At 36.8% G+C, this 57,671-nt stretch carries 55 protein-coding genes and 1 pseudogene (2 of these 56 only partly in view); 26 read left to right on the top strand and 30 right to left on the bottom strand.

Annotation, left to right across the window (positions count from 1 at the left end):
* The 4 genes and pseudogenes from ABLC00_RS10395 to ABLC00_RS10380 form a co-directional block, all read left to right on the top strand.
* Positions 1 to 218, top strand: the final stretch of a protein-coding gene (locus tag ABLC00_RS10395; protein ID WP_002049621.1) for an amino acid permease. Its footprint begins 1,189 nt before the window's first position; 218 of the gene's 1,407 nt are visible here — the last part of the coding sequence; its start codon lies beyond the left edge, outside the window; it ends in the stop codon at positions 216 to 218.
* Positions 219 to 225: 7 nt separating this feature from the next.
* Positions 226 to 972 carry an alpha/beta hydrolase gene (locus tag ABLC00_RS10390; RefSeq protein ID WP_004886903.1) on the top strand — a complete coding sequence of 249 codons (747 nt, stop codon included), beginning with the start codon at positions 226 to 228 and terminating at the stop codon, positions 970 to 972.
* 732 nt (positions 973 to 1,704) lie between these two features.
* Positions 1,705 to 1,803: pseudogene (locus ABLC00_RS10385) on the top strand (hypothetical protein); the annotation flags it as partial.
* 246 nt (positions 1,804 to 2,049) lie between these two features.
* On the top strand, positions 2,050 to 3,228 hold the full coding sequence (locus tag ABLC00_RS10380) for a S8 family peptidase (protein ID WP_004886904.1): 1,179 nt from the start codon (positions 2,050 to 2,052) through the stop codon (positions 3,226 to 3,228).
* Between the two features lie 43 nt (positions 3,229 to 3,271).
* On the opposite strand, the gene ABLC00_RS10375 is transcribed toward ABLC00_RS10380, so the two are convergent.
* Both ABLC00_RS10375 and ABLC00_RS10370 read right to left on the bottom strand, forming a co-directional pair.
* Positions 3,272 to 4,726, bottom strand: a complete 1,455-nt coding sequence (locus tag ABLC00_RS10375) for a SulP family inorganic anion transporter (protein WP_033846531.1) — start codon at positions 4,724 to 4,726, stop codon at positions 3,272 to 3,274.
* A gap of 246 nt (positions 4,727 to 4,972) precedes the next feature.
* Positions 4,973 to 5,602, bottom strand: a complete 630-nt coding sequence (locus ABLC00_RS10370; protein WP_004886908.1) for an SOS response-associated peptidase family protein — start codon at positions 5,600 to 5,602, stop codon at positions 4,973 to 4,975.
* A gap of 358 nt (positions 5,603 to 5,960) precedes the next feature.
* Here ABLC00_RS10370 and ABLC00_RS10365 point away from each other — a divergent pair, with 358 nt between their 5' ends.
* Entirely contained in the window at positions 5,961 to 7,403 is a 1,443-nt protein-coding gene (locus ABLC00_RS10365) for a glucose/sorbosone family PQQ-dependent dehydrogenase (RefSeq protein ID WP_004886909.1), read from the top strand.
* A gap of 54 nt (positions 7,404 to 7,457) precedes the next feature.
* Here the strand turns inward: ABLC00_RS10365 and ABLC00_RS10360 are convergent, their stop codons facing one another.
* The 8 genes from ABLC00_RS10360 to ABLC00_RS10325 form a co-directional block, all read right to left on the bottom strand.
* Entirely contained in the window at positions 7,458 to 7,901 is a 444-nt protein-coding gene (locus ABLC00_RS10360; protein WP_004708443.1) for a universal stress protein, read from the bottom strand.
* Positions 7,902 to 8,046: 145 nt separating this feature from the next.
* On the bottom strand, positions 8,047 to 10,140 hold the full coding sequence (locus tag ABLC00_RS10355) for a GGDEF domain-containing protein (protein WP_004708446.1): 2,094 nt from the start codon (positions 10,138 to 10,140) through the stop codon (positions 8,047 to 8,049).
* 616 nt (positions 10,141 to 10,756) lie between these two features.
* Entirely contained in the window at positions 10,757 to 10,972 is a 216-nt protein-coding gene (locus ABLC00_RS10350) for a hypothetical protein (protein ID WP_006580896.1), read from the bottom strand.
* A gap of 189 nt (positions 10,973 to 11,161) precedes the next feature.
* On the bottom strand, positions 11,162 to 11,626 hold the full coding sequence (locus ABLC00_RS10345; protein WP_004708449.1) for a MarR family winged helix-turn-helix transcriptional regulator: 465 nt from the start codon (positions 11,624 to 11,626) through the stop codon (positions 11,162 to 11,164).
* Positions 11,627 to 12,298: 672 nt separating this feature from the next.
* Positions 12,299 to 14,017 (bottom strand): fructose-specific PTS transporter subunit EIIC, encoded by a 1,719-nt coding sequence (locus tag ABLC00_RS10340; RefSeq protein WP_004886914.1) that lies wholly within the window; start codon positions 14,015 to 14,017, stop codon positions 12,299 to 12,301.
* Positions 14,004 to 14,951: a 1-phosphofructokinase gene (gene pfkB, locus ABLC00_RS10335; RefSeq protein WP_004886917.1), complete on the bottom strand. Its 948-nt coding sequence runs from the start codon at positions 14,949 to 14,951 to the stop codon at positions 14,004 to 14,006. The genes ABLC00_RS10340 and pfkB overlap by 14 nt, the downstream gene beginning before the upstream one ends.
* A 14-nt stretch (positions 14,952 to 14,965) precedes the next feature.
* Positions 14,966 to 17,824, bottom strand: a complete 2,859-nt coding sequence (ptsP, locus tag ABLC00_RS10330; protein WP_004886919.1) for a phosphoenolpyruvate--protein phosphotransferase — start codon at positions 17,822 to 17,824, stop codon at positions 14,966 to 14,968.
* A gap of 224 nt (positions 17,825 to 18,048) precedes the next feature.
* Positions 18,049 to 18,909, bottom strand: coding sequence for an alpha/beta fold hydrolase (locus ABLC00_RS10325; protein ID WP_006580893.1), 861 nt, complete (start codon positions 18,907 to 18,909; stop codon positions 18,049 to 18,051).
* Positions 18,910 to 19,046: 137 nt separating this feature from the next.
* Between ABLC00_RS10325 and ABLC00_RS10320 the strand changes: the two genes are divergently transcribed.
* Positions 19,047 to 19,502: a hypothetical protein gene (locus tag ABLC00_RS10320; RefSeq protein WP_004708460.1), complete on the top strand. Its 456-nt coding sequence runs from the start codon at positions 19,047 to 19,049 to the stop codon at positions 19,500 to 19,502.
* Between the two features lie 33 nt (positions 19,503 to 19,535).
* Here ABLC00_RS10320 and ABLC00_RS10315 read toward each other — a convergent pair whose 3' ends face one another.
* The 3 genes from ABLC00_RS10315 to brnQ form a co-directional block, all read right to left on the bottom strand.
* Positions 19,536 to 19,781: a hypothetical protein gene (locus ABLC00_RS10315; protein WP_000949688.1), complete on the bottom strand. Its 246-nt coding sequence runs from the start codon at positions 19,779 to 19,781 to the stop codon at positions 19,536 to 19,538.
* Between the two features lie 258 nt (positions 19,782 to 20,039).
* Positions 20,040 to 20,459, bottom strand: coding sequence for a heme-binding protein (locus ABLC00_RS10310; protein ID WP_002050687.1), 420 nt, complete (start codon positions 20,457 to 20,459; stop codon positions 20,040 to 20,042).
* Positions 20,460 to 20,650: 191 nt separating this feature from the next.
* Positions 20,651 to 21,952 (bottom strand): branched-chain amino acid transport system II carrier protein, encoded by a 1,302-nt coding sequence (gene brnQ, locus ABLC00_RS10305; protein ID WP_348941100.1) that lies wholly within the window; start codon positions 21,950 to 21,952, stop codon positions 20,651 to 20,653.
* A gap of 352 nt (positions 21,953 to 22,304) precedes the next feature.
* On the opposite strand from brnQ, the gene map reads away from it, so the two are divergent.
* A complete protein-coding gene (map, locus tag ABLC00_RS10300; RefSeq protein ID WP_004886926.1) occupies positions 22,305 to 23,099 on the top strand; it encodes a type I methionyl aminopeptidase in 795 nt (264 codons plus the stop codon).
* A 57-nt stretch (positions 23,100 to 23,156) separates the two neighbouring features.
* Here the strand turns inward: map and ABLC00_RS10295 are convergent, their stop codons facing one another.
* Positions 23,157 to 24,056 carry a LysR family transcriptional regulator gene (locus ABLC00_RS10295; protein WP_002050716.1) on the bottom strand — a complete coding sequence of 300 codons (900 nt, stop codon included), beginning with the start codon at positions 24,054 to 24,056 and terminating at the stop codon, positions 23,157 to 23,159.
* A gap of 241 nt (positions 24,057 to 24,297) precedes the next feature.
* Between ABLC00_RS10295 and ABLC00_RS10290 the strand changes: the two genes are divergently transcribed.
* Positions 24,298 to 24,621 carry a hypothetical protein gene (locus tag ABLC00_RS10290; protein ID WP_002050660.1) on the top strand — a complete coding sequence of 108 codons (324 nt, stop codon included), beginning with the start codon at positions 24,298 to 24,300 and terminating at the stop codon, positions 24,619 to 24,621.
* A 46-nt stretch (positions 24,622 to 24,667) separates the two neighbouring features.
* On the opposite strand, the gene grxD is transcribed toward ABLC00_RS10290, so the two are convergent.
* Positions 24,668 to 25,009, bottom strand: coding sequence for a Grx4 family monothiol glutaredoxin (grxD, locus tag ABLC00_RS10285; RefSeq protein WP_000138830.1), 342 nt, complete (start codon positions 25,007 to 25,009; stop codon positions 24,668 to 24,670).
* A 227-nt stretch (positions 25,010 to 25,236) separates the two neighbouring features.
* Here grxD and ABLC00_RS10280 point away from each other — a divergent pair, with 227 nt between their 5' ends.
* Positions 25,237 to 26,445, top strand: coding sequence for an aspartate aminotransferase family protein (locus tag ABLC00_RS10280; protein ID WP_000129946.1), 1,209 nt, complete (start codon positions 25,237 to 25,239; stop codon positions 26,443 to 26,445).
* A 51-nt stretch (positions 26,446 to 26,496) separates the two neighbouring features.
* Here ABLC00_RS10280 and ABLC00_RS10275 read toward each other — a convergent pair whose 3' ends face one another.
* The 3 genes from ABLC00_RS10275 to ABLC00_RS10265 form a co-directional block, all read right to left on the bottom strand.
* A complete protein-coding gene (locus ABLC00_RS10275; protein WP_002050640.1) occupies positions 26,497 to 26,928 on the bottom strand; it encodes a CBS domain-containing protein in 432 nt (143 codons plus the stop codon).
* Positions 26,929 to 27,066: 138 nt separating this feature from the next.
* Positions 27,067 to 27,441, bottom strand: coding sequence for a DUF2750 domain-containing protein (locus ABLC00_RS10270; RefSeq protein ID WP_001087274.1), 375 nt, complete (start codon positions 27,439 to 27,441; stop codon positions 27,067 to 27,069).
* 332 nt (positions 27,442 to 27,773) lie between these two features.
* Entirely contained in the window at positions 27,774 to 28,007 is a 234-nt protein-coding gene (locus tag ABLC00_RS10265) for a hypothetical protein (RefSeq protein WP_002050673.1), read from the bottom strand.
* Between the two features lie 215 nt (positions 28,008 to 28,222).
* Here ABLC00_RS10265 and ABLC00_RS10260 point away from each other — a divergent pair, with 215 nt between their 5' ends.
* The 6 genes from ABLC00_RS10260 (at position 28,223) to ABLC00_RS10235 (ending at position 32,489) form a co-directional block, all read left to right on the top strand.
* Positions 28,223 to 28,582, top strand: a complete 360-nt coding sequence (locus ABLC00_RS10260) for a hypothetical protein (RefSeq protein WP_002050680.1) — start codon at positions 28,223 to 28,225, stop codon at positions 28,580 to 28,582.
* Positions 28,583 to 28,682: 100 nt separating this feature from the next.
* The gene (locus tag ABLC00_RS10255; protein WP_002050644.1) at positions 28,683 to 29,009 is read left to right on the top strand and encodes a hypothetical protein; all 327 of its coding nucleotides are present in this window, start codon (positions 28,683 to 28,685) and stop codon (positions 29,007 to 29,009) included.
* Positions 29,010 to 29,116: 107 nt separating this feature from the next.
* Complete coding sequence (gene ftsY, locus ABLC00_RS10250; protein WP_033846536.1) at positions 29,117 to 30,223, top strand: signal recognition particle-docking protein FtsY; 1,107 nt, start codon at positions 29,117 to 29,119, stop codon at positions 30,221 to 30,223.
* 186 nt (positions 30,224 to 30,409) lie between these two features.
* Positions 30,410 to 31,006, top strand: a complete 597-nt coding sequence (locus tag ABLC00_RS10245) for a nitroreductase family protein (protein WP_002050635.1) — start codon at positions 30,410 to 30,412, stop codon at positions 31,004 to 31,006.
* A 210-nt stretch (positions 31,007 to 31,216) separates the two neighbouring features.
* Positions 31,217 to 31,888, top strand: a complete 672-nt coding sequence (locus tag ABLC00_RS10240; RefSeq protein ID WP_017394078.1) for a DUF2057 family protein — start codon at positions 31,217 to 31,219, stop codon at positions 31,886 to 31,888.
* Positions 31,889 to 31,964: 76 nt separating this feature from the next.
* The gene (locus ABLC00_RS10235; RefSeq protein WP_033846538.1) at positions 31,965 to 32,489 is read left to right on the top strand and encodes a GNAT family N-acetyltransferase; all 525 of its coding nucleotides are present in this window, start codon (positions 31,965 to 31,967) and stop codon (positions 32,487 to 32,489) included.
* Between the two features lie 10 nt (positions 32,490 to 32,499).
* On the opposite strand, the gene ABLC00_RS10230 is transcribed toward ABLC00_RS10235, so the two are convergent.
* The 8 genes from ABLC00_RS10230 to ABLC00_RS10195 all read right to left on the bottom strand — a co-directional run bounded on the left by ABLC00_RS10230 (position 32,500) and on the right by ABLC00_RS10195 (position 38,176).
* Positions 32,500 to 32,799, bottom strand: coding sequence for a cyd operon YbgE family protein (locus ABLC00_RS10230; protein ID WP_079377014.1), 300 nt, complete (start codon positions 32,797 to 32,799; stop codon positions 32,500 to 32,502).
* On the bottom strand, positions 32,800 to 32,901 hold the full coding sequence (gene cydX, locus ABLC00_RS10225) for a cytochrome bd-I oxidase subunit CydX (RefSeq protein ID WP_000270276.1): 102 nt from the start codon (positions 32,899 to 32,901) through the stop codon (positions 32,800 to 32,802).
* Positions 32,902 to 32,914: 13 nt separating this feature from the next.
* Positions 32,915 to 34,060: a cytochrome d ubiquinol oxidase subunit II gene (cydB, locus tag ABLC00_RS10220; RefSeq protein ID WP_002050611.1), complete on the bottom strand. Its 1,146-nt coding sequence runs from the start codon at positions 34,058 to 34,060 to the stop codon at positions 32,915 to 32,917.
* The gene (locus ABLC00_RS10215) at positions 34,057 to 35,643 is read right to left on the bottom strand and encodes a cytochrome ubiquinol oxidase subunit I (protein ID WP_033846539.1); all 1,587 of its coding nucleotides are present in this window, start codon (positions 35,641 to 35,643) and stop codon (positions 34,057 to 34,059) included. The genes cydB and ABLC00_RS10215 overlap by 4 nt, the downstream gene beginning before the upstream one ends.
* Complete coding sequence (gene cydP / locus ABLC00_RS10210; protein WP_004701293.1) at positions 35,643 to 35,837, bottom strand: cytochrome oxidase putative small subunit CydP; 195 nt, start codon at positions 35,835 to 35,837, stop codon at positions 35,643 to 35,645. Before cydP ends, ABLC00_RS10215 begins: the two co-directional genes overlap by 1 nt.
* 375 nt (positions 35,838 to 36,212) lie before the next feature.
* Positions 36,213 to 36,821, bottom strand: coding sequence for an OB-fold-containig protein (locus tag ABLC00_RS10205; RefSeq protein WP_002050666.1), 609 nt, complete (start codon positions 36,819 to 36,821; stop codon positions 36,213 to 36,215).
* 25 nt (positions 36,822 to 36,846) lie between these two features.
* Positions 36,847 to 37,155, bottom strand: coding sequence for a Rieske (2Fe-2S) protein (locus ABLC00_RS10200; RefSeq protein ID WP_002050689.1), 309 nt, complete (start codon positions 37,153 to 37,155; stop codon positions 36,847 to 36,849).
* A gap of 16 nt (positions 37,156 to 37,171) precedes the next feature.
* The gene (locus ABLC00_RS10195) at positions 37,172 to 38,176 is read right to left on the bottom strand and encodes an adenosine kinase (RefSeq protein WP_033846540.1); all 1,005 of its coding nucleotides are present in this window, start codon (positions 38,174 to 38,176) and stop codon (positions 37,172 to 37,174) included.
* A gap of 238 nt (positions 38,177 to 38,414) precedes the next feature.
* Here ABLC00_RS10195 and ABLC00_RS10190 point away from each other — a divergent pair, with 238 nt between their 5' ends.
* The 3 genes from ABLC00_RS10190 to ABLC00_RS10180 all read left to right on the top strand — a co-directional run bounded on the left by ABLC00_RS10190 (position 38,415) and on the right by ABLC00_RS10180 (position 44,870).
* Entirely contained in the window at positions 38,415 to 40,508 is a 2,094-nt protein-coding gene (locus ABLC00_RS10190) for a TonB-dependent siderophore receptor (protein ID WP_004886942.1), read from the top strand.
* Between the two features lie 250 nt (positions 40,509 to 40,758).
* Complete coding sequence (locus ABLC00_RS10185) at positions 40,759 to 43,698, top strand: insulinase family protein (protein ID WP_004708492.1); 2,940 nt, start codon at positions 40,759 to 40,761, stop codon at positions 43,696 to 43,698.
* A 20-nt stretch (positions 43,699 to 43,718) separates the two neighbouring features.
* On the top strand, positions 43,719 to 44,870 hold the full coding sequence (locus tag ABLC00_RS10180; RefSeq protein ID WP_002050661.1) for a phospholipase A: 1,152 nt from the start codon (positions 43,719 to 43,721) through the stop codon (positions 44,868 to 44,870).
* A gap of 42 nt (positions 44,871 to 44,912) precedes the next feature.
* Here ABLC00_RS10180 and ABLC00_RS10175 read toward each other — a convergent pair whose 3' ends face one another.
* From ABLC00_RS10175 to ilvA, 3 genes are all read right to left on the bottom strand, one after another.
* Positions 44,913 to 46,250 (bottom strand): TrkH family potassium uptake protein, encoded by a 1,338-nt coding sequence (locus ABLC00_RS10175; RefSeq protein WP_004886944.1) that lies wholly within the window; start codon positions 46,248 to 46,250, stop codon positions 44,913 to 44,915.
* Positions 46,251 to 46,266: 16 nt separating this feature from the next.
* Positions 46,267 to 46,917: a TrkA family potassium uptake protein gene (locus ABLC00_RS10170; protein ID WP_004886946.1), complete on the bottom strand. Its 651-nt coding sequence runs from the start codon at positions 46,915 to 46,917 to the stop codon at positions 46,267 to 46,269.
* Positions 46,918 to 47,059: 142 nt separating this feature from the next.
* Entirely contained in the window at positions 47,060 to 48,607 is a 1,548-nt protein-coding gene (gene ilvA / locus ABLC00_RS10165) for a threonine ammonia-lyase, biosynthetic (RefSeq protein ID WP_170318178.1), read from the bottom strand.
* Positions 48,608 to 48,708: 101 nt separating this feature from the next.
* Here ilvA and rpiA point away from each other — a divergent pair, with 101 nt between their 5' ends.
* A complete protein-coding gene (rpiA, locus tag ABLC00_RS10160) occupies positions 48,709 to 49,380 on the top strand; it encodes a ribose-5-phosphate isomerase RpiA (protein WP_000061060.1) in 672 nt (223 codons plus the stop codon).
* The gene (locus ABLC00_RS10155) at positions 49,380 to 50,060 is read left to right on the top strand and encodes a SprT family zinc-dependent metalloprotease (RefSeq protein WP_004886949.1); all 681 of its coding nucleotides are present in this window, start codon (positions 49,380 to 49,382) and stop codon (positions 50,058 to 50,060) included. The genes rpiA and ABLC00_RS10155 overlap by 1 nt, the downstream gene beginning before the upstream one ends.
* Here the strand turns inward: ABLC00_RS10155 and ABLC00_RS10150 are convergent.
* Entirely contained in the window at positions 50,057 to 51,577 is a 1,521-nt protein-coding gene (locus tag ABLC00_RS10150) for a hypothetical protein (protein ID WP_006580887.1), read from the bottom strand. The genes ABLC00_RS10155 and ABLC00_RS10150 overlap by 4 nt on opposite strands.
* Positions 51,578 to 51,760: 183 nt before the next feature.
* On the opposite strand from ABLC00_RS10150, the gene argC reads away from it, so the two are divergent.
* The 6 genes from argC to ABLC00_RS10120 all read left to right on the top strand — a co-directional run.
* Complete coding sequence (gene argC, locus ABLC00_RS10145) at positions 51,761 to 52,816, top strand: N-acetyl-gamma-glutamyl-phosphate reductase (protein ID WP_016805333.1); 1,056 nt, start codon at positions 51,761 to 51,763, stop codon at positions 52,814 to 52,816.
* A gap of 75 nt (positions 52,817 to 52,891) precedes the next feature.
* On the top strand, positions 52,892 to 53,650 hold the full coding sequence (locus tag ABLC00_RS10140; protein WP_079377015.1) for a DUF6776 family protein: 759 nt from the start codon (positions 52,892 to 52,894) through the stop codon (positions 53,648 to 53,650).
* A gap of 9 nt (positions 53,651 to 53,659) precedes the next feature.
* Positions 53,660 to 54,073 (top strand): ATP-dependent Clp protease adapter ClpS, encoded by a 414-nt coding sequence (gene clpS, locus ABLC00_RS10135; RefSeq protein WP_004886958.1) that lies wholly within the window; start codon positions 53,660 to 53,662, stop codon positions 54,071 to 54,073.
* Positions 54,074 to 54,082: 9 nt separating this feature from the next.
* Complete coding sequence (gene clpA, locus ABLC00_RS10130; protein ID WP_002050677.1) at positions 54,083 to 56,359, top strand: ATP-dependent Clp protease ATP-binding subunit ClpA; 2,277 nt, start codon at positions 54,083 to 54,085, stop codon at positions 56,357 to 56,359.
* Between the two features lie 3 nt (positions 56,360 to 56,362).
* The gene (locus ABLC00_RS10125; RefSeq protein ID WP_004886960.1) at positions 56,363 to 56,725 is read left to right on the top strand and encodes a YnfA family protein; all 363 of its coding nucleotides are present in this window, start codon (positions 56,363 to 56,365) and stop codon (positions 56,723 to 56,725) included.
* A 424-nt stretch (positions 56,726 to 57,149) separates the two neighbouring features.
* Positions 57,150 to 57,671, top strand: the 5' portion of a protein-coding gene (locus ABLC00_RS10120) for a 3-deoxy-7-phosphoheptulonate synthase (protein ID WP_004886963.1). 534 nt of this gene lie beyond the right edge of the window; the window shows 522 of its 1,056 coding nt (coding positions 1-522); the start codon lies at positions 57,150 to 57,152; its stop codon lies off the right edge, out of view.

Genomic DNA, 57,671 nt, shown 5'->3' with positions numbered 1-57,671 from the left:
ACATCGAGCTAAAATTTAAAATTCCCGCTAGTCGATTTATCTCGTTGTTTGGGTTTATTGCGATTTTAAGTATTACAGTAACTACCTGGTTTACCAATGAGTTTAAATCCACTTTACAGTTTGGAGTGCCTTTAGTTCTTGTTCTGATATTTTGCTTTTACTTAAAACGTTCAACTGTAAAGCTAAATCTCAATTCTGGTGAAGAAACGTTGAAGTGATCGCTATATGAGAAAATACGATAATGCTACAACGGTAGCAAATGAAGGGGAAATACTAGCAAGCTTTCAGTATAGAAGCTTGCTGAGTTATCAGACCTATCACCATATAAAAGATATAAAGTACGGTTCACAGAACCGATCAACGATGGATTTTTTTCCTTGTGAACACACCAATAAAACCGTGATTTTTATTCATGGAGGCTATTGGCAGTGGTGTGATAAATCGGATTTTGCTTTTATAGTGCCGTATATATTGGCAAAAGGAGCCCAGTGTGTACTTTTAGAATATGACTTGGCTCCTCAAAGTCATATTTCAGAAATGATTATGCAAATTCAGAAAGCTCTAGATTTTATTGCTAAACAAAATTGGAAAACGAATGAAGTTCAATTAGTGGGGCATTCAGCAGGTGCACATCTTGCAGCTGTATGTTTAAACCATCCTTTATTATCAGAATTGGCTTTATTAAGTGGTATTTATGATTTATCTCCTATAAAGGAGACTCATTTAAATCATGCATTAAACTTATCAGAAGAGGATATTTTGAAATATAGCCCTATTTATCAGAAACAGCAGACTGATATACCTTGTAGGATTTTGTGTGGAGAGTTGGAGCTAAGTGAATTGCAGTGGCAAAGCCAAAATTATTTTGAGCACAGATGTAGTACTGGTCATGAGTTAGTTTCTTTCGAGACTATTTCTGGAGTTAATCATTATTCCATTTTAGACTACTATTTTAAATATATATTTAAATAGATATGGATGTAGGCGCTGAACTTTATAAGAATAGTTTAATTATATTTTACTATTTAAATCAATAGCTTGTTTTTTGCTAAGAGATGCTGCATCAAATAATATGTTTTATTAAATTTGAAATAAATATATTCATTTTTGGTTATGTTTAAGTGAAAATGTAGAATAGTTCACATTTAAGTGGCTTTTTATCACTATGTTTGATTTCAAGTTGACCTAAATTAATAACTCAATTAGATTAAAAGGATAGTGTTTTCTCTCTAATCGACAAACTGTTTAGCTGTTGCTTAGATGAGTTTTATAGTCCGTAGCTTCCCAAGATACGGACTTTTTTATTTTGCATCATCCTTAGCTAAAAAATATTTAGCATACTAAAGCAGCAGTTAGTAGGAAGGATCAGGTCGAATTAAATGAAAATTTTAAAGAAGCATTGTAAATATATCTTTAAAGGTGTATATTTACTTATGCATATACTGCGTCTGTAAAGTTGTTTATTTTAATACCCTCATATTTTAGATATGAGGGTATTTTTTATTAAAAGATTTTTTCATAAAATTAATTTATTTAAATAAAATTATTAGAATTAGATAGTTTAAATGGTAATTAGAGTAAATAAAATATCTATACATTTATTATACGTATGACTTATAGTTAAAAAAATTGTAAATTACTTGGAGTTGCATGAATTGATAAATTTTGAAATAATTTTACTAATTTATTAATTATCATATTGTTATGGATATTTTGAAGTTTTTGAAAAGTTTTAATACTGTTGGAACTTACTTATCACTAGCAACTATAGTATTGCTCATTATGATTATTTTTTTTATTTTATTTCTCCAAAATAATAAAATACATCTCACTATAAAAAAATAAAATATATAAATTTAAATTAGATTTCTATCACAATTTTTATTGAAAAAGTTGAAGCATATTGTGTGGAATAAAAAATTATGAAAATATGATTTAGGTTTAAAAACAGATAAAAATCTTTAAGATTTCCATCTTGAATTTAATCCTGAAATAAAAAATTTATTATTTATCATAAAAATACTTGAAATATAATATATGGAGATACACATGAAGATTCGCAAGGTTTCTGCTGTTTTTCTTTCAATGGCTGCGACTCATTTAGCTTATGCGGCACCTAATCTTTTAAATTCTGCAATAGATTCTTCTCAAGCAAAAGGAATTATTAAAAATCAATATATTGTCATTTTGAATAAGGATATTGGGCCTGCGAAAGATTTTGCACAGAATATTGCAAAACAGCATGGTGGCAGAATTTTACAAAGCTACGACAGTGCTCTTAAAGGTTTTGCAATTTATTTACCTGATACTGCAGGCACAGCGTTCATTGAAGCGATGAAAAAGAACCCTCAAGTTCTTTCTGTAGAAAATGATACTGTAGTGAATATTGATGCAACGACACAAACTAATCCTGATTGGGGACTAGATCGTATTGATCAGAAAGCTTTACCATTAAATTCAACATATTCTTATTCGCAAACTGGTACCGGGACAACAGCTTATATTGTTGATACTGGTATATTGTCTACTCATCAAGAATTTTCAGGTCGTGTATTAAATGGATATACAGCAATATCTGATGGTAATGGTACGACTGATTGTAATGGGCACGGCACACATGTTGCTGGAACGGTAGGTGGTACCACTTATGGTGTTGCCAAGAATGTAAAACTTGTCCCTGTTCGGATTTTAGGATGTGATGGTTCCGGTGCTTCGAGTAATGTTATTGCTGGTTTAGATTGGATTTTGAAAAATGGAAGTAAACCAGCTGTTGTAAACATGTCCTTAGGTGGGGCGGCAAGCTCTTCTTTAGATAGTGCAGTAGAAAACTTATATAATAATGGCTATGTAATGGTCGTAGCTGCTGGTAACTCAAATACAGATGCATGTACTTCTTCTCCGGCTAGAACAAGTAATGCAATTACAGTTGCTGCAACTGACAATACTGATACTCGAGCAAGCTATTCTAACTACGGAAGCTGTGTTGATATTTTTGCGCCCGGAAGTCAAATTAACTCTTCTTGGATTGGGAGTAATACGGCCACTAAAGTATTAAATGGCACTTCCATGGCAACTCCACATGTTGCTGGAGTAGTTGCTGAACTTTTTCAAAGTACACCTACAGCTACACCTCAAACGATAACATCCAATCTGCTAAATCAAGCGACTAGTGATGTGGTGAAAAATCCATCTGGTAGCCCAAACCGTTTATTATATAAATCTCCTTAAAAATATAATTCTCTATGATTGAAAAGGTCCCGCAGGACCTTTTTTAAATTTTTGCATGTGTACCATACTTGTCAATCATGACTGAACTGGCTTCGTTTAAACCACGTACAGTAACTTGTATGCCATTCTTTTGAAACTTTTCCACTGCTGAATCAAGCATTGCAACCGAAGTGATATCCCAAATATGTGAATGAGTCAGATCAATAATGACTTCTTTTACTTCTTCTTTAAAGTTAAAGCTTTGCATGAATTTATCTGAAGAACTAAAAAAGATTTGTCCTCTTAAATCATATAAACGATAGTTGCCTTCTAATGAGGTTATCACGTGTACATCATTTTCAAGTTTATTCGCTAAGAAAAGCGCGGAAAGTAATACACCCGTCAATACGCCTAGTGCTAGGTTATGAGTAGCTACAACTACTACAACGGTTGCAATCATGACGATATTGCTACTTTTAGGATGAGTTTTAAATTGCGTAAGTGAACTCCACTCAAAAGTACTGATTGATACCATAATCATGACAGCAACAAGTGCAGCCATAGGAATAACTTTCAACCAATCACTTAAAAATACGACTAAAATCAGCAAGAATATACCTGCACATAAAGTAGATAAGCGTGTACGGCCACCTGATTTAACATTAATCATTGATTGTCCAATCATTGCACATCCAGCCATCCCACCCATAAAACCCGAGGCAATATTGGCAATACCTTGACCTTTACATTCCTTAAATTTATTACTCGGGCTATCCGTCATTTCATCAACAATTGTGGCTGTCATCATCGACTCAAGTAAGCCAACTGCAGCTAACGCTAATGAATAAGGAAGAATGATAAGAAGTGTATCTAGATTAAGAGGAATATTTGGAATTAAAAAAATAGGTAGAGTATTTGGTAGTGCTCCCATATCGCTAACTGTTCGCACATCAATACCAAAAAGGAGGGTAAGTAATGTGACTATAACAATACATATAAGGGGAGATGGAAAAAATTTTCCAAGCTTTGGTACATAAGGGAATAGATAAATAATTGCTAAACCAATAGCGACTAATAGATAGACGTGCCAACTTACATTGATTAACTCTGGTAGTTGAGCCATAAAAATGAGAATGGCGAGAGCATTTACAAAACCCATCACAACCGATTTAGAAACAAAGCGCATGAGCTTAGCAAGCTTAAGATATCCCACTACGATTTGTATGACACCCGTCAAAATAGTAGCTGCGAATAAATACTGAAGACCATGTTCTTTCACTAGGGTCGTCATGACTAAGGCCATAGCACCTGTTGCTGCCGAAATCATGGCAGGACGACCACCTACAAAAGAAATAATAACCGCAATACAAAAAGATGCATATAAACCAATTTGGGGATCTACACCTGCAATAATTGAAAAGGCAATCGCCTCTGGAATTAAAGCCAGACCAACAACAAGCCCAGAAAGAATATCTGCACGGACATTAGAGAACCATTGTTCTCGAAGATTCGTTAACATGGAAATAGCCTAGAATTTTAAATTTTAGAAAGGCTAGTGATGTGATATACCAACACACAAGCGACTACACCACATCACTAGACAGTGATGAGTTATTTACAAAAGAGAAGGGTAAATAAACTTAAGGTGGCGTAAGTGTCATGGATAATGAAAATTTGAAATTTTAAAGAGGTGCGAAGGATAACATAAGTTATTAGGCGGAGCCATTTAAGCTTGCTACCTTCACTTATTAGGCATCTAACTATTTTATGATTTGTTCATCTCTACTTTAGGCAGAGACGTAAATTCATTTAATGGCATATCTAGGAAAAAGTCAGAGGCTTCATCATGCTTGCAATTTAACCAATCATTTCTAAGATCTTCAGGTATCACAATAATTGAACGTTTTTCATCATCTGGTTTATGGAACTGTTTCATAAAAGAATGTCGATCTGCATTGATTGTTAATAATGACATTGTTCTAACTTTCTGCTTATCAATTATGGTTTCTTCATAAATTGCTGCAAGTGTAAATGGCTTTCCATCTTGACGGAATATGCCATACCAATGAGCTTTTCCATTGATATATTTAGGTTCATAAATAGCTTCAACAGGTATAAGTGCGAATTGATCGTGTGACCACGCATGCTTAAAGGAACGTTTTTGTTCAACCGTTTCAGTCCTCGCATTATAAGTTGCGTATTTAAAAGTTATTTCTTTTGCATATGGAGGTAGCATACCAAATTTAACTTTTCTCCATTCCCATTCATTTTGTTGAGATAAGATCATTGGACAGTCATCGCTTGGATAGACATCCGAGTTGTAGTCAAAAGTAGGTTCAAATAAGCCTAATTGATGAGCATGAGCTTTTTTAAGGGGTTTAAAATTTGCACACATAACTAAACCTGATTTCTGCTTTAGTCCTAGCTTGGAACTTTTGGCTTTGTGTTATGTATATTTTTATAATTTGAATTGTTTGTTTCAGTATTAATTTTTACTTTTCAATTACTTTAACAAAGATTTTCTTCGGATTAATCGTTTTAAAAAATAAATGAATTATTGGTAGGGGGGAACCATAGGGCATTTCTAAGATATTTATTGGTTTTGAATAGCTACTTTTATGCAACAGAGCCTTTCAGAAATTTGGATTTTAATAAATATGCTATTCATCATAATACAAAAGATATAGAGAACGCATACAAATCAAACATTTTTAGTGTGGGTTAACTCTTTAAAAAATTTATAAGGTGGAATTATGAATAAACATTTATTAGCGAAGATCACTCTTTTAGGTGCTGCACAACTATTTATCTTTAATACGGCATTTGCGGATATTCCTCTTACCCCAGCACAATTTGCTAAAGCAAAAACACAAAATTTTGATAAAAAAGTTATTCTGTCTAACTTGAATAAACCTCATGCTTTGTTATGGGGACCAGACAATCAGATTTGGTTAACCGAGCGTGCGACTGGCAAAATTTTGAGAGTAAATCCTGAGTCTGGTAGCGCAAAAACCGTTTTTCAGGTTCCTGAAATTGTAAATGATGCTGATGGTCAGAATGGTTTATTAGGTTTTGCTTTTCATCCTGACTTTAAACATAACCCTTATATCTATATTTCGGGCACTTTTAAAAATCCAAAATCTACAGAAAAAGAACTACCTAACCAAACGATTATCCGTAGATATACCTATAACAAAACAACAGATACATTTGAAAAACCTGTCGATTTGATTGCTGGCTTGCCATCATCGAAAGACCATCAGTCGGGTCGTCTCGTCATTGGTCCAGACCAAAAAATCTATTATACAATTGGTGACCAAGGCCGTAATCAGCTAGCTTATTTGTTCTTACCAAATCAGGCACAGCACACTCCAACCCAGCAAGAGCTCAATAGTAAAGACTACCATACATATATGGGTAAAGTATTACGCCTAAATCTGGACGGAAGTATTCCCAAAGATAACCCAAGCTTTAACGGAGTAGTGAGTCATATCTACACTTTAGGGCACCGTAACCCACAAGGTTTAGCGTTTGCTCCAAACGGAAAGCTTTTACAATCTGAGCAAGGACCAAATTCTGATGATGAAATTAATCTCATTTTAAAAGGTGGGAACTACGGTTGGCCAAATGTAGCGGGTTATAAAGATGATAGTGGTTATGCTTATGCTAACTATTCGGCTGCAACCAATAAATCACAAGTTAAGGATTTGGGACAAAACGGAATAAAAGTAGCTGAAGGGGTTCCGGTGACTAAAGAATCCGAATGGACTGGTAAAAACTTTATAGCCCCTTTGAAAACGTTGTATACCGTTCAAGATACCTATAACTACAATGATCCAACTTGTGGTGATATGACTTATGTTTGTTGGCCAACAGTCGCGCCGGCATCGGCATATGTATATACGGGAGGCAAAAAAGCGATTCCAGGATGGGAAAATACATTATTGGTACCATCTTTAAAACGTGGGGTAATTTTCCGTATTAAGCTAGACCCGACGTATAGTGTGACTTTAGATGATGCTATCCCGATGTTTAAAAGCAATAACCGTTATCGTGATGTGATTGCAAGTCCGGAGGGTAATATTCTATATGTACTGACAGATACGGCTGGTAATGTGCAAAAAGATGATGGTTCGGTAACAAATAATTTAGAGAATCCAGGTTCTCTCATTAAATTTACGTATAACGGAAAGTAATCTACGCAAAAAACCCAGCGCTATCGCTGGGTTTTTACATAACTTTAGATGTATTTATTCAGTTACGACCAACACTGGTACATGGATTTCTCCTAAGAGTGCTTGAGTTACACTTCCTAAGAAAAACTTTTTAAAACCTTTTCGCCCATGAGAACCGATTACTAATAAATCAGCTTTTAGCTCAGTTGCTGCTTTAATAATTTCTGTGTGAATTGTTTGACCCTCAACAATCTTTGTTTCAACAGAAATTCCGTGTTGATTAAATTGTTCTTTAGCCTGATCTAAGATGCCCTGAATCGAAGCTCTCGCTTTATTAAAGTAATCTTGCGCAATTTCTGTACTATCGATGATTTCAACTGAAATAAAAGGATCAATAGTAAGCGCATATACTAAAGTGACTTTACTGTTAAACGCTTTAGCAAGGCTTGCAGCATGGTTAACCGCAATAAGTGAAGTAGGAGAACCATCGACTGGAACTAAAATATGGTGATAACTCATATATTGCTCCTTATTGTCTTATGACAATATTTATTGTTGAAGAACCTAAGCTTGTTATCGTTATGGTTATATTATCGCCAATTTTATGATTTCTATTGTGTGTTTTTAGTGTGCAAAGTGAGCGACTACTTTTTAAAGGTAGAGATTAACTCATTGAATAATGACTTTCTAAGTAAGCCTGACCTTGTTTGAGAATAGATACAACCTGATTGGCATCGATAGCTTGTTCGAATAAAAAGCCTTGTCCAATGTTATAGCCAAATTGAAGAAGTAATTCTTCTTGTTCTGGTGTTTCAATGCCTTCTGCAATTAGACCAAGTGAGAGATTTGGAGCAAGTAAGCCAATGGCTTGAACAATTGCATAAATTGATGGGTCATTTTGCATCTTTTGTATAAAACTACAGTCGACTTTTAGACAGTCAATTGGGTAATCTCTTATATGTGTTAGAGAAGAGAATCCTGTTCCGAAATCATCTAAAGCAATGCGTACACCATGTTGTTTTAGTTTATTGAGTGCGCGAATAACATATTCCGAACCACGGTCCCCAAGCATATGCTCAGTAACTTCTACTTCAATTAAATGTGTAGGAATTTCAAGATGATTAATTTTTTTTAATAGCCGTTCTGCATAATTATCTCTTAAAAACTCAACTGGTGCAGCATTTAGAGATACTGGAAGGGGCTGAAAACCTAATTTTATCCATTTAGCCATATCATGCAAAACTTGATGTTGCATGATTTCACCAATTTTACTTGCTAAATCGTAATCTTTGAAAGCTTCAGCAATCTGAGAAGGTAAACCTGTCTGAGCCGACGTCGTGTGCCAACGGAGTAATGCTTCAAAGCCCACGACAGTATGTGTTTTTAAATCAACTTTAGGTTGATAATAAGGTTGGATGGTATGGTGACGAATAAGCTGCCGGGCAATGTTAAGTTGAGACGCGATTGCCTCGGTTAATTGCATCATACTCGGGTTATACATACGTATACCGCCACGACCTCGAGCTTTTAAGTCATGCAGTGCCATGTCTGCACAGCTTAATAAACTTGATTGATCAACAGCATCTTGAGGATAAATGGCACAGCCAATGCTCATCCCGCCGTTGAGTACATTCCCGGCATACGTAATAGGTTGATTAAGTTGCTGAAGCAATACTTCAGCAAGCTCGCGCACATCATTTTCATTTTTTAGATGGCTGACAATAACTGCAAACTCATCGCCACCTAATCTAGCGACAGAACATCGTTCATGGTCTACACATTGATTAAAACGTTTGGATAGTATTTTTAATAAGTGATCACCAGCACTATGGCCTATGGTGTCATTAATGTGTTTGAAATGATCTAAATCAATTAAAAGTAGTCCTACACTTGTTTGCGTTTCCCTTGAGTAGGCTAGAGTACGTTTTAGTTGAAGCTTAAATGAGCGTCTATTAAATAATCCAGTAAGTTCATCTCTTTCACTAATATCTCTTAAACGGTTTTCAGTAAGATATTGTTGAGTGACATTCCGGGAAACACACAATATTTGAATAATTTCGCCATTTGTATGCTGGATTGGGGTAAGCATGTTATCCCAATATTCAGGATCTTGATGAGGTAAACAACTCATGCCAGCGAATCGAGCTACTTTACCTTCTAAGGCTTTTTTTAAAGCAACTCTTCCACGCTTACGAATATGAGATGGTAAAAGGTCTAACCATCGCATGCCAAATTTTTTTTCATTTACAGGTACACCTAGAGCAAGGCATCCTGATTTATTCATATGAGATACTGTACCATCAGTATTTAAAACTTTAATACAATCCACACTAATATCGAGCATTTGGTTCTGTATATCGATATCTTTGCGTAAGCTTTGTTGTTCTTGAATATCTTGGTCAATATCTAGGAAACTAACAAACCATTCATTTTCCTGAGAAGATTCATGGTATTTCGACAATTGAATAGAAAGTTTACACCATCGATAGTGGTGACTCTTATGCAAAAGACGGCATTTAAACTCAACTCTTGATTGGAGCCGTATAGCATCTAACCATTTATTTTTAACTTCTTCTAAATCGGCAGGGTACACGAAATCTAACCATTGCTGAAACAATGGAGGAGAAGTATCGCGCCAGTACTTTGTACACTCCGTATTGCAGTATAAAATTAAGCCCTTTTCATCACTGACCCAAGTCGGTAGAGGAAACTGCTCAACAATAAAGTGCTTTTGGGTAGTGTTCGACATTGAAGTCATAACATGCCTAAAACTGCTGAAGAGTTAAACTATTTATAAACTGTATTGTAATAGTTGTGTCGTCCCCACAAAAGCTATAAAAACTGAATATTTGATTTTTTTTTAGACTTGAATAAATGTTTTTCTAAACTCGAACTGTTATTACTCATGTATGCATATGTTATTTATTAACTTTTAATTTTACGAAAATTATAAAAAATAGAGTTTTAACTTTAAAAAATTATGCTTATTTTTGTAAAAAACTTGTTAAAACAGGTGTTTATATAGCTGTAATAGAAGGCTTAACTGAGAAATTTATATCAAATAAAATATTTAAATAAGAAAAAAATGAATTACTTTGAATATTTTCTTTTAAAAAATTTATATAAAGAATCAGTTTAAGTTATTAAGCATTAATACAATAAGCACTATTAACTTTACAAAAGTAATATAAAATAAGGTCTTATGATATCGTAGAATTCTTTTTGTCAAAAAGGATATATAATTCCTTTTTGTGCATTTTATAGCCTACATTTTCCCCAAGATGTAGGTTTTTTTTATGCCAAAATTTTATTATCTCACTTGTTATTAACTTGTTAAATTATAAATAAAAAAAAAGCCATAATGGCTTTTTTATTTATACGGCTTCTGGTTTTTTCAACTGTTGTTGAATATAGAGATTCATATAGTATTGCTCTATATAATCATCAGCATAATTATTAGCTAATGTTTTTGTAGCTACTTGTTCATGCTTAGCATAGCAGTTAGTTTCCAAGTCCTTTTCAAGTACCCACCATTGGCGATTAATACGACGTACCTGAAACTTATCACTTTTATATTTTCTTTTAGCCATTTTTCCTATCATTACAATGTAGAGAATAAAAAAGAGTTTCTACTGGAGTTGAAAGAACAAGTCAACAAGCAGAATGTTTAATTGATTACTTTATGAAATCCATGTTCTTTATCATAATTATCACGTATAAAAAAAGCCCTCATGAGAGAGCTTTAAATCTAATAAATTTTGCAAATTATGAAAAAATAACTAACGCGATAGATTTTTTAAAAGCATTTTTAAGCTTTCCATCATTTTTTCTAACTGTAGGGGGGTAATACCTTCAAATGATTGTTCAAGTACCACACTCGTAAGATCATTAATTTTACTGATCATTTCAATACCACGTTCAGTAAGATATACACGTGTAATTCGACCATCTGTTTGGCAAGAATATGTTTCAACTAAACCTTCATCTTTTAAGCGATAAACAATTTTAGTTGTCGTGGACATCTTTGAAATAATCATGTCAGATAGCTCAGATACGCTAGCATGAGGTTTGCTACTGAGTGCAAGCATAATACGTCTACGAGAATTATCGAGGCCATATTTTTTAAGGGCATTATCAATATTTTGAACATATTGAGCATGGACCTGAGTAATCCAATAATATGGAAAATCTTCAAGAGTGAAAGATTCTGTTGTAGGTAAAAAACGCGCATACTTCTTTGTCATTGACTTTTCCCCATACCTTGGTGGATCGCATTTTTATGAAACTAATCTTAATAGTTGAAAAATATAGTTTCACTAAGCAAGTTATATCAGGACTTTAAGTCTTGAGCAAAATTTATATTGTTTGAATTAACAAGGACAAACTATAAATTTTCCTCTTCTGATAAAACTTATTCCTTACCGTTTATTTGAACTTGGCTACTCGCTTGGTCGTAAAATGAACGATATTTGTTTGCATGAGAATCGTAGAAAAAAAAACGTGTTTTGAACGTGACATTTCTATCAAAATTTTTTGTCTACAAAGTCATAACTTAAAAAAATAAATCCATTTATTAGGTAAATATTTAAATTAATCATATATTTAATTGTTTTTTTAAAATGAAAATTTACCATACATTTAACATAATTGATGAATTATCTATAAAATTAATGCATATTTGTTTTTAAGTTATTGATTTTAAATATTAAAATTATTTTTGGGAGTAGGGGTAATTATATCTGAAAAATCCAAATGTACTTCTAAAAATTTTGAAATTAAAAGATGAGTGTGGCCTCAAATTAAATTTTTAGTGTTTTACCTTAGAACCACTGATGACATATCTGGTTCAAATTAATTGATAATCTATAAAACTGAGTACTAATAAAAAGGGAGAATTTATATTCTCCCTTTTTTAATTATGATTTTGTTAATAATTTTTCTTCTTGATTCTTTTTAATGATGGCGTAACTTACTCCCGTTACGATACTTCCAGCCGCAATTGCTGCAAGATACAACCACGCATGATTGATTGCATTCGGAATCAGTAGTACGAATACACCGCCGTGTGGAGTCACAAGCTCACAGTGAAATAAAGCAACTAATGCACCAGTTACTGCGCCACCTAGAATACAGGTTGGAATAACACGCATTGGATCTTTTGCTGCAAATGGAATTGCACCTTCTGAAATAAAGCATAAACCAAGCACAAACGCAGCTTTACCTGCATCTTTTTCACCAGTACTAAATTTATTTCTAGCGAGGAAGGTCGCAATTGCCATCCCAATTGCAGGAACCATACCACCTGCCATCGTGGCAGCCATTGGCATATAGGTATTGGTGGTAAGTAGTCCAACTGTAAAAGCATAAGCAGCTTTATTGATTGGTCCGCCCAAATCAATACACATCATACTTGCCAGAATAATTCCCATTAATACAGCATTTGTTGTGCCCATGTTGTTGAGGAAATCTTTCATTAACTCAAAAATATGCGCTACAGGTTGACCTACCACATAGAACATAATCAGTCCAACAGATAATGTTCCTAATAATGGAATAATCAAAATGGGCTTAAGGGACTCTAAGCTAGTTGGGAGCTTAACTTTTTTAGCAATAAATAACGCGATATAACCTGCAAGGAAGCCAGAAACAATACCGCCTAAAAATCCTGCTTGTAACTGTGCTGCCAATAAACCCCCGATTAAACCGGGTGCAAGACCGGGGCGATCTGCAATGGAATATGCAATATAACCCGATAGCATGGGTACCATGAGGGTAAATGCTGCTGCGCCAATCTGTTTTAATATGGCTGGCAGACTACCAGCTTGTTCCGCTGCATTTAGGCCAAAACATAAAGAAAGTGCAATTAGCAAGCCCCCCGCAACAACCATAGGCAGCATATAAGAAACACCAGTTAATAAGTGTTTATATACACCAACTTTTTCAGTTTTATCCTTATTTTCGGTTGTTGCTTGCTGTTTACCTTGTTCTAAAACCTGAGCATTAGCAATTGCCTCAGCAAAAGCCTTGTCGGTTTGTTTTAAAGCAAAACCAGTGCTACATCTATAGACACGCTTACCTATAAAGCGGTCAGTGTTGACTTCAATGTCAGTAGCAAGAATAACAATATCGGCATCAGCAATCGCTTGAGGTGATAAAATATTCTTCGCACCTACAGAACCTTGAGTTTCTACATCGATTTGATACCCAAGTCTTTCTGCACCTTGTTGTAATGCTTCAGCTGCCATAAATGTATGGGCAACTCCAGTTGGGCAAGCAGTAATGGCAACAAAATGAGTTAATGTATTTGAAACTTGCTTAGGTTTTTGTTCCCACTCATTTGCTAGTTTTGAGTGTTCAAGTGCTGTTAAAAGCGCTTTGTCTGCATCATCTTTAATATCTTCAATAGAAACTAAAGATAAAGCGTTTTGACCAAAAATATTTAGATTTTTAGGTTGTTGTCCAATAATAATGACATGATCAAAATGATCGCTTGATTCAAACTCATCGAGTGAAATGACACTGTGTTTATAGCCGTGTTGAGTTGCGACTAAAGCTAGTTTACGAGCCAAGATTAAAGCATTGACTTGCTGTTGCGGACTATTAGTGACAAATAATAAATGTTTAGCAGTTTGCATCAGATTCACTCAATGAATTGATAATAGTTTGTGCTTTTAGTTGGTCTAGAATCTCAGGAGTAGGGATTCGAAAACCAATTTGTGTTACAGCATGGCTTGCAATGGCAGTCGCAGTTTTTAAGGTTTCTTCAGGAGGCAGTTGGTTAACAAGTCCATGGATCATGCCGGCTAAGAGTGAATCACCAGCGCCTACTGTACTTTTTACAATAACTTTTGGTGCTTGAGCATGTAAGGGGTGAGTGGCGTGTAACCAATTTACGCCATCTTCACCCATTGAGATAACCACATGTTCAATATTGGTTAAGCTATCAAAAAGTTTTCTTTGTTCGGCATAGCTTGCGGCAGGACGTTGATAACTTTCAACCAACTCATCGGTATTCGGTTTGATCATCCAAGGTTGACATTCAATTGCAGCAACCAACGCTTTACCACTGGTATCTAGTGCAACTTTCTTATTATTTTTTTTGATCAGTTGAATAAGATGTTGTAACTCATCAATACTAAAACCTTGTGGAAGGCTACCCGCTATTGCAACGACCTCGACTTGTGGTAACAGAACTTCAATCTTATTAAATAGGCTTTGTTTGTCTGTTTCAGAAACAAAGAAACCTTTGCCGTTTAAATCGGTCATCCGCCCAGAATGCTCAGCAATTTTTATATTTTGACGTGTTTCACCATCAATATAAATAAACTCGGGTTGAAATTGAGCTTGTGCAAAATGTGTATCGAAAATTTGTCGATTATGCTCACCTAAAAAACCACTTACGATTACATCATGACCTAAGTCTTTTAATACTTGAGCAACATTTAGGCCTTTGCCAGCCGCATGAATTTCTACCGACTCTTGCCGGTTCACTTCACCTACTAATAACTCATTCAGTTGAATGGTTACATCAATTGCAGGGTTTAAAGTAATTGTTAAAATTTTAGCCATTACTATTCCCAATCTTATAAGTCTTGTTCAGATAGCTGGCGCACAGCAGGGGCGCTATCGCATAGTAAAGCTTGTTGTGCAAGCTTTTGAGCATGGCTATAGCTTAGTGTACGGATTTGAGCTTTTACTAAAGGAATGCTATTTGGTGACATACTCAGTTCGTCTACGCCTAATCCCATGAGAATAGGTACAGCTTTCGGGTCTGCTGCAAGCTCACCACAGATTCCTACCCATTTGCCATGTTTGTGGGCAGCTTTTACTGTTTGATCAATCAAATTAAGAATACTTGGATGTAATCCGTCTGCTTCCGCTGAGAGTATTGGATGGCCTCGGTCAATCGCTAAAGTATATTGGGTCAGGTCATTTGTGCCGATACTGAAAAAGTCGACTTCTTGTGCAAGAACCGGTGCAAGTAAAGCAGCAGACGGAACCTCAATCATAATACCAACTTGTAAATTGTCACATGGATGTTGGGCTCTTACTTCGTCAAGAATTGCTTTGGCTGCACGCCATTCTTCAACGCGTCCAATCATAGGGAACATAATGCGTAACGGACGATTATCAGATGCTTTTAGTAGAGCGGTTAATTGCTGTTTTAAAAGCTCAGGGCGTCTTAAAGTTAAACGAATTCCTCTTAACCCTAAGAATGGGTTTTCTTCTTCAGCAATTGGTAAGTAAGGTAAAGGCTTATCACCGCCTACATCTAATGTACGTACTACAAGCGGGCGACCTGCAAGTGCATCTAATACAACTCGGTAATCAGCCTCTTGAACAGCCTCATTAGGTGCACTGCTATGAGACATAAAAACAAGTTCGGTTCTAAGTAGGCCAATTGCTTCAGCACCACATTCTACTGCTTGTGCTGTCGCTTGAACTTTACCCAAATTGGCTGCAATTTCGATTTGGTGTTGATCTAAGGTAATTGCTGGCTCGTGGCTATGGCGTTCAGCTTCTTCACGAATTTGACGCTGTTGCTCACGCTCTTGCTTGGCTTGTTCGATTTGCGCTGCATCTGGATTTAAAACAAAAGTTCCAGTATCACCATTAATAAGTAAAGTGCTTTTCGGATCAATTTCTAGGACTTGTTCACCAGCACCAACAATAGCTGGAATGCCTAAAGCACGTGCGACAATTGCACTATGCGCACTTGCACCGCCTATAGCAGTTAGAATACCTGCGACACGGTCTTTGTTTAGACGAGCGACATCACTTGGCCCCACGTCATGCATGATTAGAATATAAGGCTCTTTAGGCTCTTCAATTACTACTTCACCACATAATTGGGTTAAAACTCTATCACCAATGTCACGTAGGTCTGTTGCGCGTTCAGCGAGTAAACGATCTGGTAGTGCTTCCTGTGCTTTAGCTGCAGCTTCAATATGCTCATGCCACGCAGCCGGTGCTGATAAATTTTGATAAATTTTTTGATATACACCATTAATTAAATCAGGATCATCAAGCATTTCTAGGTGAGCTCGAAAGATTTGTTTAATTTCAGAAGCATCAGCTTTGGCTATAACTTGGTGAATATTGTTTTTTACTGCATGTAGGGCAATATCTAAATTTTCTTTCTCGACTTTTACGCCTGAACCCATACGTTCATATTGATAAATCTTTGGTTTAATCACATGGACAGGTCCAAAGGCTAAGCCACTTGATGCTGCAATGCCCGTATTGTTACCCAATGTTGTAGCATTGGATATTGCCGTTTGAGCAGGGAGTTGGTCAGGTGTTTCACTGGTTACAGGTAGCGCTTCAACTTCTTCACCTAAGCCTTGCTGCACTGCCAAAATAACTTGATCTAAAGCCTCTACGGCATCGGTTTCTGGCTCAGCGATAAAACGTAGAGTTTGGCCACGCTTACAACCTAACGCTAAAAGACGAGTTAAACTTTTGGCAGAAACAAAGCTACCATCGTCTACTGCAACTTGGATGTCGCCTTGAAAGGTTTTTGTAAGATTGACTAAGTGTGTAGCTGGTCGGGCATGTAAGCCGTGTGCATTTGCTAATACTACTGAACGTTGAGGCCAGTCCGGAACAACGTCAGCTCCAATAATTTTTGCAATTTCGTTTGGCGTTTGAGTTTTATCTAGCTCGGCAACTTGCTCAGGGTTAAATAAAATATCAATTAAACGATTAAATCTTTCATTATCGAGTTGGTCATTGGCTGCTATACAAATGAGGGTGTTCAGCTTTTTACCATTTAGTTCTAAAGCCTGTGATGGTTTAGTAATACTAATAGCTGGTTGCTGAACAAAGTGATTGCTTGAAATGGACCAGATTTGATCTTGCAGTTGAATGGCTTGTTCTGGATCAAGTGAACTTAGAAAACCACATTTTACAAAATTATGTTTTTTGAGTGTTTGAGAAGCTGCCCAAAATAAATCTTCGATATCTTGTGCATCGATTTCGGTTTGAATAAGATTTTCATGAAGTGCTAAAGATAATGGCTGAGCTTGTAGTAATTCGATAATCTGCTCAGGTTTAGACGCATTCTTTACTTGTTCGCTGACGTCATGCATTAATGCACGAGTAAGAATTTGCAAAACTTGCAAATGTTCATCAGATTTTGCTGCAATCACTACAGCTAAATAAATTTTATTTTCTCCATCCCAGATCACACCTTCGGGAAAATGGGCTAAGCGAATCCCTGTTTTTAAAATATATTCACGTGATTGAGGAGTACCGTGGGGAATGGCAATGCCTTGGCCTAAATAAGTCGCGCTTTGTTGTTCACGATTGATGAGTCCCGTTATATATTCAGGCGTAACTAACCCATCTTTTTCTAATATATCTACTAGACACTTTAATGCATGTGTTTTATCAACAGCATGTTGATTCATATGAATATGTTGAGGCTCTAGTGCTAGCATAATTATCCTTGAACAATTTCTTTGGCTTTAGCTAAAACAGAAAAAAAGAAGCTGTTTGCATTAAACAAGTAAATATACCTGTTTTTTGACAACAGCTTCAGATGAATTACCTTAGCAGAACTTTAACGGTATATCGACGCATTTAAGTAAAAAGCTGCTCGTTTTTAATACAAAAAAACCTCTAAGCCGGATTACTGACTTAGAGGCGAAAATAAAAGCAGTGATTAATGTTTAATTTCTTGTTCTAAAATAGACCAAAGTTTTTGATGTGATTTTTTAAATAACAGCATATGGCCAATTGATTTATAGCCTAAATCTTTTGGGCTAAGTTCAATCATTTTTTTATTTGCATTTGGATATAAACTTAATAATTCTTGTACGTTCCGTTTGGTTGCAATCTCATCATCATCAGCCCAAATAGCAGTAATTGGACATTGAATATCTGAATGAAAATCATGAAAAATCGTCTTGCCTATAGCGTTTTTTACATATCCGGGACGACTACAAAACTCTCGCCATTGTTGAGCAACTTTTTTAGGTAGGTTTTCTCCCATACCAATGAATTGAGTTGCGCCATAGCCTTTAACGAGACTAGAAATAGGGAAGATAAGATTAAACATAACTGGTGCTAAAACCTTGGTTTTTCCTTTAAGGCCTTTAATATGTCCAGTTGAACCAGCAACCGTTATTACTTTTGCGACTTTATTATAATTAGGTACGACTCCTAGTAGTTGTCCACCAGCACTATGTCCAATAAGAATAACTTGATTTGCTTTCGTTTTTATTAATAAAGCATCAATTGCAGCAGGAATATCAAGTGTTCCCCAGTCGGTAATACTTGCGGTGCTTTGTTTTAAAGCGCCATGTAGGGACTCGCCAATACCACGAAAGTCAAAACTCAATACATCGTAGCCTTGTTGGCTTAACCATGCGGCGAAAGAGTGATAAAAGTTTTTAGTTATACCTGTTGCTGGACAAATGAGAATAGGATATTCAGTTTTCTTTTCTTGAGCAGGATAAAATTGAGCTGCAAGCTGATAACCATCTTTACAGGTAATCCAAAAAGATTCAAAAGTCTTATCCATAGATTTAAAGTTAATTGGCTAATCATTTATCTTAATGTACATGAGTTCCGAAAAGGCACTTGATTAAATTGTGACTATAAAGTCAAGATTTATGTTATATAGCTCATCAAATTTTAATAAAACGAATAAAGGAAATGATGGATTTATCGAAAGCCGTACAGTTGGCTATTGTTTTTAGTGGTGTCTTTTTATGGATAGGAATGTTAACCGGGGTATGGAAATATTGGCAAATTCGCCGTTCTGAATTAAGCCGTGCACATTATTATGTAGATATTGCACATAGAAGCAGTTTGCTTTATGCAGCAGCTACGCTCATTCTAGCTGTATTGAGCTATTTCACGGTTTTAAATGAGGATATTGCTGTATGGTGTGTATTGGCAAATATACTGTTTTTTAGTTTCTCAATTTTAGTTTATATCATTCATGGGTTTTTACAGGATACGACCAATCAGTTTAAACAACCGCATAGGTTAGGGCAGGTTAATTTGCCGACATGGCTGATGACATTTATGATGATTGCTTTAATTATTACTGAGCTGCTGGCAACTGCTATTTTGGTAATGGGAACGATTTTTCTATTTTTAAATAAATAAAAAATGGATGATTGCTCATCCATTTTTGAATTCTTATTTCTGTTGACTAAGTCGTCTTTTAGCTAATTTTCGCATTTTGTGGTCGACAAAGGCCCATACACAAAATACAAAAGAAACAACCATGGCATACATAAAGTATTCGGGTTTCAGATTCCCTTTAATCATACCTTGAAACAGTAGAGTCAGCATAAGAGCAAGTGTTGTTACTCCATAAACAACTGAATCTTTACTGTTCAGAGTGTTAATGAAGACTTGTTTGTTGAAATGTAATGATAACATCTCCATCCCTCCTTGTGGTTGCGCTAAAACCGAATGTTTTAGTCAAGAATAAGTTTAATGTTGTACTTGTATTTTTAGCTTAATTCAATAGTCAATTGAAAAATTTTTGAACAGTTTTATGAAAACCTCTATATTTATAAATAGTTAAGGTATAAAAAAGGTAAATATTAAATATTTTTGTATAAAATACTTAATATTTTAGAAAAGAGAAATTTTTAGGAGAAAAGTGTAATAATTTCTCTTTTCTCTCAATTTACTTTAGTTGCTTTGTTTCTTTAAGAAGACATCAATTGCGTGTTGTGCAATTTCAGCATCTTCAAAAGATTGGACACCAGAAACACCAATTGCACCTAAAATCTGGCCTTCATAAATAATCGCTTTTCCGCCTTCTAGCATACCTTTAGCACTTGGTAGACTTAAGAAACCAAGACGGCCATTTTGAAGAAGTTCTTCGTAAAATTTTGACGGACGGCCACTCATTGATGAGCATTTAGCCTTTTCTAGGCATATATGTGTACTGAGAGGAGAGGCACCATCTAGGCGTTTCATAAGTAATAAAGAGCTTGTTTCATCAACAATAGCTATACTGACTTTGAAGTTGTGTTCGATTGCATATTTTTGAGCTTCTTCCATTAAAAACTCTGCATCTGCTAATGTTAAATAATATTTACTTTTCATTTATGCTCTTCTTTACTGAGTAAGCTAAAAATTATTTTAATGTAATATTACAGCAAAAATTAATTATATCTATAGTTGAATTGTCATTAAATACTAGTGTTGGAAATAAAATGCTGGTTGGGTAAACGCAGCATTTTATTCAATATATAAAATCATGTTTGGGTAAAACTCGATTTCAAAAAAACACCAGGTTAAATGCTTTTATGTTTAACTTTGTCGATAAGGGTAGTTACCACAAGAACAACTAAAGATGGGATCAACCATGCTAAATTCTGTTCATTTAATGGTAAATGTTGAAGGAACATAGGAAGATTATCTCCAAAACCCGCAACCTTAAGCCCATCGATAATTCCGAAAATTAAAGCAATACTTGTTACTGAACCAACAATAAAAGATGGTTTATGCCAAAATTTCCAGAAGAAACTGAGCATAATAACCACAATAGCTGGTGGATAAATTGCACTTAAAACCGGTACTGATACAGCAATGAGTTTGGTCAATCCAAGATTAGAAATAATGAAAGAGAAACCAACTAAGATAAATACTAAAAGCTTATAAGGTAACTTGGTGAGTTGAGCAAAATATTCACCACACGCACAAGTTAAACCAATTGCAGTTACCATACACGCTAAGAAAATAAGTCCAGTTAGGAATAATGAACCCATATTTCCAAAAGCATGTTGAACATAGGCATGCAGAATTACAGCACCATTTGCGGCATTTGGAGCAACTTCGTGACTACCTAAACCTAATTTAAATACGCTTAAGTACACTAAAGTAAGACCAACACCTGAAATAAGGCTAGCAATAATTGCATATTTGGTGACTAGCTTTTTATCTGTAACACCACGCGAATAAATTGCTTGAATAATAACGATACCAAATACTAAAGCACCTAAAGTGTCCATAGTAAGATAACCATTTACGAAACCTTCCGAAACAGGAGAGTTAACGTAATGATTAATTGGAGCAGGAACGTAGCCCGCAGGAATCATAACCGCTGCAATACCTAAAATTGCTAAAGCGATAATTTTTAGAGGTGCTAGAACATGTCCAACTGTATCTAAAAGCTTGTTTGGATATAACGAAACTAAAGTAACAAATGTAAAATAGATTGCGCTATAAATTAAAAGACTACTGCTTGATGTTCCGAAATAAGAGGAAAAACCAATTTCATAAGAAACTGTTGCAGTTCGTGGTGTAGCAAATAAAGGACCAACTGATAAATAACATACTACTGTTAAAATCAGACTTGCGATACGGCCTAAAGGTGAACTAATGATTTCAATGGAACCCTGCATGCGAGAGAGTGCCATAATCGTAATTACGGGTAAGCCAACAGCAGTAATCAAAAAGCCTATGGCCGCTAACCATACATGATCACCAGCTTGCTGTGCGACAATGGGAGGAAAGATAATATTACCTGCCCCAATAAAGAGGGCAAAGGTCATAAAACCTAAGGCAATAATATCTCCAGTACGAAGTTGTTGCATAAATTAAATTTAACAAAAAAGAAAGAATTTTAGAGTAAAAGAGAGCATGATCAAGCGCTATTTTATGTGAAAAAGAGATTTTTCAAGTTTTCTAAATCAGTCAGAGATATGAAAAATATCAACTGGTTAAGTTATCTATTTGAAAAACCTTTGAAAGAAATAGAGAAAATAGTTTTTAACTCTGATTTTTTAAAAAAATTATGTAAAAATAAAAATATAAAATACTATTATGAATGTTGAATATTTGGACATTTAAAGCTTTCCGCCTATCATATATCCATTCTAAAATACTATAAATTAACTAACATTTTTGTAGGTGTGATCAAAACAGTGCCTACGAGGATAAAATTGAATGAGAGCTTCTACTGTTACAATTAAAACAGAACAAGATCTGGAAAAATTAAGAATTTCTGGGCATTTGGCTGCACAAGTTTTAGAAATGATAGGGAAGTACGTTAAGCCAGGCGTAACAACTGAGTATTTAGACAATATTTGCAATGATTACATCGTAAATACTTTAAAGGTCATACCAGCCAATGTTGGTTATCACGGTTTCACAAAAACAATATGTACTTCAGTCAATGAAGTAGTGTGTCATGGTATTCCATCTCCAAATAAAGTTTTAAAAGATGGCGATATTATTAATATTGATGTAGCGATTATTAAAGATGGTTACTTTGGCGATACGAGCCGTATGTACTACGTTGGAAACGTAAATCCACATGCGAAAAAGTTGGTTGAAACAACTTATGAGGCAATGGTTGCTGGTATTCATGCAGTTAAACCTGGCGCTACTTTAGGTGATATTGGTTACGCTATTCAATCGGTTGCTCATCGCGAGGGTTATAGCATTGTTCGAGAGTATTGTGGGCATGGCATTGGTAAAGTTTACCATGAGCAGCCTAATATTCTGCATTATGGACAACGTGGACAAGGTTTGGTTCTAAAGAAAGGTATGGTCTTTACAATTGAACCTATGGTGAATGCAGGCAAACCTCAAGTTAAAGAATTAAATGATGGTTGGACCGTCATTACTCAAGATCTTTCTTTATCTGCTCAATGGGAACATATGGTTGCAGTTACAGATACAGGTTTTGAGCTACTTACACCTTGGCCAGAAGGGGTAGGAAATTATCCAAAAATTTAATCGTTATAAAATAAAAAGTTCGATATATTATCGAACTTTTTTATGGAGCTTAATTTATTAATGCTCTGAGAGATGTTCCACAAGATAATCAATAAATACACGCACTGCTGGGAGTAATCCTCTACGAGATGGGTAAACAGCATGAAATATACCGTGAGCTGCTTTCCAGTCCGGTAAGATTTGTACAAGCTGACCCGATTTTACAAAATCTTCAGCTGCTGTTTCTGGCAATAAGGCAATACCACAATTCTGACTTGCAAGTTGGGCAAGCATATAAAGATTTGTTCCCATTACAGTGGGGCTAACTTTCACTTTTTTCAGTTGGCTATCTGGACCATGTAAAATAAATTGTTGATCTAAATGCTCTTCGGACAAGCTTAAAATACGATGATCGCTTAACTCATCAGGTGACTTAATATTACCAAACTCATTTAAGTAAGCTTGGCTTGCGAATAAACTTTGTTCTATGAGCGCAAACTGTCTAAGTACTAAGCTAGGGTCATCATCTAATTTAGATCTGACACGTAGAGCTACATCAATACCTTCATTAATCACATCAACGCGACGGTTGCTTACAATAAGTTGTAAACGAATTTCGGGATATTTTTTTAAGAATGCCGGTAAAATTTTAGGTAGCTGGTTTTGGGCAATGTCTACAGGAACGCTTACTTTGACTACGCCTCTTGGTTGAATACTTAAGTGATCAACTAAATCATGGGCTGCTTGAGCAGCATTCATCATAACTTGTGCGTGTCTATAGATATCCATCCCGATATCGGTAACAGCAAAATGACGAGAACTGCGCTGAATTAAGCGAACCCCTAAATTTTCCTCTAAATTATAAACACGACGACTTAATTTTGATTTTGGAATGTCCGTAACACGTTCGGCAGCACTAAATCCACCATGCTCAACAACAAGGGCAAAACAATAAAAATCATCAAGATCTGTGAGCATTAAAATATCCTATTTATGCAACACTAAAGATTTTACATTATTAGTTTTGCAACGATAAAGTTTGATTTTAATTTTTTGTAAAAAGCCGATAAATACAAGAGAGTAAAGGGAATTAAATAATTTGAAATTATAATGTCATTACATTGAAATGTTTTTGTAATTTATTTTATGAAGCTTAAAACAAATATAGCGTTTACATATTATTTTTCATAAAATAGATTTTTCTCGGTTTTTTAAAAGTATGTCTTACCAGTTAGTTGAATTAGAAAATGCATCGGCCAATATCCTTTGCCCAATCTGTAAGCTTTCAGTTATTGATTGGACACAAGAGCAGTACGTCCAACCTTGTGAACATACATTGTTTATTGCAATGGATTTAGGCTTTGAATTTGTAGCTGATCGTTTTGAAGAAGTTATGAATCAAAACGTAGATGAGTTGCATGAAGATCCGAACATGAATATTTTTGAAGCGATAACTACCACACCGTATAAAAATTTAACTATTTTAAAAGCAGATCTTGGTGTTGATGGACTATTTCGTTATATCGGTATAAGTGATTGTTAAATTTATAAGTATAAAAAAGCCAATCTTTCGATTGGCTTTTTTATTATTAAGCTTCTGGAGCTGCGCTGTATTGTTCGATTAATGGTTTTAATTCGCCATTTTGGAACATTTCAAGCATGATATCGCTACCACCAATAAGCTCGCCGTTTACCCATAATTGTGGGAAAGTAGGCCAGTTTGCAATTTTTGGTAAAGTTGCACGAATATCAGGGTTTTCTAAGATGTTCACATATGCAAATGGACGACCAATTTGACTGAGCGCCTCTACTGCACGTGCAGAGAAACCACATTGTGGAAACTGTGGAGTGCCTTTCATGTAAAGTAAAACGGGATGCTTCGCAATTTGATCGCGAATTAACGCTTCAGTATCACGTGCTTGTTCAGTCATAAATAGATCCTCAACTAATCTTGCAGCATTATAGGGGGTGTTCACATCGCTTTGCAAACCGCCTTGTTGCTTAAAGTTGCACAGAATATTCAATATTTTATTGTATAAACCGAAGCGATAGCAAAAAGCAGACGAAATTTTAGATAAATGAAGGATGAGACTTTTCATCAGTGCAAGTTTTTGTTTATATAAACCCTTCTTAAAACCTCATACAGAAAGAGTTCGTGATGACTGATATTACCCTGGCTCCAGTACAACCTGATCAACCAACACACTTAATGGCTACTTATGGTCGCCAAGCGATCAGTTTTGTCCGAGGCCGAGGGGCATATCTTTATACACAAGATGGTACAGAATATTTAGATGCACTTACTGGTATTGCTGTATGTGGACTAGGACATGCTCATCCAGCTATTGCAGAAGCTATTGCAGAACAAGCAGCTACTCTCGTGCATACGAGCAATTTATTTGAAATTCCATGGCAAACTGCGGCGGCGCAAAAGCTTGCTGAGGTTTCAGGTATGGAAGAAATTTTCTTTTCAAACAGTGGTGCTGAGTCAAACGAAGGAGCGATTAAAATTGCTCGTAAATTTGGTACTCAACAAGGTATAAGCTTGCCAAAGATTATTGTTGCTGAACAATCATTTCATGGTCGTACTTTGGCGACACTTTCTGCAACTGGTAACAAGAAAGTACAAGACGGTTTTGCACCTTTGGTGGAAGGCTTTATTCGAGTCCCATTTGGTGACATTGAAGCCATTCAAGAGGCAGCCTTACAGCATCCAGATATCGTTGCTATTTTAATTGAACCAATCCAAGGTGAAGGTGGTATTAATACTGCACCTCAAGGATTTAGCTATTTAGAAGAAGTTCGCCAAATTTGTAATCAGCATAACTGGTTGATGATGCTAGATGAAATCCAAACTGGTAATGGTCGTACCGGTAAATACTTTGCGTATCAACATACAAATATTATTCCGGATGTTTTAACTACAGCAAAAGGATTGGGTAATGGTTTCCCTGTAGGTGCTGTAATGACTCAAGGTAAGGCTGTAGGTTTGTTAGGGCCAGGCAGTCATGGTTCTACTTATGGCGGTACAGTATTGGGTTCTCGTGTGGTTTATACGGTAATTGACACAATCCAGAAGGAAAATGCGGTAGAGAATGCAGCAGTAGTAGGTAATTATATTGTTGATCAATTACGTGCCCAATTGTCGGATAAGAATGTGCAAGTACGTGGTTTCGGTATGATGATCGGTATTCAACTACCTAAAGATTGTGCTGAACTTGTTGCGATTGCTCGTGATGAATACAAACTTATTATTAACGTTACGGCAGGTTCGGTGGTTCGTTTATTACCTCCAATTAACATGACACAAGCTCAAGCTGATATTTTGCTAGAGCGTTTAGTTGCTTTAATTACGAATTATCTTTAATTTTTAAAGACAATAAAAATGGGCGTTAATCGCCCATTTTTATTTTTGTATTTAGCCTGAAATATATTGCTTTAATTGTTCAATTAAAACTTTCTGATCTTCCATGGCTGCTTTAACTAAGTCACCAATTGAAATAAAACCAACTAATTTTTCATTATCTAATACAGGTAAGTGTCGTAAATGACGATCAGTCATGAGTTGTAAACATTCTTCAACTGTATTGTTTAAACCTACGGTAATTACTTTTGCCGTCATAATTTCAGCAACTGTGGTGCTATAAGACGAACGCTCCATAAGCGTTACTTTTCGTGTGTAATCGCGTTCAGATAATATTCCAACAACTTTTTCACCTTCTGCTACGACTAAAGCACCAATACCTTTTTCCGCCATAATCGTAATTGCTTCGAGGACAGTCGCTTCGGGTGAAATTGTAAAAATGGCTTGTTCAGATTTGTTCTTAATTACTTGTGCAACGATAGTCATTTCTTCTGTCCTGTTGTTTTATCATTTTGATTTAAATTAGCTCGATTTTTGAAAAAAGCAAAGACTTACGAGTCATTCAAATATTAGTTTTACGCTTAAACGCTCAAAAAGCACTCTAAGTTTGGTAGCTTAAAAACTTTAAGCTACCTGCCATTTTGGATGATTAAAAAAGAAATGATGCATTTGTTGAGTAGATAACTTCAACTTACGATGAGATGAGTTAAATAATGCAGGGGTAACTTTTAACCGTGTTAAAGTAGGTAATAAAGATTCATGAAAGTCTTTTGGGGTAATTTTTCTTGGCTTGTAATTAGGCCAATGAGTTTTGGCATATCGATGTGCTTGCACTCCATTTAACCAAAAAGGAAAAATAAAATCTTCCTGATCTGATTTAATGGCCCAGCCTTCATCAAATAGTCCCCAAAGAACTCCACAATACATCATGGTTCTTAAAATATAAATCTTGATCATCAAGTCTTTAGAAACCGGTTGTAGATTACTTAAACTGTTCATTTTAAATTTAAAGGTTTTCAACTTGTCTTGCTTATTATAAGAAAACCACATGACATTTCAGTTTAAACAGGTGTCAAATCGTAAACAAATATTGATGACTTGAAATATCTATATAAATCAATACTAAAAAATAATGCTGTGTTATGACTAAGAATAGTGAAGTAGGGTTGCAGAAAAAATTAATAACTTTAGTTTTTTCAGATATAAAAAAACGCCACCTGAGCAAGACAAAGCGACTTAAGCTTTGGCGAAGCGCAAGATGAACATAGTTATGGTTAATTTATATTGAACTTTTTACAGGTATAAAAAAACGCCACCTAAGTGACGTCTCTTTATGCTTGCATGGTGGCTAGTTTCTGCCAATATTGTGCTTTCATGGAATCACGTTCTACACGAAAACCTTGATAATATAGCTCTGCTAAGAATAGGGCAGCTTTGCCGTGACCAGCACGCGCAACTTCTTCTAACTGCGCAACAGCATCTTGGAAATTCATTTGAGAGTGAATTGTATTAACTGCAGTTGCGTATACATGTTCTAAATCATGATGAGAGATACGTTGAATCATATAAAACTCCTTATTTTAATTATGATTACTTTTTCTAAAGGCCACTGCCTTTGAACTAATGTAACTTAGAATTGTTAAACTAATATTACAAATTAATGGATTTGTCAACTATTGTTCAGCATTAGTTGGTTCACTATTAGGATACATGATTAAACATTATTCACAAATAATTTTGAGTAAAATCAATATGAGAATAAAAGACAAGGAGAATAACTATGACAAATACTATCGATGGCTTTGTTTTTGATACTCCTCCTAAAGAGGAGCAAATCATAGAGCTTGCTCATTACCATCGTAAATTATTAGACGAAGCAATTTTCCATCAAGAAATACATTTAGGTGATTATTGTTTGGCGCAACGTAAACGGGTTTTTGACTATGCTCGCCAATTGGATCCTAATCAAAAAGCTTGGTTCTATCAGGTTTATGATGGTGAACTTAGAAAAATTGCAGATGAAGATGAATTGCATCCAGCTGATGCTGAAGAAGGATTAAGTATTTTTGCTATGTTACTGGTGCTAGTAATTATTGCAGCAATCTTATACTTCTCTGTAATACGTTCTTTAATAAGCTAAAGTTTATCATCCAGTAAGGCTAAAGAATATTAGTCTTACTGGATTTTGACCTTGTGCTGAAGTGCATTGAACCCTACACTACATCAATTAGAGGTAGGTCATGCTCACATTCAAAGAAAATTTTCTTAAATTAAAGTCTGAGTTAAAGGCAGACCAATGTTTTAATCTGGTTGTGATTATTATCATTGGCTGTATTTTTATGCTGTCTTATTTAGCATTGCTTCGTCCTGTGAACTCGGAACAGTATCAACGAATTGTACAACTTTCTCGACAGGCTACATATCCTAGAACTCAAGATATGGCAGAGTTGATAATGAATCAATCAAAAATTCATAGGGCAGAGTATCTAAAGTTAATGTACGCTTATCAGTTTGAACATGATCACATCAAGGAATATCCTGCGTTAGCACAAGAAGATACTCAATAAGCATGGTCTTTATTTTAGAAAGGTTTTGCTCGCTATTGGAGCAGGCAAAAACTTGAATTTATGCTAAACTTTCTATTTTTTAACACGCTGCTTTTCAAGGAATCGGCATGCAACAACAATCGAATATGCAAAATAAATTCTTGATAGATGCTGAGATCGGGGATGACGATGTCACATTGCCTAATTTACCTGCTATCGATGTTCCTATCGTTGAGTCACCTGTTAAGCAAGAAGTAAAAGCACCAGAAGTTGTCGAGACAGCACCTTCAACTGAACCAGAGCAACCAAAATCAGGTTTCTTTGGGCGAATGAAAGAAGGTTTAAGCAAAACTCGCCGTAATTTCACCGATGGTATGGTAAATATCTTAATTGGTGGTAAAGAAATTGATGATGAGCTGCTTGAAGAAGTTGAAGAGCAATTATTAGTTGCAGATATTGGTGTAGATGCAACAAAAACGATTATTACCAACTTGACTGAACGTACTGCACGTGGCGATTTGATTTATTCACATTCGCTTTATAAAGCATTACAAGAAGAGTTGATTGCTTTACTGGCTCCACGTGTGAAGCCTTTGCATATTGACCCTAATAAATCACCTTATGTGATTTTAATGGTGGGCGTGAATGGTGTTGGAAAAACAACCACTATTGGTAAACTGGCTAAGCGTTTACAAGGCGAAGGCAAGAAAGTTATGTTAGCAGCAGGTGACACATTCCGTGCAGCTGCTACTGAACAATTGCAAATTTGGGGTGAGCGTAACGACATTGCTGTTGTCGCTCAAGGCCATGGTGCAGATAGTGCTTCGGTTATCTTCGATGCTTTTGAAAGTGCGCGTGCTAAAGGTATTGATGTGTTAATTGCAGATACCGCAGGTCGTTTACATAACAAAAGTAACTTAATGGAAGAGCTTAAGAAAGTTAAGCGTGTTATGCAAAAAATTGATGCTACGGCACCTCATGAAATTATGTTAGTAGTAGATGCAGGTACGGGGCAAAATGCAATTAACCAAGTACAAGAATTTGATCAAGCAGTAGGTTTAACTGGTATTACTATTACTAAGTTGGACGGCACTGCAAAAGGTGGTGTACTGTTTAATATTGCTAGTCGTACTCATGTACCAATTCGTTTTATTGGTGTGGGTGAAAAAATTGATGATTTAAGACCGTTCTCGGCAAAATCATTTGTAGCGGCATTATTTGAAACAGAAAAGTAATTTACAGCTAAACTCTAAAAAACCTCATGAAATAGTGAGGTTTTTTTATATCCATATCTTTTTTTATTGTTGCGAAAATAAAACGAACTGTCATATTTTTAATGCTGATTATAAGAAATGAGTTTCATAGACTATATTCATTCCCAAACAACGGCCAATGGTCAAACAAATAGGTAGGAAATAAAAATGTCTACTTTCTTAGATAAAATTAAAAACCGTCGTACTATTTATGCAATTGGTAAAAATGTTGCATTAGATCGCACAAAAATTGAAGAAACAATTCGTGAAGCCGTTAAACATAGTCCTTCATCGTTTAATTCGCAATCTTCACGTGTAGTTACTCTATATGGTGAATCACATACTAAATTTTGGAATTTGGTTCGTGAGGCATTACGTAAAATTGTTCCTGCAGATGCTTTTGCTGGTACTAATGCAAAAATTGATAGTTTCGTTGCCGGTGTTGGTACAGTACTATTTTACGAAGATCAAGCTGTTATTAAAAACTTGCAAGAGCAATTTGAACTATATGCAGACAACTTTCCAGTTTGGTCTGAACATTCAACCGCAATTGCACAATTTGCAACTTGGACTGCGCTTTCAGAACTTGGTTTAGGTGCTTCTTTACAACACTATAACCCAATTGTTGATGCTGACGCTGCTGAAGCATTTGATATCCCATCAACTTGGAAATTACGTGCTCAATTAGTATTTGGTTCTGTTGAAGCACCAGCTGGTGAGAAAGCATTTATTAACGATGAAGATCGTTTCAAAACATTTAACTAATTTTAGTTAATCAAAAGAGTACCTCAATGGTACTCTTTTTTTGTGTTCAAAATTAACATGAAAAATAGTTATTTATTATAATTCAATAGTATATTTTAAAAGTTTTAAGTGTAGCTATGCTAAAACAGATAGTGTCATAAAATCGTCATAATCATATTGCATATTGCTCATGTTTTTACAAACTATTAAATATTATAGAGACGTGAACAGATGACTTTAAGATTAAGTGTTGCTGCAATTGGTTTATTACTAAGCGGTTCGGTATTTTCAGCAGTTACAATTACGGCACCTGAGGAAATTGTAATCCTTGCGGTGAACGGTCAAGAAGTCAATTCAGGATTATTCCGTTCCTCTAAAAATAACTACAAAGTTGATGCGGGTGAAACAAACCTAAGTGTGCGTTATCAAGAATACTTTGAACATCTAAATGGTGAACACGATATTGTTAAGTCTGGTGTTGTTACAATTCAAACTCCAACTTTAAAAGATGGTCAAACTTATAAGCTTGCTATGGTGGGTGTACCAAAAAAATATGAGCAAGCAAAGAAATATGCTGAGCAACCAACAGTCGCTTTATATAACTCAAATAACGAACTGGTTGTTCAGCAAACTGGTGCAAACAACGAAGCAAAACCTTGGTTTGCAACGGGTTTGTTGGGTAAGGTGGCTGACTTTACGACAAAGCCTTCTAAACCACAGCCTGAACCTGTTTATGCTGCTGCCAAGCCATCTACTTCTCAAGTTACAACATCTATTGCCGCAACAATACCTTCGGCAGGTGTTGCACAAACAAATGATCAGCGTCTAGTCGAGCTTTGGCAAAAATCTTCTAAGGCTGAGCGTCAAAAATTTATGGCTTGGTTAGCTGAACAATCAAATTAAGCAATTGCTATTCAAGATAAAGCCGATTTAATATCGGCTTTATTCTTTAAATATTTAAAATAGCCTAAGCATATTTATGATGAATTTAAATTTCCGTTTAGCTGAACTAAGTGACATTCCATCACTTTTAGACTTGATTAATCATTCTTATAGAACACAACAAGGTAGAAGCTGGACAACTGAAGTTGAATTCGTGAAAGGCCAACGTATTAGTCAAGAACAATTGACACAGCAATTAGAATTACCTAACTCGGTATTATTAGTTGCAGAAATAGATTCTTCACAAATTGTTGCATGTATTGGTCTTACATTTCAGAACAATACTGTTGAGATAGGAACATTCTGTACAGATCCTCAAATACAGAATATGAAAGTAGGTCGTTCGGTTTTGGAGTATGCTGAACAGTTCGCTTTGCAAAAAACACCAGAATTGGACAGTGCACTCATGTATGTTTTAAATGTACGTTCGGAGCTAATTGCTTATTATGAGAGACGTGGTTATGCAAAAACAGGTCATGTAGAACCATATCCGACTGAAGCAGACGTTGGAATACCACTTATACCAATTAAACTAATTGAAATGAAAAAGGACCTCAAATGAGGTCCTTTTTTTAGGTTAAAAACCAGATGTAATAGCCTAAAAGCATGAGAGGCCAAGCTACCCATGGGCTAAATAACCATTTCCATAACCAGAAGTGTGGTACAAAACCAACCCCGTAAATGAAGCCTCCAGAAATACCCACCATCACCAGCATAAGCTGGCTATGATTGTAGTGTCCGTTTGCATCTAACATGAGGGAAGGATGCACCAGTAAAATTACAGCAAGCGGCAATGCCAACAGAAATGAAATGGCCATTGCGAATGCTTGAGCTTTTCGTTGATTTGGTGCTGTCATTGCGTTTGCCATGATTTATTCCTCATCTAAATTTTGATGATGTTCGATATAAAGCGCACTGAGTACACCCGCAAAACATGCCATCAAAATTCCAAGAATCCATGCGAAATACCACATATGCTTCTCCTTATTAGTACAAGCTGTGCGAGTTTGACTCGATATGTTTGTTGGTAATCACGCCCCACATTTTGTAATACGACCAACTGGTGTAGAGCAAAATGATCGGAACAAATATGCATGCAGCAACAGTCATAACCCCTAAAGTACGATGGCTTGATACCGCATCCCACATTGTTAAGCTAGAGTTTGGATTGACACTTGATGGTAATAAAAATGGGAAGAGTGCAAAACCAGCAGTTAAGATCGCACCTACAATCATTAAGCTTGTGCCAGCAAAGCTTAAGCCTGCTTTTGCTTTTGATGCTGTAAAGAATGCAATAATTGCCCCTAAAATCGCGAGAACTGGAGCGATCTTGGTAATTGGATAATTAGTGTAATTGTTCATCCAACCTGGGTTGTTATTTGTGACTACCTGTTTAGCTAAAGGGTTAAGTGCAGCATTTGTATCAATTGCAGCAGCATAGCTATAACCAGGAACTTGACCGAAGTATAACCAAGCTCCAATAACAAGAAAGCAAACCAAGAATACTGCTGCCATAATTTGAGTGGCCTTAGCAGAACGCTGTTTTAAAGCGCCATCTGTGCGAAGCATAAGCCAAGCACCGCCGTGCGCACACAACATAGATAAACTGACAACGCCGCAAACTAAAGCAAACGGGTTAAGAAGAGCAAAGAAGCTACCCGAATATTCAGAGCGCAATGTGCTATCTAAACTAAAAGGAATACCTAAGAATAAATTACCGAATGCTACACCGAAAACTAGAGCAGGCACCGCACCACCAATACAAAGGCCCCAGTCCCAAGAGTTGCGCCATTTTTTATTTTCGAGTTTAGAACGATAGTCAAAACCTACAGGGCGTAAGAACAGGGCAAATAGCACAAGTAATAAGGCCCAATACATTCCGGAGAATGCAACCGCGTAAACCATTGGCCACGCAGCAAATAAGGCGCCACCTGCTGTAATAAACCAGACCTGATTACCATCCCAGTGTGGTGCTATGGTATTAATAGCAGCACGTCGTTCGTTATCAGTCTTGCCAACAAAAGGCATGAGTGCCATTGAGCCCATATCGAAGCCATCGGTTAAAGCAAACCCAATAAGCAACACCCCAACTAACACCCACCATATGATTTTCAGGAGTTCATATTCAATCATGATAAAGCCTCCCCATTAACAGCTGCTTTTGGCTCTTGTTTTTCAAAATGGTATTTACCAGTGTGAAGTGAGCTTGGTCCTAAGCGAGCAAATTTAATCATTAAGTACATTTCAATAATTAAAAGGACGGTATAAAACGCTGCTAACGCGAGGATGGAACCCCACACATCGCCTGTACTTAAACTTGAAGCTGATAAGTGTGTTGGTAAAATCTCACCAATAGACCACGGCTGACGGCCGCCCTCAGCTACATACCAACCAGTTTGTGCAGCAATCCATGGAAGTGGTAAGGCAAATAATGCATATTTAAGTAGCCAAGGTTTATTCTCAGCATTTCTTTTCGCAACAGCCCAAGTCGCTAAAATGAAAAGAAGCAACATTAAGAAGCCAGATGCAACCATTGCACGGAACGAGAAGAATAATGCTGTAACATTTGGAACAGTGTCTTTCACAGCTGCTTGAATGTTTTGTTCGCTTGCATCTACAACATTTGGTGCATATTTTTTAAGAAGTAGGCCATAACCTAAATCTTTTTGATTTTTTTCAAATGAAGCTAACAACTCAGGTGAGCGATCACCAGCACGTAGTTTTTCAAGTTCAGCATAAGCAAGCATACCGTTACGAATACGCACTTCATGCTGTTGCATTAAGTCTTTTAAACCAGTGACTTCTTTAGTTGTTGAACGAGTTGCAATTAAACCTAATGCATATGGAATTTTAACTGCATAGTCTGTTCGCATTTCTTCATGGTTGGGTATACCAAATAACGTAAATGGAGCAGGAGCAGGGTGAGTATCCCATTCTGCTTCAATTGCAGCGAGTTTAGTTTTTTGCACATCTCCTAACTCATAACCAGATTCATCACCAAGCAAAATCACTGAAAGTGTAGAGGCAAGACCAAAAATGGCAGCAATTGCAAATGAACGGCGGGCAAAAGGAAGGTCACGTTTTTTGAGTAGATAGTAGCTTGAAATGGCAAGTACGAAAATCGCACCTGTTACATATCCGGCAGAAACAGTATGTACAAATTTAACCTGTGCAACTGGGTTGAAAATAAGTGCACCGAAATCGACAAGCTCCATACGCATGGTTTCGAAGTTAAATGCTGCACCTACTGGATTTTGCATCCAGCCATTCGCAACTAAAATCCAGAGCGCTGACATGTTAGAACCTAAAGCAACTAACCAAGTTACTCCTAGATGTTGAACTTTACTTAAGCGGTCCCATCCGAAAAAGAATAAACCAATAAATGTTGACTCAAGGAAGAATGCCATTAAGCCTTCAATTGCTAATGGTGCACCGAAAATATCACCTACATAATGTGAGTAATATGCCCAGTTTGTCCCGAATTGGAACTCCATGGTTAAGCCTGTAGTTACACCTAAGGCAAAGTTAATACCAAATAATTTTCCCCAAAACTTAGTCATATCTTTGTAAATTTCTTTACCAGATATCACATAAGTTGTTTCCATAATAGCCAGAATAAATGCAAGGCCTAGGGTCAAAGGTACGAAAAGAAAGTGATACATTGCGGTCATGGCAAATTGGAACCGCGAAAGATCAACCACGCTTTCAGAAATCATCAACGTGTCTCCTTAATGTGGGAAGTGTTATCGCCTGCAATATGCTCAGCGACTTGATTGTCGAAATTTTTGGGGATAGTGGGAGCGTCAAACCAAATATGTTTGATTGTTAAGAGAAGCACGACTTTAATTATTAGAATAATCGTAATTTCTCTAACTAATTTGGCATTAATATCTAGATTTTTAAGGCTCATAAAATAAACCTCGATACATATTAATTTCATTATTAATCAAAATATATTAAAAATAAACAATAAATATATTTTAAATAAAAACTTAATTATCTTTTTTATATAAAACAGTACCTTATGTATTTAAATAATTTTAAATAAAATATCTTACTAAAATAGTTTGGATTAATTATTAAATCCAACTAAAACACTTGTAAATAAATATTTTAAGTTGATTAAAATGGTATGGTTAAATTTAATTCTGATTAAAATAGTTGGATATAATAACGTTATTCTTATTTCTAACTAAAATAGTTGGATTAATTTTAATTAAAAAATAAAAAGATAGAAGGGAATAATAAAGTTATTAAATTGATAAAAGACAAAAATTATGGAAAATTAATCGGGTGCAAAAAGATCGTTTGATAAGGAGATTTTTTTTGCAACATAATGGCTTTTATGCACTTTAATAAGAATGACTTGTGAATATAATTCTAGCTCGCCATATTCTGGTTCAACTTGCACGTAGTGTAGTTGGCCGAACTCATCACGTACACGTGCTTGAGCTGAAAAACCGGGTCTGGCACTACCACTAGAGATAGTTGCTAGTCGCCCTAAAAGATTGTAATTGGTATGTGTATGCTTTGGTTTAATCACTTGATCAAGACAATGAATCATAAATACGGTAAAAAAGATTGCAATGACCAGTGCAGGGATGATTAAGTAAAACGGGGTGATAAAGTAATGCTGTATAGCAAAGAAAGACAGCTGTAAGAAGTAACCAGCAAAACTGAAATTAATGAGTAAAAAAACAAAAATTAGAGCTTTAGAAAACTTAACATTAAGTATAGGTGAGTTAGTAAGCCAGTCTGGTGCAATTTTTTTTAGGAGTTGGCTTGGCCGTAACCCGATATACATACCAATAGTTTCTACCACACTGAGCAATATCAAAGCCACAACACTTAAATGAAATGGCATAAGATAATAATTAAAAAAGAAATCAGCCATGGTAGAAACTCTAATGTTGATGATCTCAGTCTACGATATAAATACCGCCATCTGAATGTACTTTAATCTCAACTTTATTTAAAAAATCACCTAAACAAGGACCTGAAATACATTCGCCAGTTTCCACGTTAAATAAAGCACCGTGAGTAGAGCATTGAATATATTCTTTGTCTTGGTCTAGAAATTGATTTTCTAAATACTCAAGTTCGGTTTGCAAATGCGGGCATAAATTCTGATAGGCATAGAATGAGCCATCACGCTGTGTAATGAAAATAGTCGTTCCTTGTAAAGTGTCAAAAGCTCTAGCTTCACGCTCAGGAACTTCTTCCGTCATACAGATCCTTTCCATTTCAAGCACATTCCTTCTGAAAATTTTCGAGAAGTTTAGCATAGTCATTAATGGCTAAACGAGGACCAAATTGAGACACAACTTCACTAGAAATTAAGATGGCTAACTGCGCCGCAGCAGTTAAATCTTCATGATGATTTAATGCATAGAGGAAGGCACCAGCAAAAGCATCACCAGCGCCATTCGTATCTACAGCTTCTACGTGACGGCCAGGCACATGAAAATGTTGGGTTGAATTTGCAACTAAAGCACCTTTGGCACTTTGTGTAATCACAACAGTATGGTTTTTAAAACGCAACTGAGTGAGTGCATCCTCAATAGTAGAAGTATTGGTATACATTAAAGCTTCTTGTTCATTACAGAACAATAAATCTACACCATCATCCATAAGCTCTTCTAAGCCTTCACGTGCGTATTGAACCATTGCAGGGTCTGATAAAGATAACGCAATTTTAACGCCGTGAGCTTTAGCTATTTCTCGAGCTTGTTTTACCGCTTTACGTGCCGTTTCACTCGTAGAAAGGTAGCCTTCAATATAAAGCCATTTTGCTGTTTTTAATGGCTCAAAATCGATTTGGTCTTGAGAGAGTTCAGCTGTAATACCTAAATAGGTATGCATGGTACGCTCAGAATCTGGACTAATAAGTACCATACAGGTGCCTGTTACACCTTCACTGATTGACTTTGGCGTAGTCTGAATGCCTGCATCATTTAGACCTTGCAGATAAATTGAACCCAAATCATCGTTGCCAACGCGGCAACCATAAAAAGCAGTTCCACCTAATGCACTAAAAGCTACAGTTGTATTTGCAGCAGAACCACCACTTGCTTGGCCTTTGTAGTCTTGAGTTTGCTTTAATTTTTCATAAAGGGCAGATTGTGTTTCACCGTCAGACAACTGCATGGTGCCTTTTTGTAAGCCTTGCTGACTAAGAAAATCATCAGACACTTTAAATTCTTGGTCGATTAATGCATTACCAATTGCAAAAAGATTTACAGTTGCCATATGTGTTGTCACAGAATAAAAAAATCAGACTGATAATTTTACACCATTGCTCACATTTGCTGTAGTTTATTGAATAAAATTCAGGTAATTCAGCAGTTAGTAGAGTTTTATTGTTTGCCTAAGCAATCGAAATATTCTTTTTAATAAATATTATCAATTAATAATGATTCTTGATAATATTTACAAATGTATAGTATTTCATTGAAACTTCGCCTGAAATTATTCATAGCGAACTTACATGAAACGTTCTATTTTATTTATTTCATCAGTTGGGGTTATAACAGGCCATGTATATGCCGCAGAGACAGACTCACAGGCTGTAACCAACCTTCCAACGATTTCAGTAAAAGCTGAGAAGGAAAACAGTTTAAAACAAGAGGTAGGACAAGCATCAAGTGCCACTAAAGGACTTATGCAATTAAAAGATGTTCCTCAAATTGTAAATGTTGTACCGAAACAAATTCTAAGAGAGCAGACAGTGACTTCTATGCAAGGTGCTTTGCAAAACGTTGCTGGTTTGAGCTTTAGTGTGGGGGATGGGCAACGTGATCAGGTCATGATTCGCGGTTTCTCTGCAATCACAGATAATTATGTAGATGGTATTCGCGATGATGCTTTGTATTTTCGTGATATGTCGAATGTTGAACGAGTTGAGGTACTAAAAGGACCTGCTTCTGTATTATATGGACGCGGTTCGGCGGGTGGTTTAGTTAACAAGATTAATAAAAAACCAATGGATCAATCCTTGCGTGAGGTGAGCCTGATTGGCAGTACTACAGGGCAACGTCGTGCAGAAGTCGATGTAAATGAAAAAGTAGCCGAGAATGTTAAAGTTCGTTTAACTGGTGCAGTTGAAGACTCAGATGGTTATCGCGATCAGGCATTTTTAAAACGACAGGCGGTGGCTCCATCTGTACAGTGGGATATTACTGATAAAACCAAACTTTTACTTCAGGCCGACTACTTGCACGATGATCGTCTAGCTGATCAAGGTTTCCCGACAGATCCAATTACAGGTAAACCAGTTAAGACAAATCCTAAAACTTTTTATGGTGCATTAAACGGTAAAGAAGTTGGGGATGTCGATACTGAAATCTCAAGCCAGACTATCAGCTTAGATCATGAGTTTAATGATCAACTCAAATATCATGGTGCAGTTCGCCACTATAACTACTCATTAGATCGTCAATATAGTGTTGATACACATCCTGCTGATAAGACAAAAATTACTTTGACTCAAAATAAACGCCTGCGTAATGAAGATGGTATATATGTTCAGCAAGAATTAAGTGGTTTATTTAATACAGGTTTCTTAAAGCACAATACCTTAATTGGTGCTGAATATAGCAAACAGCATAAAGATGAGATACTTTGGCAAGGTGCTAAGACAACCACTGATTTATATAATCCTAAATTAGACTACTGGGCACCTATTAATACCGGAACAACAGTTGCACGCAATAACAATAGTAATACCTTTGAAAACTATGGTGTGTATCTGCAAGATTTAATGACAGTAACAGATCAGCTTAAAGTTTTAGTTGGTTTACGTTATGACAATCTATCTCAAGATCGTGATGATAAAACGAGTACGAATTTAGACTTAAACCGTACTGACAATACTTATTCTCCACGAATTGGGGTGGTCTATCAGCCAGTAAATAATCTTTCACTTTATACTTCTTATAATCGTTCTTTCCAGCCTTTGGCTGATTCATTTGTTTTTTATCAAAACAGTGATGATTTAAAACCAACAAAAACTGAAAATTATGAGGTGGGTGCAAAGTGGGATGTGAATGATCAATTGAATGTGACATTGGCTTTATTTGAAATGAGCCAAACCAATATTCAAAACCAAGATCCAGCTAATCCAAATCAAGCACTATTGGCAGGCGAGCAAAAAACAAAAGGTATTGAACTTTCATTAACAGGTCAGTTGACTGATCAGTTGTCAGTGCTAGCTGGCTATTCTTATATGGATGGTAAGATTGAAAAGTCGACTGTTGGATTTACGGGTAATCACTCAGCGCTTACGCCAAACAACACAGCTAACCTGTGGTTAAAATATCAAATTAATGATCATTGGTATGCAGCTGTAGGTGGTCGTGGTGAATCATCACGCTTTAGTGCGCCAGATAACAAAAACGTTTTACCAGGGTATGCGGTTGTAAATGCAGCTTTAGGTTATCAAAGTGAACGTTATGATGTGAACTTAAATCTAAATAACTTGTTTGATCGCGATTATTTTGTTTCAGGCCATAGTGGAGCAAATGATTCAAATATGATGGGCGATCCTTTAAATGCTCAAGTTGCACTTCGCTATCGTTTTTAATTGAAAAAGTCTAAAAAGCTCATCATTTTGGTGAGCTTTTTTATTTGTCGTGTAGCATATAGATAGTATTAAAAGGTTTTGTTCTGGTAGGATACAACTAAGCTGGCTATGTGCTTGATATCAAAGCTATGCCCATGAAAACTAATACTCAACAAAAACATAGTATTTTACTTGGCTTTTGTTCGCCAATCTCAAGCCGACTCAGGCTATAATGAGACTTATTCACTTATCCGATATGTTAGGAGATCACATGACTGTAGATGTCACTGAAACCATTTCTCAAACTGTTCACCCTGCGTTTCAGTTGCTACGTCAGCACCATGTTGAAGCATTAGATATTTTAGTGTCTGAATATAAGCATAAAGTCACAGGTGCGGTGCATTATCACTTGGCAACTGATTATGATGAAAATGTATTTCTTGTTGCGTTCAGAACACAACCAATGGACTCTAAAGGAACTGCACATATTTTAGAGCATACCGCTTTATGTGGTTCTGAAAAGTTTCCTGTTCGTGACCCATTCTTTTTAATGATTCGCCGTTCATTAAATACATTTATGAACGCGTTTACAGCAGCAGATTGGACAGCCTATCCATTTGCAACTCAAAATAAGAAAGATTTCCAAAACTTACTCTCTGTTTATCTTGATGCAGCTTTCTCGGCAAATTTGAATCCTCTTGATTTTGCTCAAGAAGGAATCCGTATTGAACTTGAAAACGGTCAGCCTGTATATAAAGGCGTAGTGTTCAATGAAATGAAAGGTGCGATGAGTGCGCCGTCTGACCAGCTTTATCATCAGTTGGCTCATCATCTATTCCCTGAAACTACATATCACTACAACTCAGGTGGTGATCCAAAAGACATTCCTGACTTAACCTATGAACAGTTAGTCGAATTTTATAAAACTCATTACCATCCAAGTAATGCGGTATTTATGACTTTCGGTAACCAAACGGCGTATGAGTTACAAGAGCAATTTGAAAAACTAGCTCTACATAAATTTACTGCGGGTACAACTTTATATTCAAAACCAGAAAAACGTTTAACAGCTCCTGTTGAAGTCACTGAAACCTATGCTGTTGATGGTGATGAGTTAAAAGACAAAACTTACCATGTGTTGTCTTGGTTGTTACCACAAGCGAGTGATATCAAACTGCGTCTAGGTATGCGTTTGGTCGAAGGTGTTTTACTAGAAAACTCTGCTTCACCACTACGTCATTATTTAGAAACTTGTGGTTATGCTCAGTCGACTGGTCCTTTAATGGGAGTAGACGACAGTAATTTTGAAATGACCTTCTATTGCGGCGTTCAAGGTTCAAATCCAGAGCATGCACAAAGCTTTAGAGATGGTGTCTTAAATGTTTTACGTGAAGTGGCTGCAAAACCAATTGACTCATCGTTAGTTGATGCAATTTTGCATCAAATCGAATTGCATCAACGTGAAATTAATGGTGATGGCACACCATATGGCTTAAGCCTGATCTTAAATGGTTTAAGTGGTGCTATTCACCATAACGACCCGATTCAAATTTGGGATGTTGACAGTGCTATTGCTCAGGTCAAAGAAGAACTTCAAGACCCAATGTGGTTATCTAATTTAATTCAAACACATTTGTTAGATAATCCGCACCGCGTACAAATGACTTTAGTACCTGATGCAACTAAGTCAGCGAAAGAGCAAGAAGCTGAAAAAGCACGTTTAGCTGCGATTGGTGAAAAGCTCACTGAAGAAGACAAAGCAGAGATCGTTGCTAAAACCAAAGCGTTACAAGAGCGTCAAGATACGCCAGATAATCTTGAGCTATTACCAAAAGTAGGCCTAGAAGACGTTCCAGCTGACTTGCATATTGTACAAGGTCAATTGCGCGAAATTATCTGTAATCGAATGGATACGCCGTTGAATTTGTATCATGCAGGAACGAATGGTATTTACTATCAACAAGTTCTCATTCAGATTCCTGATGATGTTGTTAAATCGCCATACTTTAATTTGCTCTCTATCTTAATGGGTGAAGTTGGTGCAGGTGAGTATGACTATCTTGAATTACAAAACTTACAAACAGCTGTAAGTGGTGGTTTAGGAATGGGCGCTTCATTACGCAGTAAAGTTGATGATAAAGACAAAATTAGCGCTTGGTTAACATTAACGACTAAATCTCTAACGCAGAAGTTTGATGCAATTCATCTATTAAAATTAGCATTTGAACAACTCCGCTTTGATGAAAAAGAGCGAATTATTGAGTTGTTGCAACAACGTAAGACACGCTGGCAGTCTCGTTTATCTGGTGCTGGTCATAGCTACGCGATGCAGATCGCTTCTCGTAATATGAGTGCATTGGCTCAACGTGACTATCAAAACACAGGTTTAGGTGCGTTGAACTGGTTAGGCGAGCTTGTTACTAACATTACTCAAGACGATGCTGCTTATGATGCCCTGATTGCTGAATTGAAGCATATCCATACCAAACTATTGCAAGCGCCTAAACAGTTCTTGCTTGTATGTGAAGAGCATCAGTCAGAGCGTTTAGTTGAAGAAATTCAAAACGTTTGGGATAAATTAAACGTTGATACAGCAGCGGCTGAGTTAACCCAAGTCGAGCAAGAAAATGATAATGAACATGAAGCTTGGTTAATTCAAACCAATGTTCAGTTCTGTGCTTCGGCATATCAAGCAGTTGAAGTGTCTCATCCGGATGCGGCACCTTTAATGGTGTTAGCAGCATACTTGCGTAATGGTTTCTTGCACAGCGCTATCCGTGAAAAAGGTGGTGCTTATGGTGGTGGTGCTAGCTATGATGGAAATGCATGTTCATTCCGTTTCTTTAGTTACCGTGATCCTCGTTTAGCTGACACGTTTAAAGACTTTGAAGCGAGTGTGCAATGGTTGTTAAATACAGAGCAACAACCTCATCAGCTTGAAGAAGCAATTCTTGGTTTGGTGGCGAGTATGGATAAACCTGGTTCACCAGCTGGTGAGGCAATTACAGCGTGTTATGCACTGTTACATGCAAGAACTCCAACTTTCCGTCGTACCTTACGTGAAAGATTATTGCATGTAACTTTAGATGATTTACAACGTGTTGCACGTCAATATTTAATTGAACAAACACCTGTAAAAGCTGTGGTTGCACCTTTTGCAAAACGTGATGAATTGCAACAACTGGGCTTTACGATTAAACAAGTTAATTAAAATAAAAATTGGAGATGAACATGGCGTTCAGACAATTTGAACGCACATCTTTACAGCTAAGTATGGGGACCCTGCTTAGCTGTTTATGTGCGTCGGTGGCATATGCTGACACCTTAGCCCCTGTAAAACCTGCGACCGTAGATGCATGTGTTGCCCTAGCTTCAAATGCTGATCGCCTAGCTTGTTATGACTCTGTATTTAAGCCCTCAGCTTTACCCGCTGTTCAAGCTGCCGCAGTACCAGAGCCTGTTAAAAAAATTGATAAACCTGCTGTTCAGCCTGAAACATTTAAAGAGAAGGTTGTAGATACGGTTAGTAATATTAAAGTAATAGGGAAAGCTCCGAAAATTGAACCTACTACTTCTTTATTAGATCAACGTTGGGAGTTATCTGAAAAAAGTAAACTTGGTGTTTGGAACATTCGTGCTTATCAGCCTGTCTATTTACTACCTGTATTTTGGACCAGCGATAAAAATGAATTTCCAACTAGCCCAAATCCCAATAATACAGTTAAAGAAGCTCAAGATTTGAAATCTACCGAAACTAAATTTCAAATTTCTTTGAAAACTAAAGCTTGGGAAAATATTTTTGGTAACAATGGTGATTTGTGGGTAGGTTATACCCAATCTTCACGTTGGCAGACCTTTAACTCTAAAGAATCTCGGCCTTTCCGTGAAACAAACTATGAGCCTGAAGCTAGCTTAATGTTTAGAACAAACTATGAGTTACTCGGTTTAGATGGTCGCTTGCTTGGTGTCACTTTAAATCACCAATCGAATGGTCGTTCAGATCCGTTATCTCGTAGTTGGAACCGTGTTATCTTTAATGTCGGCTTAGAGCGTGGCAATTTTGCTGTAATGCTTCGTCCTTGGATACGTATTAATGAAGCTGCCAAAGATGATAACAACCCCGATATTGAAGATTATATTGGACGAGGCGATTTGACCGCTTTTTATAAGTGGAAAGATAACGACTTCTCCCTAATGTTACGTCACTCTTTAAAAGGTGGAGATGACTCTCATGGAGCTGTTCAGTTTGACTGGGCATTTCCAATTAGTGGTAAGTTACGTGGTCACTTCCAGCTATTTAATGGATATGGTGAAAGCTTAATTGACTATAACCACCGTGCAACTTATGCAGGTTTGGGCGTTTCACTCATGAACTGGTACTAAGTTTGAACCCATAAAAATGCCGCTTTAACAGCGGCTTTTTTATTAACCAATTTGAATGTTGGCTTGAGGATGCTTGAGACGACTCTTTTTAGGAGTAGCAATTAAATACGCCAGTGTTAAAGGCCCAAGTCTCCCAGCAAACATAAGTAAACTTAATATAAACAGGCTACCGTTATGTAAATCTGGCGTAATACCTCGAGAAAGCCCAACTGTACAGGCTGCTGAAACGACTTCAAATAGTAAGTTCATAAAGTCGGCTTTTGGTTCTAAAAGCAAAAGTACAAAGAACCCAATAAATATGAGAATGCTGGTAATTGCAGTAACTGCTAGCGCCTTATAAGTAGTTTCGTGAGAAACAGAATGATTAAAAACCCTGATTTCATCAGTACGTCTTAAAAAGGACAGGACACTTAAAACCAATATGACAAAAGTACCTACTTTTATACCGCCAGCAGTACTTAATGAACCACCGCCAATAAACATAAGTAGCATCATAAGCAAAGAACTACTATTAGTCATTGCACCTGTGTCAATGGTGTTAAACCCTGAAGATCGTGGAACAGTCGCTTGGAACCAAGCATGTAAAGCTTGATCACCTACGCTTAGCATTCCTAGCGTATGAGGGTTTTGTGCTTCCATTGCCCAAATTAAAATAAAGGCCACTAAATTAATAATGGCAATAGTCGTTAAGATCAGTTTGCTATTTGGGCTAAGTTTTTTCCATTTTTTATTTTGTTTAATATCCATGAGAACTAAAAAGCCAAGTCCACCTATTGTATAAAGCAAACTTACCGTAAGGCAGATCACGTAGTTGTTTTGAAAACCCATTAAACTATTATTAAATAATGAAAAACCGGCATTATTAAACGAAGAGATACTATAAAAAATTGCATAATACAAACCACGAGCGAAGCCAAAAGCTGGTGTAAATGCACAGGTGAGAATGACTATGCCGATCAGTTCAAATAGGAGAGTATAAGTCACTACTCCTTTAGCTACGAAGGTTACTTTTGATAGGCTCGTTTGACCGAGGCTATCCTGAGCCATCATTTGCTGCTTAAGACCAATTTTAGGCGAAAGGCTTAGTGCGGCCAAAATAGCAAAAGTCATGAAGCCCAAACCACCTGATTGAATCAACAATAAAATAATGACTTGCCCAAAAAGTGTAAAAGATTCATGAATATTTAGAACGGATAAACCTGTAATCGTAACTGCTGACGTTGCTGTAAATAATGCATCCATCCAGCTGACATGACCGTTATTGGCAATGGGAAGTTTAAGTAATAATGTGCCAAAGACAATAAAGCCTAGAAAACCCAGCGCTAAAAGAGAAGGTGGGCTTAGGTTTAATGTTTTATGTGGTTTAGGCTTAAGAGACATATTTTTGGGTTCGTTTTTATAGGAAACAATTAGAGAGCTTTTTAAGTTGCTGTAAATGACCTTCTAAAATAAGAATATCATGCGTTTGTAGGGTAAAAGTCTCTTCAGTTTCAAATAAAATTTGCTGCTGTCGTTTTACAAGTAGAGTTTTAACTTGCGGTGCTTGTTGCATAATCCCATACAAATTAATGCCATTTAATTTCTCGGGAATATCGATTTTCACAATATAGTGATCATCATCTAAAGACATGTAACGACTTACCATTGGATAATTAAGTGCTTGCGCAACACGTACACCCATGTCTTCTTCAGGATGAATGATTTTATTGATATTGAGGTGAGACAAAATTGTGTGATGAGCCTTTGTCTTTGCTTTTACCCAAATTTTATCAATACCAAGATTTTTTAAATTCAGCACACATAAAATACTAGCCTCAATATCTTCACCAATTGCAACAACAACCGCATCACAATTTTGAATGTTTAATTCATCCAGTACATATTCATCAGTAGCATCAGCAATGACAGCATGAGTTAAAACATCGGCAAGATTTTCAACATTCTTTTTGACTGTATCAATGCCAATAACATCATGATTTAATTTTGTGAGTTCTTGAGCAACTGTTGCTCCAAAACTTCCCAAGCCGATGACCGCGAACTGTGCCATAAATAACCTTTTATACTTAATTAGGGCTTTATTTTTAATGATATTTTCTTTGAGATAAAGAGAAGCAATGTAAATATAGAAAATATTGGGCTCAAATAATAAAAAAGCCGACAAATTTGTCAGCTTTTTTATAAAACAAAGATTATTTCAAGAAACGTTTATAGCCCACATTGTCAGTAATTTCTGCGTATGGGTAGCTAATTTGTTCTAGGGTTTCAATTAAACCATCTGGATTTTGTTTGGCATCTGTTGCTTGTAAGCCAACCAATACACGGCCTTCTGCAGCACCATGGTTACGGTAATGGAACAGCGTAATATTGTGGGTTGGACCTAAACGAGTTAAGAATGTGAGTAATGCACCTGGACGTTCAGGGAATTCAACACGGAACAATCTTTCATCATCTAGATTAGCATGACCGCCAATTAAATAACGAATATGCAATTTAGCAACTTCATCATCAGATAAATCATCTACAACATAATTTTGCTGTTTAAGTTGTTCTAAAATTTCATGACGTTCAGCGTCACCACCTTTTAAGCTAATACCCACAAAAACTTGTGCTTCTTCTGTGTTATTTGCACGGTAGTTAAACTCGGTAATATTACGGCCCTGTAGAGCACGGCAGAAACCTAAGAATGCGCCTTTTTCTTCAGAAAGTGTCACCGCGTAAATTGCTTCACGTTGTTCACCGAGCTCAGTACGCTCTGCAATGTAACGTAAGCGGTCAAAGTTCATGTTGGCACCGCAAACAATCGATACCATGTTTTTACCGCTAATTTTATGCTCCGCTACATATTTTTTGATACCAGCTAGGGCCATTGCACCTGATGGTTCAACAATGCTACGGTTTTCATCAAAAGTATCTTTAATTGCGGCACAGATTTCATCTGTATTAACAGTGACAATGTCAGGATCAACAATTGGGCCAGAGTTATCTGATTTACGAAGACGAACAATATCAAACGGTAAAGCACCAATTTGTGCAACAGCAGTACCATCTGCAAATAAACCTACATGTGGCAAGATTACACGTTCATTGGCTTCAAGCGCTGCTTTTAAACACGCAGACTCTTCATATTCAACACCAATGACTTTTACATGTGGTGCAACTTCACCTAAGTAAGCTGCTACACCCGCAATTAAACCGCCACCACCTACAGCAACGAACACGTATTCCACATCGCGCCATTGACGCAATATTTCATTTGCAATAGTACCTTGACCAGCAATAACCAATTCATCGTCATAAGGAGGAATAAAAACTAATCCTTCTGCTTCGGCACGCTGCTGAGCGTATTTATTTGCAATATCAAAGCTATCACCATGTAATACAACTTGCCCACCTAAACGCTTAACTGCCTGAACCTTAATATCAGGAGTAGTGCTTGGCATAACAATAATTGCAGGAATTCCTAAACGTTGACCAGACAATGCTACGCCTTGTGCATGGTTGCCAGCAGATGCGCAAATTACACCACGTTCAAGTTGTTCTTTCGGTAATTGGCTAATACGGTTATAAGCACCGCGTAATTTAAAAGAAAAAACCGGTTGTAAATCTTCACGCTTAAAACGAATTGTATTATTTAATTTTTGACTAATTCGTGGAGCTGCTTCGAGAGGTGTTTCAATTGCAACATCATAAACCGTTGCTTGTAAAATTTGTCGTACCACACGAGACAGCATGTTCATCTTCCCTATAACAGTTTAAAATAGGAAATTATTGTAGCAAACCCTTGTGCATTTGCGCCGTTTATTGGCGCATAAATGTCAAAAAATAGTTGAGTGATGTAATGAGCCTATATGCAACCCAAGATGAAAAGAAACAAGCTGCTGCGAAAGCTGCTTTAAAACACTTACCCAAAGGTGGCATTTTGGGGGTAGGAACTGGAAGTACTGTAAATTTTCTAATTGACTTATTGCCTGAACTACAATTAGAAGCAGCAGTGGCAAGTTCTCAAGCAACAGCAGATCGTCTTAAAAAATTAGGTATCGAAGTGGTTGATATGAACCATGTAGGCAGCCTTGATGCTTATGTTGATGGTGCAGATGAGATTGATCGTCACATGCATATGATCAAAGGCGGCGGCGCAGCATTAACTCGTGAAAAAATTGTAGCTTCAATTGCTAAAAAGTTTGTATGTATCGTTGATGATTCAAAATGGGTTGATCAACTTGGTCGTGATTTCCCATTACCAGTAGAAGTAATTCCAATGGCGCGCTCTGCTGTAGCTCGTAAATTGGTTAGCTTAGGTGGTGATCCGGTTTATCGTGAAGGTGTGGTAACAGATAACGGAAACGTTATTTTAGATGTATTTAATTTGAACATCTTAAATGCAATTGATTTGGAAAAGACAATCAACAATATTCCGGGTGTTGTGACTAACGGTATTTTTGCGTTAAATCCAGCAACGATTGCAATTGTTGCAACAAATAATGGTATTGAAGAGCGTACTGCACAGTAATGTCTGTGGAAATGCCAGAAATTAAAATTGTTCGTCACGTAAGGGCAAGAAAATTGCGCTTACGTGTTGAGCCTGCGTCTATACGACTCACTGTCCCGCTATTTTGTAGTAAGAAACAAATTCAGCAGTTTTTGGCTCAGTCTGAACAATGGTTGATCGAGACATGGAATAAACAGCACTACGCTCAATCTACATCGTTTGAGATTCCTTCAGAAATTTCTTTTTTTAATAGAGAGCAGCCTTTTCAAATTGTTGTACAGAAGCAACATCGCATTTTTCAATTTGATTGGGAAAATAATCGTTTATTTATTAAAGACCAGCAAACCTATCAAGCCTTACAAAGCGCTGTTATTGCTTATGCCAAACAAGAGTTACCAGCATTTTTGTCAGAGCTTAGCCAAAAAACTCGGTTGAGTTATGCAGAGTGTGCTATCCGACGTCCTAAAACTCGTTGGGGAAGTTGCAGTAGTCAACATAATATTATGCTGCATGCAGGTCTGGTTCTTATGCCTGCTCAAATTACCCGTTATGTTTGCATTCATGAATTAGCTCACACCAAACACTTCGACCATAGTCCTGCTTTTTGGGCCGAAGTTGCAAAGTTCGACCCAAACTATATGCAGCATCGCAGACAATTAAAAGGTAACCCATTGCCTGCGTGGTGGTATGTGACAGCTTAGCTAAAGCTACATTCTAATTGTGTTGTTTGTAAGACATCTGGTGCTTTGCGGCTATCAAGGCCTGCTTGAGCACTAATAATCTTATTCGCTTTAATATGTAGCTGTATAAAATTATATTGCTGTGTTGAATTGTTGGGTTCAGACGAACTTGAGTTAAGTAAGTAGCTATAACTTGCAGCGTCGGTTTGCAGTAAATTATCTGTACTATCTGCGCTTAAGGCTGAGCGATAACTTAGTGAACCTTGAATTAACTCAATTTGGCCATTAGCACGGAAATTAAGTTGGCAACCCGATGCGCTGTTTTCATAGTGACCAACTAAATAGTCCGTAGCAGGCAGTTTAGGGTCAGATATATTGATGCTAGTTAAGCCTTGTTTACATGGATAAGCCGAATCATTACAACTTGTTGTAATACCACTAAATCCTACGGCACGTCGGTAGTCACCAGCACCATCTATACGGAAAAAGTCAGTTGTATTTCCAGAAGGCACAACTCCAGAATAGAGTTTTTTCTGCAAAAGAACATATCCTGTTTGATCTAAACTGGACTGACTTTGTGCATCTGCTAGTTGCAATGTGGCAGCTTTTAAATTGGTAGCAAAATAATCGCGAGTCGCTTTTTGATTGGCTGCTATGTCCAAAAGCGTATTTTTTACAGGGTCAATATTATCTGGCGATGGACTAAAAATAGGTGTCATGGTTGTATTGTCACCATTAAGCTTTTTGCCGTCTAAATATCCATCTTTTAAATCGGTGGCAAGACTATTTGTAAGTTCTTGATATGCATTGGTACTACCATGAATCGTATTCCAGTATTGTAAATATCCGAAACTCAGATAGCTATCTACATAAGTACTAGGCTGTTTAGTTGAATACTGTAATAAATTTAGTACAGTCAGCGGGCTAGCTGGGCTTAAGCTTGGAATGGCAGCATCTTTAAACGCACTAATAAGAGCGGTGTAAACATCTTGAGAAGCCAAATCAACATGTGATTGTTCAATACGGGTCGGGTCTATCGTTTCTTGTGGAAGTTGGCCTGAACGAATTACGGCACGCTGATAAATCGCTTCTGAACTTGGGCTAATCGGCTGCGTTTTATTGCTTATTGAACTTGGAGTAATAAAAGCGTGATAGACGCCAGAAATGTTCTCATATTTAGAATTAATTGGATCAAATACCTGAGATGAGGCTTGAGTTGTGACTTCTACTCGATAAAGCCGATTCAACTTGGTACTTGAAAGTTTAATATTATAACTTGTTAAACTGGCAACTTGGGTATCAATCAAAATACTATTGTCGGTGTTGTCATAGACTTTGAGTTGCACATTGCGCATTTCGACGGGGGTTTTAAGTGTAAAATCTGTCGTGACTTCAGGAGTTGGCACAGTCGGTGTCGGAGTGCTAGATGAACCTCCGCTACTACTGCCACCACCACATCCAACAAGGGCTGCGCTTAAAATTAAAGTACTAAGGCCGAGATAAGTGCACAACTTTGTTTGTTTTGATTGATTAAGCATCCTAGCTCTCCACAAATGAATCTGGTATTTATTTACTGATATTTGTTTGGTTCTGACAGACCAGCAAGTGCTATGTAATTAACGCTAAAAAATAAAAAAATTAAAATTACCAAGCATGAAATGGTTTTGTAAGCCTGGACATCCTGTCATACTACCGCAAGTATAGATTCAATATTTGAGGTAATGCACGTGATTTCTGTCGGAATTGTTGGTGGGACTGGTTATACAGGCGTTGAACTATTACGTATTTTATTACGACATCCAAAAGCGCAGGTTCGAGTTCTTACTTCACGTACAGAAGCAGGCAAACCAGTTGCTGATATGTTCCCAAACTTACGTGGACATACAGATCTTCAATTTTCAGATTTAAATATTGATGCATTAAAAGAATGTGATGTTGTATTTTTTGCAACTCCACATGGTGTTGCAATGCAGCACGCAAAAGATTTGATCGAAGCTGGAACTAAAGTTATTGATTTGGCAGCAGACTTTCGTTTACAAAATCTTGAACAGTTTGAAAAATGGTATGGTATGGAACATGCGTGCCCAGACGTACTAAAAGATTCTGTTTATGGTTTAACCGAGTTAAATCGTGAAAAAATCAAGCAAGCTCAAGTCATTGGTAACCCAGGTTGTTACCCAACAACTGTCCAACTGGGCTTGGCTCCACTTTTAAAATCAGCACAAGCATTAATTGAAACAAAGAATATTATTATTGATGCAAAATCTGGTGTTTCTGGTGCTGGTCGTAAAGCAAGTTTGGGCATGATTTACAGTGAAAATGCGGATAACTTTAAAGCTTATGGTGTTGCGGGACATCGCCATCATCCTGAGATTGTAGAAGCTTTGGAAAATATTGCAGGCGAAAAAGATGTTTTTGAAGGTCTTTTGTTTGTTCCACACTTAGTACCGATGATTCGCGGTATGTTGAGTACAATTTACGTGGACTTGACAGAGGCGGGGAAACAAACAGATATACAAGCTTTGTATGAAAACTTCTATGCAAATGAAAAATTTGTAGATGTCATGCCTGCCAATAGTTCACCTGAAACACGTAGTGTACGTGGGGCAAATGAATTACGCATTGCTTTGTATAAACCACAACCAAATAAACTCATTATTTTGGCCGCTCAAGATAACCTTGTAAAAGGAGCATCTGGACAAGCTGTACAAAATATGAACCTTATGTTTGGCTTTAATGAAGATGAAGGCTTACAAGGGATTGGTTTATTACCATAAAAAACTCTTTTTTGCTTCACACACATTTAAATTTCGATTTAAATGTGTGTCTTGACTCTGATCTTAAACACTGAGATGACGATGCAAAACTCGGAACAGACGACTTCTGTAGAAAGTTCGTTGCAAAAGAAAAAATTTTTAAACACCAATAAGCCTTTGTTTATTGGTGCTGCTATTTTAATGAGTGGTTGTTTTGCGCTCGGCTATACAATTGGGCACCGTCAAGGTTTAACTGTTGTAGGTTACGATGCAGATGCAGAGCAATTGGTTGAAGTAGTGCAAAAACAAAAAACAGCGTTAGATGCAGTTAACAAAAGCCTGAACGCTGCTGTACAAGAGCGTGATGTTGCTGTTACAAATGCAAATGACTTGTTTACAGCACTTAATCAAGCCAATGCTGATAAAACGCAACAAGAAGGTATGAGTAATATCTACCGTGAAATTTTAAGACAACGTGGTGGATTAAGCTTAACCATTCAGGATTTGGCAATTAAACCGTTACCAGAAAACGCTTATGAATATCAGCTTGATTTGGTGCAGGTGAGTCCAAATAAACGCCGTGCTTCAGGTTCAGTTGAAATAAGACTGATTAAAGATACTGAAGTCTTGGTTGTGCCACTTGAAGATAAGAACTTTAACTTCACTGATTTTGAGCGTTTGACTGGCCGATGGACAATGCCTAAGGGCTTCACACCTCAGTATATCGAAGTACGTTTAATAGGTGGTTCTGAAACACCAGTGATTAAACGTTTTAGTTGGCAGCGCGGTAAACCTGTCGAAACACCTTCTGCTTTTGTTGCAGAAATTCCTCAAGCTGAAGCAAATTCACAATAGTAACATCATATGCGAACAAATAAGCGTCAAACAAATTTAAAAGATATTAAGGCTTCTTTTCAGCAGTCTGGCTATGTCGATTGGCACTTCAATCCACGCTTAAGTGATTCGCAAAACGAAGATCATGACGGAGAGATTGTTGTTCAAACAGCACCTCCCGAACTCAAGCGTCCTCCTTTATATGCGGTAGTATTATTGAACGACGATTACACGCCAATGGACTTTGTAATTGAAATTTTACAACAATACTTTGCAATGAATCTTGACCAAGCAACTCAAGTAATGCTAACAGTACACTATGAAGGTAAAGGTACTGCCGGGGTATATCCAAGAGACATCGCGGAAACCAAGGCAAACCTTGTTAATAATTACGCTCGATCGCAAGGTCATCCATTACTTTGCCAGATTGAGCCTAAAGCATAAGGGGGTCACATGCTCAGTCGTCAATTAGAAGTATCATTACGTTTGGCTGTTAGCATGGCTCGTCAAAAGAGACATGAGTTTCTTACAGTTGAACACTTACTATTAGCCTTACTCGATAACGATTCGGCTGTGAATGCATTAAAAGCATGCGGCGCTGATATTGTTTCTTTACGTAAAGAATTAGAAGAATATGTAGAACAACATACTCCTAAGCTTGGCGAAAATAGCGAGCAAGCTCCACATCCAACAGAAAGTTTTGACCGCATTTTGCAACGTGCAATTTTCCATGTGCAATCAAGTGGTGGTGATCGTACTGTTGAAGGTGCGGATGTTTTGGTCGCAATGTACTCAGAGCGTGATTCTTTTGCTGTTTATTTGCTTAAACGTCATCAAATTAATCGACTTACTTTGACTCAATATTTGTCTCATGGTACACGTAAAGACGAAGTGCAGGTTGAAGAAGAAGTTGAAGACATTGAGGGTGAAAGCAACTCAGGCAATGCTGGGCCATTAGAACTTTATACGCTTAATTTAAATGTTGAAGCGCAAAAGGGTAAAACTGACCCACTCATTGGTCGTGAAAAAGAAATTGAGCGTACAGCACAAATTCTTTGCCGCCGTCGCAAAAACAACCCATTACTAGTCGGGGATCCTGGGGTAGGTAAAACTTCAATTGCAGAAGGCCTTGCATGGCTCATTGTAAATGGTAAAGCACCAAAACCACTTAGCAACGCAGAGATTTATAGCCTAGATATAGGTGCATTGGTTGCTGGTACAAAATACCGTGGTGACTTTGAAAAACGTTTAAAACAACTGTTAAATGCTTTGAAGAAAAATCCAAATGCGATTTTATTCATTGATGAAATTCATATGATCATTGGTGCAGGCTCAAGTATGGGCAGCACAATGGATGCATCGAATCTTATTAAACCAGCATTGGCAAATGGTACTTTACGTTGTATCGGTTCAACGACTTTCCAAGAATATCGTCAGGTATTTGAAAAGGATCATGCGTTATCTCGTCGTTTCCAAAAAATTGACGTAAATGAACCAAGCATTTCTGAAACTATTGATATTTTACGTGGGTTGAAAACGAAGTTTGAGGATTTCCACCACGTACAGTATGACGACAAAGCTTTAGTTTCTGCGGTTGAGCTTTCTGCGAAATTTATTAATGATCGTTTCTTGCCGGATAAAGCGATTGATGTCATTGATGAAGCAGGTGCACAACGCCGCTTAAAAGCAGAAAGTGAAGACAGCTTAATTACTGTAGAAAATATCGAAGACATCGTTTCTAAAATTGCGCGTATTCCGCCTAAGACAGTGTCTAAAGATGATAAATCAGTACTTGAAAATCTTGAGCGTGACCTAAAACGTGTGGTATTTGGTCAAGATGAGGCAATTACTGCATTGGCTTCTGCAATCAAGTTGTCACGTGCTGGTTTGAAATCACCAGACAAGCCTGTTGGTAGCTTCGTCTTTGCTGGTCCAACGGGTGTTGGTAAAACAGAAGTCACTAAGCAGCTAGCGAAATTGTTAGGTGTAGAGCTTGTCCGTTTCGATATGTCTGAATATATGGAACGTCATGCTGTTTCTCGCTTAATTGGTGCTCCTCCAGGTTATGTTGGTTATGACCAAGGTGGTTTGCTCACAGATGCGATTCATAAAAATCCGCATTGTGTTTTATTGCTCGATGAAATTGAGAAAGCACATCCAGATGTGTTTAACCTGTTGTTGCAAATCATGGATCACGGTGCGTTAACTGACAATAATGGTCGTAAGTCAGACTTCAGAAATGTCATTATTGTATTGACGACAAACATTGGTGCAGAAAGCATTTCTCGTGCAAGCATTGGATTTACCGAGCAAGACCATAGCTCGGATAACCAAGAAGCTATGAAGCGTGCATTCTCTCCAGAGTTCCGTAACCGTCTAGACAGTGTTATTCAGTTTAAAGCTTTACCAACCACAGTGATTGAATCTGTAGTTGATAAATTCTTAACAGAATTACAAGCACAGCTAGATGAAAAACGTGTAGTTCTAGATGTAGATCAAAGTGCGCGTGACTGGTTAGCAACCAATGGTTATGACCGTTTAATGGGTGCTCGCCCAATGCAACGTCTCATTCAAGAACACTTGAAGAAACCATTAGCTGAAATGATTCTGTTTGGTGAACTTGCAGATCACGGTGGTAATGTGGCGGTATCAGTGAAGAAAGAAGATGGCAAGGCAGTTGGTCTAAAACTTGAAGTTTTTGAAGATCACCATACGGCAGAACCAGCTTAATTTATGTTAATTGATAGTCTTTCTATAACCCGAATACTTAGTGTGCTCGGGTTATTTATTATTACTGCGATCGCTGAGATTTTAGGCTGTTACTTTCCTTATCTTATTTTAAAAGAAGGGAAGTCTGCTTGGTTGTGGATCCCTACAGCCTTAAGCTTAGCGATCTTTGTTTGGTTACTTACATTACATCCAGCTGCTTCTGGGCGCATTTATGCGGCCTATGGCGGTATTTATATTTTTACTGCACTCATGTGGCTTCGTTTTGTCGATCAGGTCGCTTTAACGAGATGGGATGTTTTAGGTGGCTTTATAGTGCTTTGTGGTGCAAGTTTGATTATTTTGCAGCCGCAAGGATTAATTCGCTAATGATGAAGTGAGCAATTAAATTTTAAGTAAAAAATAAGAAACTTTTTCGCAAAAAATACTTGTCAAATTCATCAACAATGCGTATTTTAGATTTAAGGAACATTTTTTAATATTTGAGATAAAGATGTTAAATCAATCTGTGAATTCTAACGCTTACTTTTATTTCTGGCAATTTAGATAGTTGCCTGAGCGTATTCGGGCATGAAAGTTGCCCATCACAGTTAATACCTGATCGGCAACCCCGATCAGGTTTTTTTATGCTTTATCTTTTTCAAATCGAGGAACTCAAAATGAACAACATGACTTATTCATACTTTAGCAACTTTTATTGGTTTTACTTTTGCTTACCTTTGCCAACGAATAGATCCAAAACGCTCAAATAAATGATCGGACTGATTCGGTTTCAGTCCAAAGGAAAAGACCAATGAATGCTTTAAATACTTTACTAACTCAAAGTAATACAAAAGAAACACCAGTTAGTTTACCTCTCCAGTTAAAAGCTAAATATCCGCTTGTGCAGACCTTCGCACGTCAAATTGCAGAACACCGTCAAATTATTCAAAATATTCTTGCTGGTAAAGATCAGCGTTTAATGGTTATTACAGGACCATGTTCAATTCATGACCCAGTTGCGGTTCTTGAATACGCAGAAAAACTGCAAAAATTACAAGAAAAAGTTAAAGATCAAATATTCATTGTGATGCGTGCTTATATTGAAAAGCCGCGTACAACTGTAGGTTGGAAGGGGTACATGTATGACCCAAACCTTGATGGTTCATCCAATCTACAATTAGGTTTAGAAAAATCACGCGAGCTTTATTTGCAAATTATTGAAAAGGGTTTGCCGATTGCGAGCGAAATTTTAAGTCCAATGGCAACTGGTTATTTTGATGATTTGTTGGCTTGGGGCGCAATTGGTGCACGTACCAGCGAGTCTCAAATTCAC

It is taken from the genome of Acinetobacter nosocomialis, from assembly GCF_041021905.1.
Lineage (GTDB): Bacteria > Pseudomonadota > Gammaproteobacteria > Pseudomonadales > Moraxellaceae > Acinetobacter > Acinetobacter nosocomialis.
Note: the sequence above shows the minus strand (reverse complement) of the source record. Positions and strands in the feature narration are given on the sequence as shown.

What these genes read in the sequence shown, in the direction of transcription:
- ABLC00_RS10275 (WP_002050640.1), bottom strand. Translation starts at nt 26,928, where the DNA reads ATGACTATCGTTGCACAAGTAATTAAGAACAAATCTGAACAAGCCATT.
- ABLC00_RS10370 (WP_004886908.1), bottom strand. Translation starts at nt 5,602, where the DNA reads ATGTGTGCAAATTTTAAACCCCTTAAAAAAGCTCATGCTCATCAATTA.
- ABLC00_RS10205 (WP_002050666.1), bottom strand. Translation starts at nt 36,821, where the DNA reads ATGGCTGATTTCTTTTTTAATTATTATCTTATGCCATTTCATTTAAGT.
- ABLC00_RS10355 (WP_004708446.1), bottom strand. Translation starts at nt 10,140, where the DNA reads ATGACTTCAATGTCGAACACTACCCAAAAGCACTTTATTGTTGAGCAG.
- ABLC00_RS10195 (WP_033846540.1), bottom strand. Translation starts at nt 38,176, where the DNA reads ATGGCAACTGTAAATCTTTTTGCAATTGGTAATGCATTAATCGACCAA.
- ABLC00_RS10240 (WP_017394078.1), top strand. Translation starts at nt 31,217, where the DNA reads ATGACTTTAAGATTAAGTGTTGCTGCAATTGGTTTATTACTAAGCGGT.
- ABLC00_RS10260 (WP_002050680.1), top strand. Translation starts at nt 28,223, where the DNA reads ATGACAAATACTATCGATGGCTTTGTTTTTGATACTCCTCCTAAAGAG.
- ABLC00_RS10180 (WP_002050661.1), top strand. Translation starts at nt 43,719, where the DNA reads ATGGCGTTCAGACAATTTGAACGCACATCTTTACAGCTAAGTATGGGG.
- ABLC00_RS10270 (WP_001087274.1), bottom strand. Translation starts at nt 27,441, where the DNA reads ATGAACAGTTTAAGTAATCTACAACCGGTTTCTAAAGACTTGATGATC.
- grxD (WP_000138830.1), bottom strand. Translation starts at nt 25,009, where the DNA reads ATGACTGAACAAGCACGTGATACTGAAGCGTTAATTCGCGATCAAATT.
- ABLC00_RS10310 (WP_002050687.1), bottom strand. Translation starts at nt 20,459, where the DNA reads ATGAAAAGTAAATATTATTTAACATTAGCAGATGCAGAGTTTTTAATG.
- ABLC00_RS10150 (WP_006580887.1), bottom strand. Translation starts at nt 51,577, where the DNA reads ATGCTTAATCAATCAAAACAAACAAAGTTGTGCACTTATCTCGGCCTT.
- ABLC00_RS10200 (WP_002050689.1), bottom strand. Translation starts at nt 37,155, where the DNA reads ATGACGGAAGAAGTTCCTGAGCGTGAAGCTAGAGCTTTTGACACTTTA.
- argC (WP_016805333.1), top strand. Translation starts at nt 51,761, where the DNA reads ATGCACGTGATTTCTGTCGGAATTGTTGGTGGGACTGGTTATACAGGC.
- cydB (WP_002050611.1), bottom strand. Translation starts at nt 34,060, where the DNA reads ATGATTGAATATGAACTCCTGAAAATCATATGGTGGGTGTTAGTTGGG.
- ilvA (WP_170318178.1), bottom strand. Translation starts at nt 48,607, where the DNA reads ATGAACATGCTGTCTCGTGTGGTACGACAAATTTTACAAGCAACGGTT.
- clpS (WP_004886958.1), top strand. Translation starts at nt 53,660, where the DNA reads ATGCGAACAAATAAGCGTCAAACAAATTTAAAAGATATTAAGGCTTCT.
- ABLC00_RS10125 (WP_004886960.1), top strand. Translation starts at nt 56,363, where the DNA reads ATGTTAATTGATAGTCTTTCTATAACCCGAATACTTAGTGTGCTCGGG.
- ABLC00_RS10215 (WP_033846539.1), bottom strand. Translation starts at nt 35,643, where the DNA reads ATGATTTCTGAAAGCGTGGTTGATCTTTCGCGGTTCCAATTTGCCATG.
- cydX (WP_000270276.1), bottom strand. Translation starts at nt 32,901, where the DNA reads ATGTGGTATTTCGCATGGATTCTTGGAATTTTGATGGCATGTTTTGCG.
- ABLC00_RS10320 (WP_004708460.1), top strand. Translation starts at nt 19,047, where the DNA reads ATGGATTTATCGAAAGCCGTACAGTTGGCTATTGTTTTTAGTGGTGTC.
- ABLC00_RS10290 (WP_002050660.1), top strand. Translation starts at nt 24,298, where the DNA reads ATGTCTTACCAGTTAGTTGAATTAGAAAATGCATCGGCCAATATCCTT.
- ABLC00_RS10245 (WP_002050635.1), top strand. Translation starts at nt 30,410, where the DNA reads ATGTCTACTTTCTTAGATAAAATTAAAAACCGTCGTACTATTTATGCA.
- brnQ (WP_348941100.1), bottom strand. Translation starts at nt 21,952, where the DNA reads ATGCAACAACTTCGTACTGGAGATATTATTGCCTTAGGTTTTATGACC.
- ptsP (WP_004886919.1), bottom strand. Translation starts at nt 17,824, where the DNA reads ATGCTAGCACTAGAGCCTCAACATATTCATATGAATCAACATGCTGTT.
- ABLC00_RS10360 (WP_004708443.1), bottom strand. Translation starts at nt 7,901, where the DNA reads ATGAGTTATCACCATATTTTAGTTCCAGTCGATGGTTCTCCTACTTCA.
- ftsY (WP_033846536.1), top strand. Translation starts at nt 29,117, where the DNA reads ATGCAACAACAATCGAATATGCAAAATAAATTCTTGATAGATGCTGAG.
- ABLC00_RS10325 (WP_006580893.1), bottom strand. Translation starts at nt 18,909, where the DNA reads ATGGATAAGACTTTTGAATCTTTTTGGATTACCTGTAAAGATGGTTAT.
- ABLC00_RS10365 (WP_004886909.1), top strand. Translation starts at nt 5,961, where the DNA reads ATGAATAAACATTTATTAGCGAAGATCACTCTTTTAGGTGCTGCACAA.
- ABLC00_RS10155 (WP_004886949.1), top strand. Translation starts at nt 49,380, where the DNA reads ATGTCTGTGGAAATGCCAGAAATTAAAATTGTTCGTCACGTAAGGGCA.
- ABLC00_RS10265 (WP_002050673.1), bottom strand. Translation starts at nt 28,007, where the DNA reads ATGATTCAACGTATCTCTCATCATGATTTAGAACATGTATACGCAACT.
- ABLC00_RS10380 (WP_004886904.1), top strand. Translation starts at nt 2,050, where the DNA reads ATGAAGATTCGCAAGGTTTCTGCTGTTTTTCTTTCAATGGCTGCGACT.
- ABLC00_RS10190 (WP_004886942.1), top strand. Translation starts at nt 38,415, where the DNA reads ATGAAACGTTCTATTTTATTTATTTCATCAGTTGGGGTTATAACAGGC.
- ABLC00_RS10255 (WP_002050644.1), top strand. Translation starts at nt 28,683, where the DNA reads ATGCTCACATTCAAAGAAAATTTTCTTAAATTAAAGTCTGAGTTAAAG.
- ABLC00_RS10295 (WP_002050716.1), bottom strand. Translation starts at nt 24,056, where the DNA reads ATGCTCACAGATCTTGATGATTTTTATTGTTTTGCCCTTGTTGTTGAG.
- cydP (WP_004701293.1), bottom strand. Translation starts at nt 35,837, where the DNA reads ATGAGCCTTAAAAATCTAGATATTAATGCCAAATTAGTTAGAGAAATT.
- pfkB (WP_004886917.1), bottom strand. Translation starts at nt 14,951, where the DNA reads ATGGCTAAAATTTTAACAATTACTTTAAACCCTGCAATTGATGTAACC.
- clpA (WP_002050677.1), top strand. Translation starts at nt 54,083, where the DNA reads ATGCTCAGTCGTCAATTAGAAGTATCATTACGTTTGGCTGTTAGCATG.
- ABLC00_RS10185 (WP_004708492.1), top strand. Translation starts at nt 40,759, where the DNA reads ATGACTGTAGATGTCACTGAAACCATTTCTCAAACTGTTCACCCTGCG.
- ABLC00_RS10315 (WP_000949688.1), bottom strand. Translation starts at nt 19,781, where the DNA reads ATGTTATCATTACATTTCAACAAACAAGTCTTCATTAACACTCTGAAC.
- ABLC00_RS10235 (WP_033846538.1), top strand. Translation starts at nt 31,965, where the DNA reads ATGATGAATTTAAATTTCCGTTTAGCTGAACTAAGTGACATTCCATCA.
- ABLC00_RS10350 (WP_006580896.1), bottom strand. Translation starts at nt 10,972, where the DNA reads ATGGCTAAAAGAAAATATAAAAGTGATAAGTTTCAGGTACGTCGTATT.
- ABLC00_RS10390 (WP_004886903.1), top strand. Translation starts at nt 226, where the DNA reads ATGAGAAAATACGATAATGCTACAACGGTAGCAAATGAAGGGGAAATA.
- ABLC00_RS10340 (WP_004886914.1), bottom strand. Translation starts at nt 14,017, where the DNA reads ATGCAAACTGCTAAACATTTATTATTTGTCACTAATAGTCCGCAACAG.
- rpiA (WP_000061060.1), top strand. Translation starts at nt 48,709, where the DNA reads ATGAGCCTATATGCAACCCAAGATGAAAAGAAACAAGCTGCTGCGAAA.
- ABLC00_RS10175 (WP_004886944.1), bottom strand. Translation starts at nt 46,250, where the DNA reads ATGTCTCTTAAGCCTAAACCACATAAAACATTAAACCTAAGCCCACCT.
- ABLC00_RS10375 (WP_033846531.1), bottom strand. Translation starts at nt 4,726, where the DNA reads ATGTTAACGAATCTTCGAGAACAATGGTTCTCTAATGTCCGTGCAGAT.
- ABLC00_RS10140 (WP_079377015.1), top strand. Translation starts at nt 52,892, where the DNA reads ATGACGATGCAAAACTCGGAACAGACGACTTCTGTAGAAAGTTCGTTG.
- map (WP_004886926.1), top strand. Translation starts at nt 22,305, where the DNA reads ATGAGAGCTTCTACTGTTACAATTAAAACAGAACAAGATCTGGAAAAA.
- ABLC00_RS10170 (WP_004886946.1), bottom strand. Translation starts at nt 46,917, where the DNA reads ATGGCACAGTTCGCGGTCATCGGCTTGGGAAGTTTTGGAGCAACAGTT.
- ABLC00_RS10280 (WP_000129946.1), top strand. Translation starts at nt 25,237, where the DNA reads ATGACTGATATTACCCTGGCTCCAGTACAACCTGATCAACCAACACAC.
- ABLC00_RS10345 (WP_004708449.1), bottom strand. Translation starts at nt 11,626, where the DNA reads ATGACAAAGAAGTATGCGCGTTTTTTACCTACAACAGAATCTTTCACT.